A 57,671-nucleotide genomic window follows, 5' to 3' on the forward strand; every position below is an offset into this window, starting at 1 on the left:
GCTCAATGAAGTCGCAGCAACCCGGAACCTCGGGTGCTAATGCCAGAAGCGATGTGGAGGAAAGCACTGTCGTAGCTGAATGTGGTTTGGGTTGTTCCACCCCCAAACCAACACAACAACCTCAAAGTCAATTATTCGAAAGGGAAACACCATGTCACTTCGTCTTGGAGATATCGCTCCTAACTTCACCGCCGAAACCACGGACGGCACCGTTACATTCCACGACTGGAAGAACGAGAGCTGGGCCATCCTGTTTAGCCACCCAGCCGACTACACCCCGGTATGCACCACCGAACTTGGCGCAACTTCAGCTCTTAAGGGCGAGTTCGACAAGCGCGGCGTCAAGGCCATCGCAATCTCGGTGGATCCAATCGAAGATCACCGCGGCTGGGCTGGCGACATCGGTGAAGTCACTGGGCACCCACTGAACTTCCCAATCATCGCTGATCCAAACAAGGAAGTTTCAATCGCTTACGACATGATCCACCCAGGCGAAGGCGACACTTCAACAGTTCGCTCAGTCTTCATCATCGATCCAAGCAACAAGGTTCGCTTGACCCTCACCTACCCAAAGAGTGTCGGCCGTAACTTCAACGAGATCCTTCGCGTGGTTGATGCACTGCAGCTCACCGACAAGGCTCCAGTTGCTACCCCAGTGAACTGGGTACCAGGCGATCGCGTCATCGTTCCACCAACCGTGTCAACTGCTGACGCCATCGCTAAGTACGGCGACCAGGTCGAGGTTGTGAAGGACTACCTGCGTTACATCCCACAGCCAACGGTGTAATCGCAAAGAAGTAAAGCCCCCAGCCGCGATCCGGTTAGGGGCTTTACTTATGTCTGGGTTGCGTTACATCGACTCTTGGATCGGTAACTCAGCAATCACTTCGCGCACCACACTGGAGGCCACTGCCCCGCTGTAACCACGACGCATCAATAAATTCATCACCCGACGTTGCTGAGTGGCAGCGTCATAGCGAGCAAGGCTTGGCAACTTTTTTTCCACGAGTACACGTGCGCGTTCATATTCATCTTCACTGGTGATGTCTTCAAGGGCAGCAACGATTTCATCATCAGGCACACCCTTGCGCCGCAATTCTTGACGCAGTACCGGCTTTGCGGTGCCACGTGAACGTTGACGGGACGCTACAAACATTTCTGCGTATTGCGCGTCGTTAATCAAACCCAATTCAGTGAATCGATCAAGGACAGCGTTGGCGGCTTCTTCGGGAATCTCGCGCGCAATCAGATCGTCATAAAGATCTTTACGGGTACGCGCCATGGCATTCAAGCGACGCAGCACGACTGTGCGCGCGACTGAATACGGATCAGCCTCTTCTTGTACATCAGCGAGCGAACCCGGTGTGGGTTCGCTCGCTGATGAGGGGAACTTGCGTGCCATGAACGCTTACGCGTCGATTGGCTTTGGTTCTACCAGCTCAACTTCAATTGGTGCATCGATGTTCGCACCAATTCCAAGCTCAGCCTTCAAACGACGTTCGATTTCATTGCAGAGGTCTGCGTTATCAAGAAGGAAGGTTCGTGCATTTTCCTTACCTTGGCCGAGCTGATCACCTTCATAGGTGTACCAAGCACCAGACTTCTTCACGATGCCCTTTTCCACACCCATGTCGATGAGTGAGCCTTCACGTGAAATACCAACGCCGTAAAGAATATCGAACTCTGCTTGCTTGAATGGTGGAGCAACCTTGTTCTTCACAACCTTGACGCGAGTGCGGTTACCGACTGCTTCGGTACCACCCTTCAACGTTTCAATGCGGCGAATGTCCAAGCGCACTGATGCGTAGAACTTCAGCGCCTTGCCACCAGTGGTGACTTCTGGTGAACCGAACATCACGCCGATCTTTTCGCGCAACTGGTTGATGAAGATCATCGTGGTGTTGGTGTTGCTCAGTGCGCCCGCCATTTTGCGCAGCGCCTGGCTCATCAAACGTGCCTGAAGACCAACGTGGCTGTCGCCCATTTCGCCTTCAATTTCTGCACGCGGCACAAGGGCAGCTACAGAGTCGATCACGATGAGATCGATAGCACCGGAGCGCACCAAGGTGTCTGCAATTTCCAAGCCCTGCTCGCCAGTGTCTGGCTGAGAGACATAAAGACTGTCGAGGTCAATGCCCAGGCTCTTTGCGTACTCAGGATCAAGGGCGTGCTCAGCGTCGATGATGGCTGCGATGCCGCCAGCTGCTTGAACATTGGCGATGGCGTGCAGAGCCAAGGTGGTCTTACCTGAAGATTCTGGGCCGTAGATCTCGATGATGCGGCCACGTGGGTAGCCACCAATGCCAAGGGCTAAGTCAAGGGCGATTGAGCCGGATGGGATCACATCGATGGGTTCGCGGCCTTCGTCTCCGAGGCGCATAAGTGAGCCCTTGCCAAATTGACGCTCAATTTGTGCGAGTGCTGTTTCGAGTGACTTCTCACGGTCGTTCGCGGCCATGTCTTACTCCCTTGTCTGGTGTTCGTCGGTTCGGTTGAACCTAGGGCGACCCTCTGACAGTTCGACATGATCTCGCTTGGGCAGCTGCGCTGCTGTGGATCGAAACCCGTTGACCTGACGGGAGTGAAACTACATCGAACACCTGTTCGAATGGAAGCGACACGCCGCACTTCCCAAACGGGAGCTACTTGCGAGCTGGGCCTTCCCCTTTGGCCGGTGAATATGCCGTCCAAGCTGCCAACATCAATACGCCGCCAAGGATCCACATCAGCCAGATGGGCCAGAAATTATTCTCATCGGCGCCTACTGCGTACCAAATGCCGATCGCTGCCGCCCAGATCACCAAAATCGCGATTCCTAGCGGCTTAATTAGGCGCTGGGCCTTGGCTTTGACCTCTGGGGAGACGCGCAGTTCTTGGTTATTGGCCACGTGGGAAGTCTATGCATCCGTGAGGGTCTGTCACTGAACGTCACCCATGAGGGCGACCACTAAGTTTGTCCCCATGTCCAAGGTCCTCACCTCGCTTCCTGTCGGAGAACGTGTCGGTATTGCCTTCTCAGGAGGGCTCGACACGTCAATTGCGGTCGCTTGGATGCGCGAAAAAGGTGCAGTCCCCTTCACCTACACCGCAGACCTAGGCCAGCCCGATGAGCCAGAGATCGAGACCGTGCCGGGCCGAGCCATGGCCTACGGCGCTGAAGGCGCACGCTTAGTTGATTGCCGCACCGCTCTCGTAGAAGAAGGGCTCGCTGCCCTTGCCTGCGGTGCTTTCCATATCCGCTCCGGTGGTCGTCAGTACTTCAACACCACTCCCCTTGGCCGCGCGGTCACGGGCACCTTGCTTGTGCGCGCGATGCAAGACGACAACGTTTCTATCTGGGGCGATGGTTCCACCTACAAAGGCAATGACATCGAACGGTTCTACCGTTACGGCCTACTTGCGAACCCATCACTGCGCATCTATAAGCCATGGCTTGACGAAGATTTTGTGAATGAACTCGGTGGCCGCAAGGAAATGTCTGAGTGGATGAACTCACGCAACCTTGAATACCGCGCAAGTGTGGAAAAGGCGTACTCAACAGATGCAAATATCTGGGGCGCAACCCACGAGGCCAAAGATCTTGAACACCTTGATGTGTCAATGGAAATCGTTGAACCAATCATGGGCGTGCGCTTTTGGGATCAAAGTGTTGCAATCGAACAAGAAGACATCACGATCACGTTTGCGCAAGGTCGCCCAGTTGCGATTAATGGTCAGAGCTTTAGCGATGCTGTTGCACTGGTTCTCGAAGCCAATGCCATTGGCGGACGTCACGGTTTAGGCATGGCTGACCAAATTGAAAACCGCATCATCGAAGCCAAGAGCCGCGGCATTTACGAAGCCCCAGGTATGGCGTTGCTGTTCATTGCGTATGAGCGTTTGCTCAGCGCCATTCACAACGAAGACACCGTTGCGAACTATCACGCTGAAGGTCGCCGACTTGGCCGCTTACTTTATGAAGGTCGCTGGTTGGACCCACAAGCAATGATGCTGCGTGAATCACTACAGCGTTGGGTTGCTTCAGCTGTCACTGGTTCAGTCACCATTCGCCTTCGTCGTGGTGACGACTACACGATTGTCAAGACTGAAGGTCCGAACTTCAGTTACCACCCAGACAAGCTTTCAATGGAGCGCACTGAAGACGCTGCCTTTGGTCCACTTGATCGCATTGGCCAATTGACCATGCGTAACTTGGATATTGCTGACACCCGAGCCAAGTTGGAAATGTATGCAGCTCAGGGTCAACTCCTTGAGATTCACACCAACCTCGTTGGTGAACTCACTCCTGGCGGCGCGGCTGCGATTGCTTCAGCAGAGGATGAATCAAATCCTGCTGCTGAAAGTTCACTTGATCGTGCAGCCATGGAAGCCGGAACCGACTAGTTCGTTTCTTCGCTTTCCTGAGCATGCGGGCCGTGGTCTAACTTCACCGCAAGGGCTTCTTTGACGCCTGCATCATTACTTGGCAACTGCAGTGCCGCGAACGCCTTAATAAGTGCATCAGGGTTTTCCTGCCAGTCTTCATAGTTCAACAGATGCGCTTGCTGCGTGCCAAGGATTGTGTTCAAGTCATGTGTTGCTTCAACAAGCCAATCCCGTGACTGTGTTAACGCAGCAATCGGATCTTCGTGGTTAGGCCACCAGCCACTGCGAGCTGCAGCTTCAGGTTCACGCACATTGAGGATGTAGGTAATTCCAGGAAAGAGTTTGTTTAAGAACAGCAGATAGGAAAGCATCACTTCATAACTTTCAAAGTGACCTGGCTCGTACCGCACTTCCTTGAAACCAATAACCGACGTATCTTTCTTCGGCTGCAGCACATGCTCAATTACATGCCGGCGCTGATCGTCGAGAATGGCTTGCGGATTGATGCTCGCTGAACCAAACCAAGGATGTCGCGGGCGCTTGGCGTGATGGCGATCAGCAGTTTCTGCTATCGCTTGCACGTAGGTTTCAAGGCCGCGCAACGCTGAGTAGTTTTCGCCCCGCACGAGTACGCCCGGAAGAGTGTTCAGCGCTGCCTGCAATGCGGTGCTACCGGTTCGCCCATAGGTCACCACTGTGAGATACCTCAAAGGTTGCTGGCGCTTACCGAACATGGGATCAGCCTAGGCGTAAGGCGCCAGATGCCGGCTCAGTGCTAGTCCAGATCCAATTCGTACGCCCGCATTGCTGAGAATTTTGCCCACGCATCTAACTCAGGATCACTATCGCCACCGCGTTGTGACAAGGTTCTGATCTCTTCCACACACTTGAGTCGATGTATTTCACGTCGCAACGCGCCAATGACAAATGATTGACGGTCGCTAGCAACTCCTTGGACCACAAACGAATCCATCTGGCGCACCAGCGACTCCGGTATTTGCACTTCAGTAAAAGTGTCCACGGATGTAAGCATGCCAAAACACTTTCCACATGACTAGATCCGAATCCGCCCACGATTCGCAGCGACGATTCGATAGCCAACTTCAGCCAGACTGCGGATCACTGGCCACTGCATCACAATTCCCGCGCTGCGCCATGGCTGACCACAGGCCTGCAGACACTTGGCGATAGCAGCTCCCCCAGATGCATGTTCATCACCATCAACCCACTGCACACGTTGCTGGCATTGGTTTGCCGTCACGCCCATTGATTCCAGATCAGCGACTTGCCAGGCAATGATCTGCAGATCCTGTCGGGCATGATCACGCAACCACGTTGCTCGTCTTCGACAAAACCCACACTCACCGTCAAAAATTAGCGTGGGCATGGGTTAACGCAATATGGATGGAACTTCGGTGCTGACGCACACAGCACGCCAGATTTCTTTGGTTTCCACACCCTTGTCGATGGCTTGCAGCACAGTGCAACCAACAGTGGGAAGAACAAAATCACGAGCCCAAGACCGTGCATACACAGGGCCAAAGACCTCGTCCATGCGTTCCCAGAAATCAGTGAGGCGCATGAGCCTTAGACAGGCACAGCGATTTTTGCAGCTCGATCAAAATCGAGCTTCATTGGATTTTCAGCCTCAACAATGTGAGCAGTCACCGAAGTGAGTACGTCAGCAATTGAGATCTCCAATGCGCCACAGATTGCTCCAAGGAGCTCACTTGAGGCTTCTTTTTGCCCGCGTTCTACCTCTGAGAGGTAACCCAAAGACACTGCTGCTGCGGCTGATACATCGCGAAGAGTGCGGCCCTGATCTTGACGGCGGCGGCGCAACTCATCCCCAATGACTTCGCGTAGGACGATCATGTTGCTCCTTTCGCACAATGATGAGGGCTTCTGATTAGCACTCAACCTTGCTGACTGCTAAGTCTAACGCACACCCCTGACCAGTTATTCCCGAATGGTTGCTTTTAACTTTGGGCAGCCAACAACTCAAGGGCTAGGGCAATGACTCCGCTGGCCGCCATATCCCGGATATAGCCCCGATCCCCTTGTAGATGGGCGTATTTAGTCAATGTGGTGTTGCTTGGCGCATGGTGAACCGCCAACCAAAAGGAGCCAGGCGGTTGATCGTCGAGTGAGTCAGGCCCAGCCACCCCTGTGGTGGCCAAACCTAAGTCAGCTCCCAAGACTCGCGTTGCCCCGATAGCCATTTGAGTGACCACGGCTTCGCTGACCACGTGATCAAGGATTGATGCATCAAGACCAAGCACCGAGTGCTTCACATCGGTGGCATAGGCCACCACGCCTCCGCGCAACACGGCCGACGCTCCGGGCACTTCAGCGAGCTTGGAGACTGCCAATCCGGCGGTCAGCGACTCTGCGGTCCCAATCGTGATGCCACGCGATTTACACAGCGCAATGAGATCTGACTGCATGGGCTAACCAATCGAGGTTCGACGAAGCTTCACGGCACGCATGATGTAGTCAAAGCCTGTAATGATGGTCAGCAGTACCGCAATTGCCATCACACCTTCAGCGACGTTGCTCCACCAATCAAGATTGGCTGGAACATAGAGATACATGCTGATCGCAATCACCTGAGCAAGGGTTTTAGCCTTACCGCCACGTGATGCAGGAATCACACCATGCTTGATCACCCACATGCGCAAGAAGGTCACGCCAAGTTCGCGAACCAGAATCACAATGGTGATCCACCAGGCAAGGTCGTCAAGCAATGACAAACCGATAAGTGCAGTTCCGATTAATGCCTTGTCAGCTATTGGATCCGCGAGTTTGCCAAATGAAGTGATCTCCCCGCGTTTGCGTGCAATCGCGCCATCCATTAAGTCGGTAAATGCAGCAACGAGAAACACCACAGTTGCCCATGCGCGCGCATCTCGAGTGTCAATGGCCATCAACCAGATTAAGACCGGAACTGCAACAAGACGCAGTGTGGTTAAGGCATTGGGAATATTGACGATTTTGTCATTGGCAACAGGCAAGGTTGCTGGATCAACTGGCGCTGGCTTCATGCAAGCTCTGCAATCAAGTCAACACCGTCAACATCAACAACGACGGCGGTGACAACATCACCAATTGAAACTTCACCTTCTTCAACAGGAATGAAGGTTTCTGCATCGTCAGGGCCTTGATGACCAGCATGACCAACAGCAACAAGCCCGCCATTTTCATCTTCATCAAAGCGTTCGATGATGACCTGCACGGTGCTTTCGATGCGATCTTCAGCGCGCTGGGCCATTACTTCATCAGCCATGGCACTGATGTGCTCGACGCGCGCACGAATTACTTCAGCATCAATCTTGTCGCTCATGGTGAGAGCTTCAGTGCCATCTTCATCGCTGTAACCAAATACGCCAATGGCATCCAAACGAGCCTTCTGCAGGAACCGAGCAAGCTCTTCAACATCAGCTTCGGTTTCACCAGGGAAACCAACGATCACGTTGCTGCGAATACCCGCCTCTGGTTCAAGGTCACGAATACGCTCGATCAACCCCATGAAAGCTTCGGTACCACCGAAACGACGCATCCGACGCAACACACTTGCACTGGCGTGCTGGAAAGAAAGATCGAAGTACGGGGCAACCTGATCCGTTTCCGCCATCACTTCAATCAGACCTGGTCGAATTTCAGCTGGCTGCAAATAGGCCACACGCAAACGTGTGATGCCACTTTGCTCAGCTAGCTTTGGTAACACGGATTCCAGCATGCGCAGATCACCGAGATCCTTGCCGTACGAAGTTGAGTTCTCACTCACGAGCACCACTTCTTTGACACCGGTGCGCACGAGTTCACTGATTTCAGCAAGCACTTCCGAAGGAGTCCGCGAAACAAAGGATCCACGGAAAGTTGGAATAGCACAGAATGCACAGCGACGATCGCAACCAGAAGCTAACTTCACCGAAGCAACAGGGCCTTGCTCTAAACGCACGCGAGGCGCAGCAACATCGCCATGACCTGGAACATGAACATGTGAATCATCGCGATCAACAGGAGCGATCGGCAAAATCAGGCGACGATCAGATGGCGTATGCGCTTCGGGGCGTTCACCTTGCACGATGCGCAAGAGTCGATCAGCAATATCTGGGTAGTCATCAAAACCAAGAACAGCATCTGCTTCTGGTAACTCAGCAGCAAGGTCTTTGCCATAACGCTCAGACAAACAGCCCACTGCGACAACAGCTTGAGTTTTGCCAGATGCCTTGAGATCCGATGCCGCCAGGATCGCATCAATGGAATCCTTTTTCGCCACATCGACAAAGCCACAGGTATTGACCAGTACTGCGTCTGCCTGTTCAGCGTCGGTGACTAAATCCCAGCCTTCTGCAGCAAGCCGACCGGCAAGTTCTTCGGAGTCGACTTCATTGCGAGCGCAACCAAGAGTGACGATTGCTACTGAGGGGCGAGACACCCCAGAAGTCTAGTTGCCTTGTGGGGATTCGTTAGTCCGTGCCATGCAAGCCAGCTTCAACCTCTAGCGAGAAAGCCGCTACCAGAGCATCAGGGTCAAGATTTAACACTGGCGCAAGTGCACGTAATTGACCTCGGGCGTAGACCAAACCGCCACAGTGACTGAAGTCGCCGGCCTCCATGGCCGACAGGATTGAAGCGCGCAATTTACTCTGAGCGGCCAGATCATCCAGGGATAAACCCGCGGCTACCCGTGCGTCGGAAAGGGTGGTACCGACGCTCATGCCAGACCCCTCTCACACGTGTAGTCGGACTGTACTCAGATCTACCGATTTGTAATAGAGGGACACCGCAAAATCATGAAAGTGTCCATGGATTCAAGGACACTTTCACATGAGTGGAAGTTATTCACCGCGCAGCATTGCGATGGTGCCAGGCAGATCATCAGGCTTCAGGAGTACTTCACGCGCCTTCGAACCTTCACTTGGCCCAACAATGCCGCGGGATTCCATCAGGTCCATCAAACGACCAGCCTTTGCAAAACCGATGCGCAACTTGCGCTGCAACATCGATGTCGAACCAAACTGCGTGGACACCACAAGTTCAACAGCCTGCAACAACTCATCAAGATCGTCGCCAATGTCCGCGTCAACTTCCTTCATCGCTGCAACAGGCGCGGTTACTTCGTCAATGAATTCAGCTTCACCCTGAGCCTTGCAGTGATTCACAATTGCGCGGATCTCAGCTTCTGAAACAAAGGCACCTTGAATACGCATGGATTTGCTTGCACCCATCGGCATAAACAATCCGTCACCTTGACCAACGAGCTTCTCAGCTCCTGGCTGATCAAGAATGACGCGTGAGTCAGTGACACTTGAGGTCGCGAAAGCTAGACGACTTGGCACGTTGGCCTTAATCAAACCGGTAACCACGTCAACACTTGGACGTTGCGTTGCAATGACCAAGTGAATACCTGCTGCACGAGCCAGCTGGGTGATACGCACGATTGAATCTTCAACATCGCGCGGCGCAACCATCATGAGGTCCGCAAGTTCGTCAACAACAACGAGCAAGTATGGATACGGAGCAAGATTGCGCTCACTACCTGCAGGCAAGGTGAGCTTGCCTGACTTCACTGCCTTGTTGAAGTCATCAATATGACGGAAACCAAAGTGGGAAAGGTCGTCATAACGACGATCCATTTCCTTCACTACCCAAGCAAGCGCATCTGCTGCCTTCTTCGGGTTGGTGATGATTGGCGTGATGAGGTGAGGAACACCTTCGTAGGCCGTGAGTTCCACACGCTTTGGGTCAACCAAGATCAGGCGAACCTCTTCAGGTGTTGCCCGCATCAGGATTGACGTGATCAGCGAGTTAATGCAGCTGGATTTACCAGCGCCGGTGGCGCCAGCAACCAAAATATGAGGCATCTTGGCCAAGTTGGCCACAACGTAGCCACCCTCAACATCCTTACCCAACGCAGAAATCATTGGGTGGGTGTCCCCTGTTGCTGCCTTGCTACGCAGGACATCGCCAAGGGCAACTAATTCACGATCGGTATTTGGAATTTCAATACCGATGGCCTTCTTACCTGGAATTGGGCTCAGAATGCGCACATCAGCACTGGCAACTGCATAAGCAATGTTCTTGCTGAGTGCCGTCACGCGTTCAACCTTGACTGAAGGTCCAAGCTCAATTTCATAACGAGTGACTGTTGGGCCTCGCATGAAGCCAGCAACCGTTGCGTCAATCCCGAATTGCTCGAGCACTTCAGTAAGTGCTGCAACAACTTGATCATTGGCTTTCGTTGCCGCCTTTGGCGCTGGGCCGTTCTTGAGCATGTTTGCTGGCGGTAGCACATATTTCGCCTTGCGTAGCTTCGCGCGAGGGATGGCGGGTGCTGCTTCAGCAACTGCAGCAGTAGCGTTGATCGCAATGGTTTCGTGACGAGCAGGGTGCGCATCAACAGGAATGGCTTGAGTTGAGTTGAAATCTGCATCGCTTGAAGTGCCTGAAGGCGCGATGCCTGACATCAACAATGCTGCCGGCCGGTGATCTTCTTCAATAACTGGCGCGATGAATGGCTCATCCCCCGCCAGCACTTCTGGGAACACATCGTCATCAAGTTCTACATATTCATCTTCGTAGTCTTGGTCGTAATCCAACTCGCCTTGTTCGCCGTCAACTTCTGAGCGATTCGTGAAACCGAGCACGAATCCCTTGGCACTTTGCAGGGATGTTCCCGTCACAACTAAGGCACCAAAAGCGATGAGCAAAACCAACACAATGCCGGTCACGATTGGACCAACAGCACTCACTAGCGGAGCGGTAAAGATCCAGCCAAAGAAACCTGAAGCCGTATCCATGGCGTTAGCGCCATCACTTGGACTTGGCGTTCCGTTCAGCAAATGCCACATGCCGACAAGCCCAATGGCTAGGGCTGACCCACCAATCAATACGCGACCAGGAATGAAGGCTTCATCAGGGTGACGCAGGGTGCGCCAAGCTATGACGGCCAACACAATCGGCACGAAGATTGCAAGAACACCAAAGAGTGAGTGACTGATCATCGACAGGGCTGACACGAACCACGCGTCAACGCCAAACCACACGCCAGCAACCAAAGCCACTGTGGTGGCAAGCAAGGCAAGGGCCAGACCGTCGCGACGCTCATGCGCCTCAAGGTCGCGGGCACCTGAGCCAAAGCTTCGAGCCAAATGACCAATGCCGGTGGCAACGCCCAGCCATAGACCGCGCAGCATGCGACCAAACCACATGACAACACGGACCAATGGGCCAGGTTGTAATGGTTTGGACGGTCGTTTGGCTGCGGCCGGCTTTTTGGCAGGCTTTTTTGCAGGGGCAGGTTTGCGAGCAGCGCTCTTTTTCGCGCTGCCACGTGGGGAAGATCCGCTTGCCGCACGCGAACGTGCTGGGGCGGACGTACGTGACGCCATGGCGCGACCATAGCGAGGAAACCTCATAGATCCCGGTAGCCACACTCGCAACTTCTGCCCCACACTCTGTGGATAACTAGCCCAGCGCCCCTCGAAAAGTCAGCGCGACTTGATACACCTCAGCCATGAATATTCAGGCCCTTGCCCATCCACATCTTGAATTGTACGATTCGTACATGAAGAAAATACCCATCAGCGAAGCACGAGAGGGCCTCGCCGAGGTCATTGAAGGCGCTCACCGAAGCGGTGAACCGGTGTACCTGACCAAACGCGGGCGAACAATTGCAGTGGTCTTGGACCCCGAGGTCTATGAACGCCTTCTCGAAACTGCCGAAGATGTCCTGGATCGAGCTGAGCTCGCCCTTGCCAGAGAAGCATCCGACTTCGTGCCGTGGGAGCAGGTAAAAGCAGACCTTGGGTTGATGTGATTGAGCCTCACACAGTTCAGCTCACTCGTAAGGCTGAACGGTCCTTACGATCTCTAGAGCGAACCGATCAACAACGCATACGTGCCGCTATCGAATTACTCTCGGACAATCCTCGCCCGCCTCATTGCATTGCACTCACGGGTGAGAATGGCGTTTACCGAGTCCGCGTTGGAGATTTTCGAATCTTGTACGAAGTTCTTGATGAACAACTCATCATTCTCGTCATCCGCATCGGACATCGTCGAGATGTCTATCGCTCTTTGACGTAGTTAGAGCTCCCGAGGATCCAGATACACATGCACCGCACCGAGCGCTGCCTTGGCACTTCTAGCCGCAGTAATCGCATGTAAAGCAGCCGCTAATTGCGCTCCATCTTGGCGATTCACCAGCACAATCGCTTTGCCGTCCGTTGGTCCTAAAACCCGAACATCAATGCTTTTTTCTAATGAAGTGATCACTTCGATCAGATCATTGTGCTCACCCTTGAGTACTGCTGCTCGTGATTCAGGAGGCAACCCCGTTGCCTTGCGATCAGCAAGCTCACGCATGGCAAACCAGCCAGCGTCCCAACGCACGAGCGCTTGCACTGACGTCAACGCATGATCAGCCGTAAGCACGACATGTGCTTTTGGTCGTGCAAGTAACGCAGCCGCAAACCAACGGCGCACTGCCTCTTCGCTCGCCCGCAATCCAGTGCGCATCAACTGGCCGCGAGCATCAAGGAGCACGATTGCTGCATAGCCATCTGCTGCAATTGGTTCAACCCCCGGAGTTGCCACGACCAGTGCAGGTGTTGCATCGACCTCGCGATGAATGTTGTCTCCTGAAGACCAAATGATGGGCGTGCCAGGAAAGGCTCGACCAAATTCTTCCGCAGTTCGCTCAACCCCTGTTGCTACTGCTCTGAACTTGGTGCTCTTGCAATTCGTGCACGACCAGTTACCAACGAGTGCTCCACACCACATGCATTGCGGCACTGCATTATTGGACTTAATGGAGAGCGGGCCACCGCACGCACATAACGCTGGTTCGCGACATTGCTGACAGGACAGCAACGGCAAGTAACCCTTGCGCGGCACTTGGATCAACACGGGCCCCGTGCGCAACCCCTCCTTGGCAACAGCCCAGGCAGTATGCGGAATACGTGCGGACGCTGCAGCTGGATCGCGTGCAAGATCTTCGGTTTCCAAGGCGCGAATCACCGGCGCATGAGCGCGCAACCAATCACGTTCAGGCTCAAGGGCTGTTGCCCAACCACTTTCAATCCAACTTTGGGTTTCCACGCTGCGTGAAGGCCCACCAACAAGAAGCGCACAACCTTCAAGTTGCGAACGCAACGCCGCAACATCACGCACATTCCAATACGGCGCTTGCGGTTCCCAACAGGCATCATCAGCGTCGTCCCACACGATCACGAGTTGCAGATCTTTCACTGGCGCAAACACTGCGTTACGTGTGCCAATCACCACGCGTGCTTCACCACGCAACACAGAAAGGAATTCTCGATACCGGCGCTCTGGGCCAAGTTCTGCACTTAAGAGTGCTCGAGTGTCTTTCAGGTCATTCGTGGCGCTCACAAGTTGCTGCACATCCCAGGCATCAGGAACTATTACGAGCACGCCACCTGTTTCTTGTGAAAGTACTGCGCGGATTAATGCAACAACGTCTGAGGTCCACGATTGAGCTGGCGCACTCCCCCAAACTCCGCGCACATGCACTAGGCGACCTTCACTTGCGCGTTGTAACAACGCACGACCATGCACATATCGATCCCACGATGCCCAGTTTTCTTCAGTGAGTTCGGTGGTGATTGGCGTTCGTGTTAAAGGCGCACTTTCAGCTCGAGCATGTCTTGGCGGCACGGCTGAACGAAATACATCACTAAAGGTTCCCGCGAAACGCTCTGCTGTTGCTGTGACGAGTGCTGTAGTTGCTGGCGTGAGGATTGGCTCTGGCCCAAGCACCCGCTCTAATGGGCGCAGACTCTTGGCTTCACTTTCAGCAATGCGTCCAACGACCACACCATTGATCAAGCGACCAGCAAAGCGCACACGCACCCGCACGCCTGATTGCACCTGCTCATCAAGGGCAGCAGGAATCGAATAATCGAAAATGCGATCAAGATGCGGCAATGGTGCATCAATGCGCACCTGTGCAACAGGGTTTACTTCAGCAAGAGACGCAGCCTTGCGCACCGGTTTGGTGCGCTTGGGCAGAAACTCAAGCTGATCACTCACGCGAACAGGCTAGAGGCCTGCAACCTCACGCAGTTGCTCGGCACGGTCAGTGCTTTCCCACGTGAATGTTGGTCCGACCTGCGTGCGCTTTGCAGCATCAGCATTGTCGAGCAAGGAGTTCACACCTTGTGGGCGACCAAAGTGACCGTACGCAGCTGTGGTGCGGTAGATCGGACGCAGAAGGTCAAGATCGCGAATGATCGCTGCTGGGCGAAGATCAAAGACGCGAAGCACGGCTTCTTGGATTGCTTCGTCACTCTTCACGCCGGTGCCAAAAGTCTCAACAAATACGCCAACAGGATGCGCTTTGCCAATGGCGTAGGCAACCTGAACTTCACAGCGAGTAGCAAGGCCAGCGGCAACGACGTTCTTGGCCACCCAACGCATTGCGTAGGCAGCCGAACGGTCAACCTTTGAAGGGTCTTTGCCGGAGAATGCACCGCCACCGTGACGAGCCATACCGCCGTAGGTGTCAACGATGATCTTGCGGCCGGTCAGGCCCGCATCGCCCATTGGTCCACCGACAACGAAGTTGCCTGTTGGGTTCACGAGCAAACGGAAATCCTTGGAATCAAGGTCAATGGCTTCAAGCACTGGCTCAACAACGTACTTGCGGATATCTGGAGCAAGCATGGTGTCGAGGTTGATGTCAGCTGCATGCTGACTGGAAACCACGATGGTATCGATGCGAACTGGGCGCTGATTCTCGTCGTATTCGATGGTGACTTGGGTCTTACCATCTGGGCGAAGGTAAGGAACGGTGCCGTCCTTGCGCACTGCAGTGAGCTGCTCTGACAAACGGTGAGCCAATGAAATTGGCAGTGGCATCAATTCAACGGTGTCGGTGCAGGCGTAACCAAACATCAAGCCTTGGTCGCCAGCGCCTTGACGGTCCAATGGATCCGATGAGCCTTCTGCGCGCTCTTCGTAGGCATCGTCAACACCCATGGCAATGTCAGGTGACTGCTTGCCGATGGACACCTGAATGCCACAAGACTCGCCATCGAAACCCTTGGTTGAAGAGTCGTAGCCGATTTCAAGAACGGTTTCGCGCACGAGGTTCATCACGTCAGCAAAACCTGAGGTGGTGACTTCGCCAGCAACATGAACCTGGCCAGTGGTCAGCATGGTTTCCACTGCAACACGGCTCGTTGGGTCCTGACGCAAGAGATCGTCGAGGATCGCATCACTGATGGCGTCAGCCATTTTGTCTGGATGGCCCTCGGTAACGGACTCAGAAGTAAACAGTCGCTTCGACACTTGCCCTACCCCTTAATTGCTGACGGATGCCCGTCAATTGCGAACTTGAAGTCTATCTGTTGAACCTAGGAAACCCGTGGAGCGACAAGGTCCCAAAGCGCATCTGCAACCTGAGCTTTTGAACTCCGGTCAATCTGAACTGCGGTGCCATCAGCACCCAAGATCACCACACTGTTCTCATGAGACCCAAAGACCTCTTGGGTCCCAACTTCATTGACCACCAGCAGGTCACAGCCCTTACGCGCCAACTTGGACTGGCCAAGTTCGAGTAAATGATCATGATGATCAGCCGTTTCTGCAGCAAAGCCGACAATCAGCGGTGACGACCCTGAGCGCTGCTTGACCAAACTGGCGAGCACATCAACGGTTGTGGTGAGTTCCATTAAGACTTGGTCACTATCAAGGTGTTCTTTCTTTATCTTCTTGCCAGCTTCAGTGTGTGGCTTGAAGTCAGCAACCGCGGCAGCCATCACCACGACATCACCCGTATGCGCACACATCGCTTCGTAAAGATCTTGAGCAGAACTCACCCGCACCAACTCAACACCGGCAGGAGGTTCAACGTGCATATGGGCTGCAACCAAGGTGACGTGGGCTCCACGTGACACTGCTGTGCGCGCTAACTCCACACCTTGCTTGCCGCTACTGCGATTACCGAGATAACGCACCGGATCTAAAGCTTCGTGAGTGCCACCAGCACTAATCACGATCTTCACACCCGCAAGATCATTCGTTGGCTTGCGACGAAGAACATCTTTCACCGCGTCAACGATTGCGGACGGATCAGGTAAACGACCAGGCCCAGTGTCCGCACCAGTCAATCGACCACTGGCTGGTTCCAGCACGATAATTCCGCGAGCTCGCAGCTGCGCAACATTGGCTTGGGTTGCTGGATGCACCCACATTTCAGTGTGCATTGCCGGCGCCATCACGATTGGGCAGCGTGCAGTGAGCAAGGTGTTGGTCAAAAGATCATTGGCAACGCCATGTGTTGCTCGTGCAAGGAGATCAGCTGTTGCTGGTGCAATCACAACAACATCTGCAGTTTGCCCAAGTCGCACATGTGGAACGTCAGAAATATTGCTCCATACATCGCTGGCAACGGGCTTTCCAGAAAGCGCTGACCAGGTGGGTTCGCCAACAAATTTCAGTGCAGCATCGGTGGGAACAACAGTGACGTCGTGTCCGGATTCAGCAAGACCGCGTAACACCTCAACGGCTTTGTACGCCGCAATGCCACCGGCTACCCCCAGCACGACTCGAGGCCGGCCACCCGTGATGGGTGAACCGGCCTCGAATGAAGTGGTGGTCAGGCCTGCTCCTCGAGAGGCTCTGAGGTGAGCAACCCTGCGTCGATTTCGCGAAGTGCGATCGAGATCGACTTTTCTTGCAAGTGGGTCTCAACAAGTGGACCGACGTACTCAAGCAGGCCTTCGCCCAGCTGTGAGTAGTACGCATTGATCTGACGGGCCCGCTTTGACGCATAGCTCACAAGTGAGAACTTGGAGTCGGTCTTTTCGAGAAGTGAGTCAATTGAGGGGTAAACGATGCCCTCACCGCGGGGTGTTGTCATGCAGGAAGCCTACCAAGGTTTGTGCGGCCGTCTCGACGTCGGTATTGACCACGATCTCGTCGAACTCCCCTTGGGCTGCCATTTCCACCCTCGCGGCCTCCAGCCGAGCGGCAACCGCCTCCTCGGATTCGGTGCCCCGGCCTCGTAGGCGCGCCTCCAAGACCTCCCACGATGGGGGCGCCAGAAATACCAATCGAGCGCCAGGATCGGCCTGACGAACCTGCCGGGCTCCGAATAACTCAATTTCTAGGACGACTGGGATGCCTTGGGCCCGACGCTCATCCACGGGCTTACGTGGCGTGCCATAGCTATTGCCGGCGAAGGTGGCCCACTCCAGCAGCTCCCCCTTGGCGACCAAATCATCGAACTGCACCTGACTCAAGAAGAAGTAATGCTCGCCATCGACTTCACCTGGGCGGGCGGCGCGAGTCGTTGCTGAAACAGACAGCCACACGTCCGGCGATTGCCTCAGCACGGCTTGCACCACGGTGCTCTTACCTACGCCAGATGGGCCTGACACAACAACGAGTGGGGCCCTCATCGGGAAATCGTTTCTACTAATATCGCACGCTGACGATCATTGAGCCCACCTACGCGGCGGGTAGCTGCGATACCTAATTGATCCATCACGTGTTCAGCCTTAATCGGGCCAACACCTGGCAAAGACTCCAATAACCACCGCACGCGCAAATTTGCATAGATCGCATCTTGCTCGGCACCACTGACAATGACCGTGGGATCCAACTGACCTGATTTGAGATCTACGCGCAATTGCGCACGAAGGCGCCGAGCCTGCAGCGCTGCATCCAGAGCTGCTGCTCGTTGTTCAGGTGTACGGACTGGTGCTGCCACTTAAGCGCCTAGGGACTTCGCGATTGTCCATGCCGCTTCAGTGAGATCCGGTGCCGCAGTAATTGGTCGACCAATCACTAAAAGATCTGCTCCCGATGCAATCGCATCCTGCGGAGTTGCCACGCGCTTTTGATCATTCACAGCAGCCCCCGCTGGGCGAACACCAGGTGTGATCAAGGTGATGTCTGCTGGAACAACGGCACGGATGGCCGCAACCTCAAGAGGTGAACACACAATTGCTCGTGCGCCTGCTCCAACCGCAACCTTCGCCAATCTCACTGCAGCTTCAATTGCTGGGCCTGCCATGCCAATACTTTCCAGCGTTGCTTCATCAATCGAAGTAAGCACGGTGACTGCAGTGATTTTGGTGTTAGGCAAAGCATTTGCAGCAGCTTCAATCATTGCCGCGCCACCTGATGCATGCACAGTGAGAAAAGCTGGCTCAAGTTCAGCAACTGCAAGCGCAGCCCCAGCAACTGTTGCAGGAATGTCATGCAATTTCAGATCAAGGAAGATCTGCACATCCGGTGAACCAACTTCCGCTGCACCTTGACGAGCCGCGTGCACTGCAGCAGCGCCATCGCGGCAATACACCTCAAGACCAACCTTGAGCGTTGAGACCACAGGCGACACTGCCCGCGACCACGCACGCACCACACCAAGATCAGGCGCATCAATAGCTACTGCGATAGGTGCCTTATTCACTCTTGTTCCTCTTCAACTACAGCGACATCTGGGCCGCGGTGCGCAAAGCCAATAGCTTCACGCAAGGTTGCAAAGCCGCGTTGAGCCAATGCGATTTCAAGTTCTTGCTGAACGCGCAATGGTGCGGACGGATCATGGAACGTCACCGTGCCAACAGACACTGCACTTGCACCCGCCAATATGAATTGCAACGCATCTTTACCATTGCGAATACCACCCATGCCAAGAATTGGAAGGTGTGGCAATGCTTCGTGGATCTGCCATACACAGCGCACTGCCATCGGGCGAATTGCCGGGCCGGAAAGTCCACCGGTGATACCACCGAGTGCTGGGCGCATGGAATCTAGATCGATAACCATGCCAAGGGTGGTGTTAATGACAGCAACGGCATCTGCACCCGCACGTTCAACAGCCTGCGCAATAGAAACGATGCTGGTGACGTCAGGTGAAAGCTTGGCAATGATTGGAATTTTCGTATCAGAATTTCGCCGCACGGCCTGAATAACCTGTGAAGAAGAGTTTGGATCGCAAGCAAAAACTTGGCCGCGATCTTCAACGTTGGGGCAAGAAATATTGACCTCAATGGCACTGATGCCATCAACAGTGCGCAGCTTGGCTGCCAACTTGCCGTATTCCTCAACACTGCCACCGGCAATGGACACCACTGTGCGAGCACCGCGTTGACGCAACCATGCCAGATCATTTTCAATGAATGAATCAATGCCAGGGCCTTGCAAACCAATGGAGTTCAACATCCCACTGGGCGTTTCGGCCATACGCGGAGTTGCACGACCCGAACGCGCATTCATCATCACACTCTTGGTGACAATGCCACCCAGTTGCGTGATGTCGAAGAACTGATCGAGTTCCTTGCCCGCAGCTGCACAACCAGAAGCGGTGAACACCGGAGCTGGTGATTCGAAGTAGCCAAGCGAAGTCGACATATCAACTGATGGAAGATTCACTGTTGGGTCAACTGGACCGCTAGTAATAAGTGCGCGAGACATTAGTGACCTCCCGTTGGAGCACCGAGAGTGTCAGATGGGACGGTACCCACATCACTCCAGCGCACGCGATCACCGCGGAAAACAGGGCCTTCAACGCATGAACGCACCATCCGAGTGATGCCATCGTCGCCAATGACAGGCAACACGCAGGTCATACACACCCCAACGCCGCAGGCCATGGATTCTTCGACTGAGCACTGGCTGTAGACACCGCGTGCAGTTGCAATGTCAGCGACTGCAGAAAGCATGCCCATCGGCCCGCAGGCGTACACGACATCTGCTTGAGTCTTGGTGATGATGTCGTCAAGCACATCAGTGACGCGACCTTGCACACCCAACGAACCATCATCAGTAGTAACAGTCAACGTTGCAGCAGCGCGCTTAATTTCTAACGTGCCAAAAAGCTTCTCTTCGGTTGCTGCGCCAGCAATAACATCAACTCGGCAACCGCGTTCACGCAATTGATCAGCAAGCATGAACAACGGTGCAGTTCCGTAACCGCCACCAACCAGGATGCAGTTCGCTGGCTCCTTCGGCAACGTGAACGGACGCCCAAGTGGTCCGACAATGCTCAAGTAATCATGACGACGACGATCAACGAGCCACTGCGTGCCCTTGCCATGCACGCCGATCACGATATCCACTGATCCGCCATACACACCGCGAGATTGCACTTGATAGATCGCAAACGAACGACGAAGCAACAGCCCTGACTCTTCGCCACCGATACCGATGTTCAGGAAGTGACCAGGGCGGGTGCGCTCAGCTAAGCCTGGCGCGGTTAACGACATCACGGTGTACATGCCAGCTCGACGCACGTCGAGCACCTGACCGGTGATTTGCAGTGGAGCCATGGTTAGGCCTCCTTCGTTGAGGCAAGGAGGCTATCGCGTTGAGCCGCGCGGAGCCGATCGAGATCAGCTCCATGCTCCTGGAGCGAACGAACAGTTGACTCTTCATGCTGAAGGGAATCAATGCCTTGAACAACGGCACCCAAACCTTGCACGGTGGTGATGGAAGGAACACCCTTCATCACGGCGGCAGTGCGAATTTCATAACCATCAAGGCGAGCACCCACACCATACGGCGTATTGATGATCAATTGAATGTCGCCATTCATAATCGCATCAACAGTGGTTGGCTCCCCTGCATCTCCGGTGCCTTCATATGCCTTGCGAATGACTTCACACTTCACACCGTTGCGACGCAGCACATCTGCTGTTCCTGATGTGGCAAGGATCTTGAACCCAAGATCACTCAAGCGCATCAGTGGGAAGATCGCAGCACGCTTATCGCGATCAGCAAGTGAGACGAACACAGTGCCACTTGTTGGCAAGGCGCCAGATGCTGCGTCTTGGGCCTTGGCGAACGCGACACCGAAGGTGTCATCAAGACCCATCACTTCACCAGTTGAACGCATCTCTGGACCAAGCACTGTGTCAACACCTTGGAAGCGACCAAAGGGCAGCACTGCTTCCTTCACCGATACCGCACAACCATCAGGCAGAGTTCCGCCATCGCCAAGTTCCGGAAGAATCCCCTGCTTACGCAGATCAGCAATGCTTTGACCCATCATCACGCGTGCTGCAGCTTTTGCTACATGCACGGCGGTTGCCTTTGACACGAATGGCACGGTGCGCGATGCACGTGGGTTGGCTTCAAGGACATAGAGCACATCAGATGCCAATGCGTATTGCACGTTCAGCAATCCAAGGACTCCAACACCCTTGGCAATGGCTTCCGTTGACTTGCGAATGCGCTCGATCTGACTTGCACCCAAGGTGATCGGTGGCAAGGCACATGCGGAGTCACCGGAGTGAATACCCGCTTCTTCGATGTGTTCCATCACGCCAGCAAGGAAGAGTTCCTTACCGTCATATAGAGCATCAACGTCAATTTCAATGGCATCGTCAAGGAAGCGGTCCACCAACACTGGATGGTCAACATTGATTTCCGTTGAGCGCTCGAGGTAATCAGCCAGCATTGCATCGTCGTACACGATTTCCATGCCACGTCCACCAAGGACATAACTTGGGCGCACCAGCACTGGGTAACCCACCTCAGCCGCAATGGCTTGAGCTTCTGGGAAGGAAGCTGCCATGCCGTGCTTAGGCGCGATCAGACCAGCTTCAGCAAGCACGCGACCAAAAGCACCACGCTCTTCAGCAAGGTGAATGGATTCAGGTGACGTTCCAACGATTGGCACGCCTGCATCCTTGAGCACCTGAGCTAAACCAAGCGGAGTCTGACCGCCAAGTTGCACGATCACGCCAGCGAGCTTTCCGGCTGCTGATTCCGCATGAACAATTTCGAGCACATCTTCAAGAGTGAGCGGCTCGAAGTACAAGCGATCTGATGTGTCATAGTCGGTAGACACAGTTTCAGGGTTGCAGTTCACCATGATGGTCTCGTAACCAGCTTCGCGCAGAGTCAAGGCTGCGTGCACGCATGAGTAATCAAACTCAATACCTTGACCGATGCGGTTAGGGCCTGAACCCAAGATGATGACCTTCTCGCGATCACTTGGAATCGCTTCCGTCTCTTCGTCATATGCCGAGTAGTGATACGGAGTCTTGGCTGCAAATTCTGCAGCGCAAGTATCAACGGTTTTGTACACCGGGCGAAGACCCAGCTCATGACGCTGACCGCGCACTTCAGCTTCCGTGAGCCCACGCAAGCGTGCGATCTGGAGATCTGAGAAGCCGTGACGCTTTGCGTAGCGCAGGACCTGATAATCCAACTTCGATGCAGCGCGTACTTCATCAGCGATTTCGTTGATCAAACAGATCTGATCAAGGAACCACGGATCGATCTTGGTGATGTCGAAAACTTCTTCTGGTGACACTCCAGCCCACAGTGCCAACTGCACCAACGAGAGGCGCCCATCATGCGGACGACCCATCGTGGCCTTGAGTTCAGCAATATTGACCTCAGCCTTAGTTGCTGGCCACGAGAACACCGCTTCCTTCTTTTCCAAGGAACGCAGTGCCTTCTGCAGGGCTTCAGTGAAGTTACGGCCAATCGCCATGGCTTCACCCACGCTCTTCATGGTGGTGGTGAGCGTCGAATCAGCATTCGGGAACTTCTCGAACGCGAAGCGAGGAACCTTCACCACGATGTAGTCCAGGGTCGGTTCGAACGAGGCTGGAGTTTCCTTGGTGATGTCGTTTGGAATCTCATCCAGGGTGTAGCCAACAGCCAAGCGAGCAGCAATCTTGGCAATTGGGAAGCCTGTGGCCTTGGATGCAAGTGCCGATGAACGTGACACGCGTGGGTTCATTTCGATGACGATCAGGCGACCGTCTTCGGGATTCACCGCAAATTGAATATTGCAACCGCCGGTATCAACGCCAACAGCGCGAATGATTTCAATGCCGACATCGCGCATGCGCTGGAATTCACGGTCTGTGAGCGTGAGCGCGGGGGCCACTGTGATGGAGTCTCCGGTGTGCACGCCCATTGGATCCAAGTTCTCGATTGAACAAATCACCACGACGTTGTCGCGGTGATCGCGCATGAGTTCGAGCTCGTATTCCTTCCAACCAAGGATTGACTCTTCAAGAAGAATCTCGGTGGTTGGGCTTGCCTGTAGGCCTGCGCCAGCGATGCGTCGAAGATCTTCTTCGTTGTACGCCATTCCTGAACCTGCGCCACCCATGGTGAATGATGGGCGAACCACCATTGGGTAACCCAAGTCATCAACAGCATCAAGGCACTCTTGAAGTGAGTGACAGATAACTGAGCGGGCGCTTTCAGCACCAATGTCAGCAACGATCTTCTTGAACATCTCGCGGTTTTCACCGCGTTCAATTGCATCAACGTCAGCACCAATGAGTTCTACGCCGTACTTTTCCAACACACCGTTCTTATGCAATGCAATTGCAGTGTTGAGTGCTGTCTGACCACCAAGGGTTGGCAGCAGCGCATCTGGACGTTCCTTAGCGATGATCCGCTCAACGAACTCAGGAGTGATGGGTTCGATGTAGGTGGCATCTGAAAACTCTGGGTCAGTCATGATCGTTGCAGGGTTGGAGTTCACCAACACCACACGAATGCCTTCATCGCGAAGAACACGGCAGGCTTGAGTGCCTGAGTAATCGAATTCGCACGCTTGGCCAATGACGATGGGGCCTGACCCGATCACCATGACGCTCTTGATGTCGTCACGACGTGGCATTAGGCACGCACCTTTCCTGATGTGCTCATTAACTCAATAAATTCATCGAACAAGTAAGCCGAATCATGTGGACCGGCTGCTGCTTCTGGGTGGTACTGAACACTGAACGCAGGCACTTCTAGGCATCGCAAACCTTCAACAACATCGTCGTTCAGGCACACGTGCGAAACCTGAGCTTTGCCAAATGGCGTATCGAAATCACCATCGCGCGGAGCATCAACAGCGAAGCCATGGTTATGCGCAGTGATTTCCACCTTGCCGGTGCGTAGATCTTGAACCGGCTGATTTATGCCGCGGTGACCATAACGAAGCTTGTAGGTGCCAAGCCCGAGCGCGCGACCAAGAATCTGGTTGCCAAAGCAGATACCAAACACGGGCATCTTCTTTTGCAGCATCGCGGTCATGGTTGCTACTGCTGCATCAGCAGTAGCTGGGTCACCTGGGCCATTAGAGAAAAACACACCATCTGGATTCAAGGCCAGGATTTCATCAACTGATGTAGCCGCAGGCAAGACGTGCACTTCAATGCCACGTGCCGCCATCATCTCTGGGGTCATTGACTTGATGCCGAGGTCAATCGCAGCGACCGTGAATTTTTTGGCGCCCACTGCGGGCACGATGTACGCCTTATCGGTGCTGACTTCATCAGTGAGGTTCGCACCAGCCATTGCCGGGCTTGCTTGCACCTGAGTCAAGAGTTCGGCAACAGAAAGCGTGGCCGCCTCTCCTGAAAAGATGCCAACCTTCATCGCACCGCGTTCGCGCAAGTGACGAGTGAGCGCACGGGTATCCACACCACTGATGCCAACAATGCCCTGCTTGTCTAACGCTGAAGCCAGGTCGCCACTTGAACGCCAGTTCGAGGACACACGTGATGGGTCGCGCACGACATAACCCGCTACCCAAATCTTGGTTGATTCAAGATCCTCTTCATTCACACCGGTGTTACCAATGTGTGGTGCAGTCATCACGACAACCTGACGGTCATATGACGGATCAGTGAGGGTTTCCTGGTAACCGGACATGCCCGTTGAGAACACCGCCTCACCAAAGGTCACACCGGCTGCGCCATAACGTTCACCGTGCATCACCCGCCCATCTTCAAGGACGAGAACTGCTGGTTCACGCGAACTCATGACTGCTCCTTCGTAATTACTAATTCATCTACATTGAAACCAGCATCGATACATGCCCGCACGATCACGTCGCGACCCGCATCTTCATCTGGGCGAAAACCAAAATCAACCAATGTGGTTCCTAAGGCGAAGGTCACCACGATCACACTGTCTTTACTGCGCACAGTGCCAGCGATACCGCGATCAATGCGAACGCGATTGATCTCGTCTGCCGGCACAAAAAATGAATTCGCATGAACGCGTTCAACCCATAACCCACGTTCACCGATATTGAGAGCAGCGCGACTTCGCACTCCAAGGCCATGCACCACGATGCGATCAAGCCAGTCACCAGCACGCGCAGCACCGATGTACACGCCAGGAATATCGATGACGAAAGTCGCGTCATGCGGCGGAACAGGCAACGGACGCGACACATCAATCTGACGACGTTCGCGACCTTTCCAACCCCAGCGCATGAGCGCGAGTAAGCCAGCAATCACGAGCAAGGTTGCGGCAACCAGTAACAACCGCAGCGGCCAATTGGTTACTTGAGCTGATTGTGCGTCAGCGAGAATCGAGATCACGCGAGCACTCCACCAATCACGGTTGGTCGACCGGCATAGATGGTGTGCACAATCGTGCCTGGGAAAGTGCGTTCGGCATAGGGAGTGTTTGAACTCTTCGAGGCAAGTGCTTCGGGAACCACCGTCCACTTCGCCTGTGGGTCAATCACCACAATGTTGGCAACCGAGCCAACTTCAATTGGCTGACCTTGGGATGCAACTCCACCGATGCGAGCAGGTTGTACCGACATGCGGTCAGCGACGCCGCGCCAATCCAATAAGCCAGGCTCCACCATGGTTTCCATGACCACGCTAAAGGCTGTTTGTAATCCCAACATGCCCATGGCTGCTGCTCCCCATTCACAATCCTTGTGCTCATGTGGATGCGGCGCATGGTCAGTTGCAAGGGCGTCGATGGTGCCGTCGGCCAATGCTTCGCGCAATGCGAGCACGTCTTTCTTCGTGCGCAGTGGAGGATTCACTTTGTAGACCGGGTTGTAGGTCTCAACGAGATCTTCCGTGAGGATCAAGTGATGTGGGGTTACTTCAGCAGTGACATTGACACCACGGCTCTTTGCCCAGCGAATCACTTCAACTGAGCCAGCCGTTGATACGTGGCACGCATGTAGACGTGAATCAACATGTTCGGCAAGGAGGACATCTCGAGCGATGATCGCTTCTTCAGCAACTGCCGGCCAACCCACCATGCCGAGCTTGCCCGAAAGTGCACCTTCATTCATCTGGGCATTTTCAGTGAGACGTGGTTCTTGTGCATGTTGTGCGACAACGCCGCCGAAAGCTTTCACGTATTCAAGGCAGCGACGCATCAATAGCGCATCGTGCACGCACTTGCCGTCATCACTAAAGACGGTGACTTCAGCAGCCGAGTTGGCCATCGCGCCAATTTCAGCAAGGTGCGTGCCATCAAGATTCACAGTGACTGCGCCTACTGGGCGCACATCAACTAATCCAACCTCGCGACCAATACGCCAGACTTGCTCAACAACTCCTGCAGTGTCAGCAACTGGATCCGTGTTGGCCATGGCATGCACGCAGGTGTATCCACCAAGGGCTGCAGCCTGCGAACCGGACTCAATGGTTTCGGCGTCTTCGCGGCCTGGCTCGCGCAAATGAGTGTGGAGATCAACAAAGCCAGGCAACGCAATAAGGCCATCAGCCTCAATGACTTCACCCTTGCCTGCGCCAACGGGAGCAAGCTCGGTGATCACGCCATCAGTGATGACGAGGTCCACTGCATCTTCGCCATATGGGCGCACACCTCTGATGACATACGTACTCATTCGCTTAACTCCTTTGCCCCGCCGAGTAACAAGTACAGAACTGCCATACGCACACTGACGCCATTAGCAACCTGTTCAACCATGACTGCGCGATCACTATCCGCGACTTCTGCAGAAATCTCCATGCCGCGATTCATCGGTCCTGGGTGCAACACAATTGCGTGCTCAGGAAGAAAGCGCATGCGATCACCATTGAGTCCATACAGGCGGCTGTATTCACGCGCTGTTGGGAAGTACGCGGCTTGCATGCGTTCTTGTTGCACGCGCAACATCATGACTGCGTCAACCTTTGGCAACACCGAATCGATGTCGTAGGAAACCTCGCAAGGCCAGACATCCATACCGATGGGCAACAAGGTTGGTGGCGCAACGAGTGTGACTTCAGCACCAAGGGTTTGGAGCAACAACACATTTGATCGCGCTACACGACTGTGCAAGATATCGCCAACGATTGCTACGCGCACACCTTCAAGCGCTCCTTTGCCATCACGAAGGTGACGACGCATGGTGTACGCATCAAGCAATGCTTGCGTTGGATGCTCGTGAGTGCCGTCACCTGCATTAACAACTGAGCCACCAATCCAGTTGGCATGTGCAAGGCGGTACGGAGCACCCGAATCCCAGTGGCGAATCACCACAGCGTCAGCACCCATTGCTTCAAGGGTCAATGCTGTGTCTTTCAGGCTTTCACCCTTGGAAACTGATGAACCCTTTGCCGCAAAGTTGATGACATCTGCCGAGAGCCGCTTTGCTGCGAGCTCGAAGGAGATGCGGGTGCGCGTTGAATCTTCGAAGAAGAGATTGACAACGGTGCGCCCACGCAAGGTCGGCAGCTTTTTCACACTGCGATCTGACAGCGCGGCCATTTCTGCAGCAGTATCAAGAATGAGGAGTGCTTGATCGCGATCAAGATCGCCGCTTGAAAGCAGATGTCTCATGACTCATCTCCCCCGGCAGAAATTTCCACTAAGTCAATGTCATCAATTTCTGAAAGGCGCACGCGCACTTTCTCTGTTGGTGATGTTGGAATGTTCTTGCCTACATAGTCAGGTCGAATAGGAAGTTCGCGATGTCCACGATCAACAAGCACCGCTAGGCGAACAGCAGCTGGGCGGCCAACATCGTTGAGTGCATCTAGGGCGGCGCGGATCGTGCGACCCGAGAAGAGCACATCGTCAACTAACACCACGATCTTGCCGTCGATGCCACCATCGGGGATTGAGGTTTCTTCCAGTGCGCGGGCTGGGCGCAAGCGAAGGTCATCGCGATACAAGGTGATGTCCAGAGCACCGACCGGAACGTCAATGCCTTCAATTTCACCGATGGCTTGACCAATGCGGTGAGCCAGCGTGACACCACGTGTGGGAATTCCTAGGAGTACGAGATCGGATGCGCCTTTGGCTTTTTCGACGATTTCGTGAGCGATACGGCGGCTAGCTCGGGCGATGTCATCGCCAGAAAGCACGGTCCGAAGATCGTGCGCGCGTGCAGAGCCCATCAGGACCCCCTTCTCCGCCTCACAGGACGGACTTAAAGGTTGGTCGAACGGGGCAAACTCTATCGGATGGCAGGTCTAGCTGACCACCTGACTAATCCGAACGAAATTAACCAGGCTCGCTGAATGTACGCAGGCGTTCGGATACTAGATCGAGATCCCGAAACTCCCCTGCAGCGATCTGCGCAATGAAGGAATAGGACTAGTCATTGGTCACCACCGGATAGATGATGCGAACCGTACTGAGGGGTTTACCCGTCCGCGATACCCATGGTTCTGCCGAAAATTCCTTCGACCGAACCTCAAAGTTTGACCACACAGCAACGCTGTATCTTCCGCGCACACCGTGCCCAACCAGGTAGTCCGTAAGTTTCCGAGCGCGCTGTGCAGCTAGGCGGAGGTTACCTTCACGGCTTCCCCTGCCGACTGAAACGCCAATTACCTGAACATTCACGTCACGGACACCGCGAGGCACTTTCCTGACAATAGCTTTTAGGTCACTGAGACCGCGCGACGTAAATGATGTTGAGCGAGCATTGAAGAATGCCTTACCTGCCAGACTTCCTTGTCGCCCGTTTGTGCTCACAGATTCTGCAGCAACGACGTTCAGGAGAATATTGACTGAGCGCACCTGATTCGCTTGCGTAACCGAATTCACTTGCAAGACATAGGAAGCAACAGGTACGGACGCGTTCACCGTCAAGATGCTTGAGTATGTTCCGAAGCGATCGACTACAGCAGAACCAAGATACAAAGCATTCAAGCCCTCCCGTGCTGATGTTCGCGTTTCTGCGCGAGGAATGACGAATACTGCGACGTCACTTCCTGGATTGGCACCAGAACCCGCTATTACAAGTGACCCACCTTGAGGAACCCGCATGACTCCAGATGCGCTTTTTGGGAATTCCTGATTCGCTGCATTACGTGCAGCAACCGATATGTCATATCCCTGGCCAGAAACTATCCAACCTGACGCCGAAGTGTTTGTCAGGAACTTAGGCCGTGGTTGCATCACCCCATCAACAGTGACAGTCAGCAGTTCAGAACCTGACATGCTTACTGATGGCGGAGTCACAGCATTACTCGGGTTTACCGTGATGGTGCTCGATGTTCCGCTGTTTCCGCCCGCCGCTACATCTCGCCTAATCGTCAGCGTGTACCGCTGCGTGAATCGAGGATCCGATGCCGTCACCAATATTTGAATGGTGTTGATGCCCACCGCCAGGGCAATGGCCGACGAGGCCGAGCCCGAGGTCACTGCGGCGGAATCAACAGTGATGCTTGAGCCACCCATGGTGGATGTCGGGGTCACGGTCACAGTGGAAACGCTATTCGGGACTGTCGCGGTGTACGCGGTCGTCGCCGAGATGAACGCGGGGCTCAACACGAGGGTTCCCGAGGATCCGCTCACCACGAGATTCGAGAGCGACGCATCACTGGAAGGCACGTTGTAGGTCGTCGTAGCCGGAGTACTGGTACCCATGCGATTGATCGCCGCGACTGTGACGGTGTAGGCGGCGCCGTTGGTGAGGTTCGAGGCCGTGCAGAAGCGGTCGGTTGCAGAGGCAAATACGCAGGTTCTCGGAGTGCTCGCCCCGGCATTCGTCGATGTCACGATCACCGAGTAGTAAGGGGAAACCAGTGGCGCGCCGCCGTCGGTGAGCGGCGCCTGCCAGGAGACCTGAACCTCGGTCGCGGTAGCGGCCAGCACCGTGACGCTGCGCGGCGCGCTTGTCGTCGTCGAGGCGTATTGCACGACATCCGTCGTGTTGCCTGGGATCTGTACGCCGTTAGCCGTGGTGATCGCAACGAGCCGGAAGTCATAGGAGGTGCCATTGTCCAGACCCGGGATCGTGATGTTGTCAGCCGATTGCGATGTGAGCGCGTTAGAAACCAGATTCCAGGTCGAGGTGCCTGAAGTGCGCATATAGACGTCATAACGAGTGAACGTGCCGCCACCCAGTTGTGGGTTCGTCAGGGCCGTCCAGAGCAGGGTCACAGTGGTGTTCCCGGGGATCGCCGAGAGGGCGCCCACCGCGTAAGCCGACGTGGCCGCGGTGATCGAGCTCGAGGCCGACGAAGCAGGGCCGACTCCTGCCGCGTTGATGGCCGCCACGGTCACGGTGTACGCCGTGCCATTAGCCAGACCCGTGATGGAGCACGGCGAGATAGTGCACGAGTTAGTAGTGACCGTGGTGCCGGTCGTGGTGGGGGTGGCCACGATCTGATAGCCCGAGATCGATACTCCCCCGGTGAATCCCGGCGCAGTGAAGCCGACAGTGATCGACTGATTCGCCGCCGAGACAGAGGCAATGGACGGCGCCGTAGGCAGGGCAGGCTGAACGGCGAATGCGCGGGAGACCGGCGAGGCGGCCGCATACGTGCTGTCACCGGCCTGAGCTGCGACCACCTCGCACGTGCCCACGGCCAGGATGGTGACAGCACCGAGAGTCGAGACCGAGCATGCCGTGTTGGTCGTGCCCGAACCTCGGGTATACGTGACGTCGAGATTCGAGGAAGCCGTTGCCCCCATCGAGACCGAAGCCGAGCCATACGTGACATTCGCGGGCTGAGCGAACGTGATGCTCTGATTCGCGCTGCCCACGACGATCGTCTGCGAGACCTGGCTCGCTACGGAGAAGTTGGTCGTGGCAGCGGAGTTCGCATCAAGGATGCAGGAGCCCGAGGTTAGGAAGCTCACTGTCCCGCCACTGATCGTGCAGACCGAACTTGACGCGGCTCGCACCGTGATGGTCGGCGTGAGACCGGATGATGCGCCGGTCACTGTCGAGGTCGACGAGGCAGCGGGCGTGTAACTCCCAGTCGCCACCGGGCTCGCCGGCACGCTCGACGTGAATGCCAGCACCTGGCCGGCCTGGGTGACGGTGATGGTCTGGGCACTCGACGACACAGAGGTGTGGTTCGTGTCCCCCGCCTTCGTGGCCGTGACCACGCACGTGGAGCCGGTGTTACCCGGCGTGAGAATGGTGCCATTGACAGTGCAGGTGCTGGGGCCCGAGACCGCGTAGGTCACTGCCCCCGAGCCCGAACCGCCGGTGGTGCCGAGAGAGATCGTGCCGCCGAAGGCCACGGATGACGCCGAGGAGATGGACAGTGGCGACTGACTCGCCTGGGCCACGGCGAAACTGCGTGACACATCCGTTGCAGCGAGGTAGCTGGAGTCACCGGCCTGAGCAGCGGTCAGCGTGCAGGTTCCGGCACCGACAACCGTGACGATGTTGCTGGCCACCGAGCACGCCAGCGGAGTGCCCGACGTCAGCGTGACGGACAGCCCCGAGCTCGAGGTCGGCGCAAGCGCATAGGGTGCCGCCCCGTAGGTGACACCGGAGGGCTGAGCGAAGCTGATCGTCTGGGAGGCACGGCTGATCGTGACGGTGCCGACCGCATACGTGATGTCGTAATTTGCAGCGTTGCCGTTGGACAGCACGACTGCCGAAGGCGTCACGGAGTAGGTGCCTACTGCCGTCGGCGCCGTCGTCGACGGGCCGTAACTGGTCGAACCGGTACCGGCATAGGTGTAGGTCATGCCTGAGATCGCGTTGCTGAAGGCGAGGCTGCCGGAGGTGACCGAGTAGCTCTGACCCAGCGAGCTTCCGAAATCGACGCTGGGGCTCGTCGCCGTCAGGGTGATGGGCCTTGTCGTCACCGTCACCCATTGCGCTGTCAGCACCTGCTGGTAATTGTCATCATCGGCCTTCTCGCCGATGACCTCGCAGGTGCCGCCGGCATTCGTACCGGTGACCGAGTTCGTCGAACCGTTGGAAACCAGGCAACTTGCCGTGCCGGTGGAACCACCCGGGATGAAGGACACCGCACCGGTGCCGGAGCCACCGCTGGTGGTCAGGGTCACGGATTCGCCGAAGACAACTGTCGAGGCCGAGGTGATGGTGAAGGCAGCCTGAGGTGCCTTCGAAAAGGTGACCGTCGTCTGGGCAGATGATGCCTGCGCGTAGTTCGCGTCCTCGGCCTTGGTGGCGGTGACGAGGCAGGTGCCCGCCTGGGTGACGGTGAGCGAAGTTCCAGATACAGAGCACCCCGTCGCCGTGCCGTCCACCGCGGCGTACGTCACAGCGCCGGAGCCGGAACCGCCTGACGTAGTGAGCGTCAGCGCGGACCCGTAAGTGCCCGAGACCGAGCTCACGCTGAGGGTCGCCTGCGTCGGCTTGCCGACACTCACGGCGGTGCTCGTGGACGAGGTCAATGGCGATGAGCCCGAGGTGTCTGCCGCAGTGATGGTCTGCGAACCCATCGTGTTCAGCGTGACAGTGAACGCCTTCGTCCCGGACACGAGAGGAGCATTCGCCGGCAGTGTCGCAGCGCCGTCGCTTGAGGTCAGGCGAACCGTTGGCGTGGCTGAAGCGACGAGATTCCAGTTCGCATCGACGGCATTCACTGTGGTCGTGAAGCTCGCTCCGGCGACTTGAGCTGTGGGCGACCCCGTCTTGCCTGTGGCGGTTCCCGGCGCAGCAGTCTCACCGGGCAGCAGGGTCTGGAGCTGCGTGGCGGTGCCGGAATTGATCGCGAAAGCAGCTGAACTTCCGGCCGCGGAAGCTCCGGTCTGCGTCGCCGTGATGGTCTGCGACGTGCCGGAGCGAAGGAGCGTGATCGACTTCGACGCGAGGATGCCCGCACTGAAGGCAGTCGTCGTTCCCCCACTGCTTGCACCGAACAGCGAAGTGGAGGTGAGATCCACTGTTCCCGTGAAACTGGTGACCGTGTTACCGCCGGAATCCTTGGCAGTGATGCGTATGTTGAATGCCGTTCCCGCGACCTGGGCCCCGATCGGCGCGCTCGCGGTAGTCGTGACGGTGAACGTGCTCAGTGCACCGAATGGAGTGGCACTGCTGAACTGCACCCAGCTTCCGTTGCCGTTGCCGTTGATGGCCTGCATCTGGAAGGTATAGGCGGTACCGGCGGTCAGGCCGGTGATCGTGCAGGAGGTTGCCGTCGAGGTCGTAGCGGTCGAGCACGTGCCTGAACTCGGGTTTGACCAGGAGCCACTCACCGGCGCGTACTGCACGCGGTATCCGGTGACGGCCGAGCCACCCGTGTAACTCGGTGCAACCCAGGAGAGCGTGACCTGGGACTGACCGGCGGTCGACGTCAGCGACGTCGGAGCGGCCGGCACGGTCGAGTAAGTGACGACAACAACACCGTTACCGCCATAGCCGGGCAGCGTTCCGTCGCTACCGCCGCCACCACCGCCACCGCCTTGGTTCGGAGTCGCGAATCCGCCACCCACGCCCAACCATCCACCCATGCCACCGCCACTTGGCGGTGCCACAATGCAATTCGCGCAAGTCCAAGCTCCACCGGTGCCACCGCTGCCGTACATGACGGCCGAACCTGAGCGTGAACTGGTCACACCGTTGCCGGCGTAGCCTGCGCCGTAATTATCGAAGTTTGCACCGGCACTGCCTGCCCCTGAAGCACCGCCACCGCCACCGCCCATGCGGCCACCGCTGCCGTTACCGCCGTAGTAGACGCCGGCGCCACCTGCACCCACGAAATTGTTATCGCCACTTCCGCCACCACCACCGGCACCAGCAGCCGAGAGGGCTCCTCCGTAGTTACCGCCATTGGCGTTCTTGCCGCCACCGCCACCGCCGCCCGAGGCATTGGCTCCCTGGAACTGGCTGGTGGTGCCACCGTTTCCGGAGCAGCCAACTGCGCCGATGCTATTGCCGTTCCAGCAGTTGTTCGCAGGGTTGTAGCCCTTGCGAGACACTCCGCCTTGACCCACGATCACCGTGTTTGCACCTCCGGCGTTCACACCCACGGAGCCGTCGTAGACACCACCGCCACCGCCACCGCCACCGCCGTCGAAGCCACCTGCGCCTCCGCCACCGACAACCAGTGTGGTCGAGGTCGTCACGCCGGCGGGCGCGATCCAGCCACCGAACGAGGTGAGGTATGAGCGCCGGAAGATGACCGTGGTGGTGGATCCTGAGGTGGAGGGCGTAGCGAGCTCGCTGTAAGAAGGCCCGTTTTCCGATGCGAGATTGCCCATCCCGTACTGAGTGCCCTGATAGCCCCGATTGGTGACAGTGGCATTAAGGGCATCGTTGAAATCGTAGAGCGCAATAAGCGAACTCGACGAGGCTCCGGCGGCCGCGCCCCACGACTGCATATCCGACAGGATTTCTGCGGTGGACAAGGCGTAGTTGTAGACCTTGACCTGATCAATGCGGCCTTCCCAATACTCAGATCGGTCATCGATGTAGGAGCCGACTCGGAATTGCTGATTAGTGAAGTTGTTCAGCGGCACGTAGTTATTCGTGACAGCTGCGACACCACCGTTGAGGTAGAGCGTCGCTGACGTTCCAGACCTTGATACCGCAACGTGTACCCATTGATCGGTGGGTAGAAGTACGCCCGTGAACCAGTCGCTGACCACGATGTTCTGGGTGCCGTTCACCGTGCCAATGGCGAAGTCGGATCCTGAACCAGCACTCTGCGCCATGATGTATTGCCAAAAGTCATTCGCACTGGTGTCATACACCCATGCCGAGGCAGTGAAGGCTTGGTCCGGGCCGTTCGCCACTGGGTAATAACCCGAAGACTTTGCCCGTTGGTTCGTGCCATTGAAGTTCATGTAGTAATCGGTGTCACCTGCAGCGGCTATCTGCGCGAGATTCAACGTGAGAATTCCCGCACCACATTCGTAGTCAGGATTGGCATCGCAGTTTGGATTCGCGAAAGGTTTCACATGTGCACGCCCCGTGAGAGTGCGGTACACATCGTCGGGACTCGAAGCTAATGTTTTTCCGACGAGTATCGCTGCTGCAGCTGAAACATGCGCCGCAGAAACCGACGTGCCGAAATCATTCGACATAGCGGGTGTTTCTGGAGATGTAGTTCCACTATTTGATGCAATTTTGACCGGCGTGGCGTTGTCACCGCCAGGTGCAGAAAGATCAACAACATCACCGTAATTTGAATAGGCAGCGCGCACACCATCGCTGGTGCTCGATCCAACCGTTATCACGCCATTGCAGTTACCAGGCGCATAGTTACTCGCATTGTCATTCGCGTTACCCGCCGCAGCGATAAGCACACTTCCGCGAGCACGGGCGTCATCAATAGCTTGCTGCAATGCAACTGGGCAGATCACCTGGGTGGCGAATGACATGTTGATGATTTTTGAGGGGTGACTATTTGCAGGAACTCCACCAACTTCGCCACCTGACGCCCATGTAATTGCAGAAGCGATGTCGCTTAGCAAACCACCCCGCCACGACAGAGCTCGAATAGGTTGGATTTGCGCACCCGGTGCTACAGAAGCAATGAGCCCGGCCATTTTCGTACCGTGCCAACTTGATGCGCGAACTGAACCCGCACCACGCCAGTCACCAGGATCTGCCGGATTTGCATCGCGTCCGACAACGCCGAAAGTCGAGGTTTCGACATAGTCAGCGTCAAAGGCAACTGGCCGACTGTCGCCTTGCCGTACGGCGGCTAGCGCATCGGGGCTGGAGACGAAGTCGTAGCCTGAAACTAATCTTGAGTTGATCGCAGGGTGACTTGTTGCTCCCGTATCAATAACCGCGACCGTGACCCCGCTCCCCTGAGAAGTTGGCGACGTGGGTGCATCAATGCCGTAACGGCCATTGAGGTTCCACATGTCAGCACTATTCGTCAATGCGACAGATTCATCGTTGGCCGTAAAAAGGAATTGATCAGGCTCTGCCCATTGCACGCGGGCATCAGATTCCAATTCTTGAGCAATTTCTTCGGCCTTAGTGACAGAAACTGATTCATCAAGCGCAACAAGTACGGCACCTTGGCCAAGATGCCGGTTTACTTCCATGTCCACTGAACTCACGCGCTCTTCACCAGGCACAGTGGCTTGGCCATCCGCCACAGCTGTGCCGGCTTCAAACTTCACGATCAAGCCTGCTACTTCACCTTCCATCCCTGTTGAAGGTGTCGCTTTGACGGGGAAACTTGGCTTACTCGCACCATCAAGGGTCGTGGCAAAAATGATGAATTCATATTCAGTGCCGTTACGCAAACCCGAAACAACCGCGTTAGCTGTGGGAGCTTTGACCTTGATGGCGCGATCTTGCGGCGTGACCTTGATCCAGTATTCGGTTACTTCAATTTGGTCAGCATTGGAAGGCTCAACCCAATGCAACGTAACCTGATTATTTCCAGGTTCAGCGCGAACACTGGTAACCGGATCCGGGCATTGAGCCAAGCCTGTTGCGCCAAGCGTGGCGCTCGGGGTTGGGGTTGGGGTTGGGGTTGGACTTACACCAATCCACGAAGTAATTGATGGTGTCGGTGTTGGGCTGGCAGTAGTCGTGATGCTTGGAATTGAAGTTGATGTAGCACTCGGTGAAACCGTGACGGTCGGCGTTGAGCTCGGTGTGGAAGATGCCGATGGGTCCGGCGTCGAGGATGCAGATGCTTGCGCAGTCATCGATGTTGGTGTTGGCGAAGACGAAGACGAAGCCGACGCGAGCACAGCTGTACGGGCGGTTACTGTCGCACTCGCACTTGCACTCACTGCCGAAGGCGTCGCTGATATCGGCGCTTGAGCGATGGCAGTTGATGACGGTGATGTAGATGCTGAAGTCATGGGTGTGGCAGACATCATCGGCGATGCAGACGCTGACGGGGCCAACGAAAAACTTGGAGCCGGCGTTACAGCCTGATTGGATGTGATGGATGGCGTCACGCTTGGAGATGCTGTCGGTCGAATCAGAGGCGAACTCGTGGGGTCACACTGTTCTGGGATTTCCGTCGCATCACTGGTGGGCGCAACTGCGGCTACTCCAGGTACCGCCGTACTGATGCCAGTTGAAATGACCATCACTGAAAGCAAAACGATCAAGGTTCTGTGCAGGCGCGAGCGGCGCAAGAACCCCATCATCATCTTCACCCTCGAAAAGCGCATGGCCTCGAAACCATCATTTACTTTGGAAACGAAATTGAGCCTCACATCCCGCTGAGAGGCCAAGGTGAATTTTAGTTACTTGTGAGGAAATAGCAAGTCAAGACCGGACATTTCACGAACCGAATCAGATTGTGATGAACCTAGATCGGTGGAGGATTTCGCGAGCCTTTACCGGGCAAGACGACGCTGCTCACCCACGTACTTTTGCAACCCTTACTTGAAAGTTGAGGGTTTGCCCATACGACTATTGACTTAGTCCCAACATCCCCTGGATGCGAAGAATCATTTGTTAAGAACTTACTTCACCAGACACTGCAGGCCCCCTGGGCCTTAGGGCGCGCTGCTCACCAGATTCGCATTCACAGGGAATTATTGGTGAACTAAATTCCTGACCCACGACCAGAAGAGCCAATGCGGTGTACGCGCATGCCGTTGGTGGTGCCTGGAACGCCCGGTGGCACACCTGCACAGATCACCACTCGCTCACCTGCGGTGGCGCGGCCAATATCCAGCAGTGCCTTGTCTACCTGCATGACCATGTCATCGGTGTGCTCAACCTGTGGCACGAGGAAAGTCTCCACTCCCCACACCAACGCCAATTGGCTGCGTACGCGCTGATTGGGAGTGAAAGCAAGAAGCTTGGTGGCACTGCGCCAGCGAGCGATCAACCGAGCCGAGGTACCGGTTTCGGTGAAGGCAATGAGATAGGTCGCCTTGACATCGTCAGCAACTGACACAGCCGCATGTGTCAATGCACGGTTTGTTGATCCGGCATGTGATTCGTCAAGCACTGGCATGCGATCAAGTGCTTCAGATTCAACGTGGGTGATGATGCGAGCCATCGTTTCCACCACAGTGATCGGATGAGCACCCACACTGGTTTCGCCAGAAAGCATGAGGGCATCGGCACCATCGAGCACTGCGTTGGCAACGTCACTTGCTTCTGCGCGCGTTGGTCGGTTCGCACTGATCATTGAGTCAAGCATTTGGGTTGCCACGATGACTGGCTTGCCTGCTTCACGACACATATGGATTGCGCGCTTTTGCACCAACGGAACTTGCTCCAATGGCAACTCAACGCCGAGGTCACCACGAGCTACCATCACACCGTCAAAGGCATCAACGATTTCTTGCAAGTTATCAACGGCTTGTGGCTTTTCAACCTTCGCCAGCACTGGGATGCGCACGCTTTCTTCCTGCATGATTGCGTGGACATCATCAAGATCTGCGGCACTTCGCACGAATGACAACGCGATCATGTCGCAACCAATACGCAAGGCCCAACGAAGATCATCACGATCCTTGTCAGAGAGCGCAGGAACGCTCATCGCTGCACCTGGCAGGTTGAATCCCTTGTTGTCAGAAACTCGACCGCCTTCTTTCACGATCGTGACCACGCGTGGCCCTTCAACACGGGCAACTTCAAGAGCTATACGGCCGTCATCAACGAGCACGAAATCGCCCGGCTTCACATCTTGCGGAAGATCCTTGTAGGTGGTGCCAACCATCTTCGCGTCACCTGGAACGTCTTCGGTAGTCACGATGAATTCATCGCCAACGTTTAACAGCACGGGACCAGAAGCGAACTTACCTAGGCGAATCTTTGGCCCCTGAAGGTCAGCCAAAATGCCTACTGCTCGCCCACTCTCATCTGCTGCCTGGCGGATACGGGCATATTGCTCAGCATGCTGCTCGTGGGTGCCATGGGAGAGGTTTAATCGGGCCACGTCCATGCCGGCAGCGATCAGACCGCGCAAGGCGTCCAATTCAGCGGTTGCTGGACCCATTGTGGCAACAATCTTGGCGCGGCGCATAAGGCTTACCTTACCGGAAATGGTGTGTAAACGATGTCATCGGCGTGACCTAGAGGTGAAAAAACGGTGGGGCCACAAGGTTTCCCCTGCAGCCCCACCAAAGGATCTGACTAGACCAGCAACTGACGTGCAGTTGATGGAATTGGTGCCGGAAGCGCGGTGCTGCCGGTGAGGAATTCATCAACCGCAGCTGCCGCAGCGCGACCTTCTGCAATTGCCCACACGATGAGCGACTGACCGCGGCCAGCATCGCCTGCCACAAAGACGCCCTCAACATCGGTTGCGTATTTGGCATCGCGCTCTAAGTTGCCGCGACCATCAACCTTGAGTTCGAACTGCTCAGCAATAGCGTCGACCTCTGGGCCAGTGAAGCCCATCGCCAACATCACAACATCAGCTGGAATTTCACGTTCTGAACCAGCAACTGGGCGGAAGCCGCCTTCAAACGGTTCAACTTCAACTAGAGCTAACGCCTTCACATTGCCATTGCCATCATCAACGAAGTGTGTGGTGGACACGGCGAACAAACGCTCGCCACCTTCTTCGTGAGCACTCGACGTGCGGTAGGTCATTGGGTAGGTCGGCCATGGCTGACTATCTGGTCGCGTCTGTGGTGGCGTTGGAAGAATTTCCAACTGGGTCACTGAAGCTGCGCCTTGACGATGCGAAGTGCCCAGGCAGTCAGCACCTGTGTCGCCGCCACCGATGATCACCACATGCTTACCCGCAACATCAAGTGGTGACGAATCAAGGTCACCCTCTTGCACGCGGTTAGCTAGTGGAAGAACTTCCATGGCCTGATAAATGCCCTTGAGTTCTCGGCCAGGTACAGGAAGATCGCGCCACTTCGTTGCGCCAATCGCGATGACTACTGCGTCATAACGCTTGCGAAGATCTTGACCTGTGACGTCAATGCCAATCTCAACGCCCGGACGAAAGCGCACACCTTCTTCTTCCATCTGGGCAAGACGGCGATCAAGAATGCTCTTTTCCATTTTGAACTCTGGAATGCCATAACGCATTAAGCCACCAATGCGATCTGCACGCTCGTACACCGCAACGGTGTGTCCTGCGCGAGCAAGCTGTTGTGCAGCAGCAAGGCCCGCAGGGCCTGAACCAACAACAGCAACCGTGCGACCGCTGACTCTCTCGGGTACCTGAGGCGCAACCCAACCTTCTTCGAAAGCCTTTTCAATAATCGAGACTTCAACCTGCTTAATGGTGACTGGATCTTGGTTGATGCCCAGCACGCATGCGGTTTCACAAGGCGCTGGGCACAAACGACCGGTGAACTCAGGGAAGTTATTGGTTGCATGCAAACGCTCAATGGCAACTTGCCAATCCTGGCGATAAACCAAGTCATTCCATTCAGGAATGAGGTTGCCAAGCGGGCAGCCGTTGTTGCAGAACGGAATACCGCAATCCATGCAACGACTTGCCTGCTTTTCCACATTCTGCGTACCGAAGTCTTCGTACACCTCGCGCCAGTCTTGCAAGCGCACATCTACTGGACGACGGGTCGGTGTGGAACGACCTACGTTGAGGAATCCCTTTGGATCAGCCATTTCAAGCTCCCATTACCGCTGCGATTGGGTCAAGTCCTTGCTCAGTTGCCTGCTTCATGACATTCAGCACGCGCTTGTAATCCTTTGGCATCACCTTGGTGAATCGACCAAGTGCCGTGATCCAGTCTGCAAGCAGTGCTTGCGCAACTGCAGACTCTGTTTCATCGAAATGCTGTTGCACGATTGCGCGCAGCTCTTCTGCATCCTGTGAAGTCATCGGATCAAGATCAATCATTTCTGGGTTGACCTTGATTGGATCCAGATCAAGCACGTAAGCGATACCGCCTGACATGCCTGCACCCAAGTTGCGACCAGTGGTTCCAAGAATCACCACTCGCCCACCGGTCATGTACTCAAGTGCGTGGTCGCCCACACCTTCGACTACTGCTGTGGCACCGGAGTTACGCACACAGAAACGTTCACCTGCGCGACCGCGCAAGAAAATGCCACCACTTGTTGCGCCGTAACCAATGACGTTGCCCGCGATGATCTGTTCTTCAGCAACAAAACTCGCTGCTCGATCCGGGCGCACAACCAGTGTGCCACCCGAAAGCCCCTTGCCGACGTAGTCGTTGGCATCGCCTTCAAGGCGCAAGGTGACACCCTTTGGCACAAACGCACCAAAGGACTGCCCAGCAGAACCCGTGAACGTGAGTTCAATCGTGCCTTGTGGCAATCCATCTCCACCATGCTTGCGAGTGACTTCAGCGCCAAGCATCGTGCCAACTGTTCGGTTGACGTTTCGCACCTTGATTTGTGCACGAACCGGTTCGCCCTTGGTGATTGCTGGCTGACAAATCTCAATGAGTTCGTTATCGAGCGCTGCATCAAGGCCATGATCCTGAGCGATCATCGCGCGACGTGGTGAATCCAATGCAACGCGTGGCAACGAAAGGATTGGCGAAAGGTCAAGACCTGAAGCCTTCCAATGTGACACTGCGCGCTCTGTTTCCAACATCTCAACTTGGCCAATGGCTTCATCAAGAGTGCGGAAGCCAAGTGCTGCGAGATGTTCGCGAACTTCTTCTGCGATGTATTCAAAGAAGGTCTCGACAAACTCAGGCTCTCCACTGAAACGCTCACGAAGCACTGGGTTCTGTGTTGCGACACCAACTGGGCAGGTGTCGAGATGACACACACGCATCATGACGCAGCCCATCACCACGAGTGGTGCGGTAGCGAAACCGAATTCTTCAGCACCAAGGAGTGCAGCAACAATCACATCGCGGCCGGTCTTCAACTGACCATCTGCTTGCACGACAATGCGATCGCGAAGTCCGTTGATAAGCAAGGTCTGCTGAGTTTCAGCAAGACCAAGCTCCCACGGAGTACCTGCGTGCTTGAGGCTGGTCAGTGGCGAAGCACCAGTGCCACCATCGAAACCGGAGATGAGCACAACATCAGCATGTGCCTTCGACACACCTGCAGCAACTGTGCCAACGCCAACTTCCGAAACCAACTTCACATGTACGCGTGCGTACTTATTGGCATTCTTCAAATCGTGGATCAGTTGAGCAAGATCCTCAATTGAATAAATGTCGTGGTGAGGTGGTGGTGAAATCAAGCCCACACCAGGAGTTGAGTGACGGGTCTTGGCTACCCATGGGTACACCTTGTGACCTGGCAACTGGCCACCTTCACCAGGCTTTGCACCCTGAGCCATCTTGATCTGAATATCGTCGGCGTTCACGAGGTACTCGCTGGTCACACCAAAGCGACCAGAAGCAACCTGCTTGATTGATGAACGCTTTGAATCACCGTTAGGAAGCGGCACGAAACGCTCTGGATCTTCGCCGCCTTCACCGGTGTTGGACTTGGCGCCCATACGGTTCATCGCGATTGCCAAAGTTTCGTGAGCTTCAGCAGAGATCGAACCGTATGACATTGCACCGGTTGAGAATCGCTTGACTATCTCTGATGCCGACTCAACTTCATCAATGGAAATGGGCGCACGTACGCCTTCCTTGAAGTTAAACAGACCACGAATGGTCATCAAACGCTCTGACTGCTCATCAACAGCATTGGTGTACTGCTTAAAGATGTCGTAACGCTTGTTACGCGTTGCATGCTGCAAACGGAACACAGTTTCGGGGTTGAACAGGTGAAGTTCACCCTCGCGACGCCACTGGTACTCGCCGCCGACATTGAGCGTGCGGTGTGCAGGCGAAATACCTGAGATTGGGTACGCAACATCGTGACGATCAGAAACTTCCTGCGCGATCACATCAATGCCGACTCCACCAAGCCGTGAACTGGTGCCACCAAAGTAAGTGTCAACAATTTCCTGACTCAAACCAACAGCTTCGAAGATCTGCGCACCGCGGTATGACGCCACGGTTGAAACACCCATCTTCGACATGACCTTCAAGATGCCCTTACCAAGAGCCTTAATGAGGTTGCGTGTTGCCTTTTCAGGAGTGACGTCTCCAAAGACACCGCGACGGGCCATGTCTTCCACTGTTTCCAGAGCCAGATATGGATTAACCGCTGCAGCGCCGTAACCCACAAGCAGTGCGCAGTGATGCACTTCGCGAACATCGCCGGCTTCAATGATCAAGGTAACCATCGTGCGTGCCTTGGTCTTCACCAAGTGATGGTGAACAGCTGAGGTCAGCAACAAGGTCGGAATCGGTGCCCGGTCAGCATCGCTATCGCGGTCGGACAACACAATGAAGCGTTTGCCTTCGCGGATAAGTTCATCAACCTCGTGGAAGATTTCCTTTAAGCGATTTTCGAGCCCTTCTCCCCCACCTGCAACGTCGTACAGACCTTCAATTTTTGCGGCAGCAAAGCCCGGCATGTCTTCGTCATCATTGATGTGAAGGATCTTTGCGAGTTCATCGTTGTCGATCACAGGGAACGGCAGCGTGACTTGATTGCAATGTGATGGGCTGGCGTCGAGCAGATTGCCTTCAGAACCAATGGTTGCATAAAGCGAGGTCACGATCTCTTCGCGGATTGCATCCAACGGTGGGTTGGTCACCTGAGCGAACAACTGGTGGAAGTAATCGAACAACAAACGAGGCCGAGCTGACAACACAGCAATAGGAGTGTCGGTGCCCATTGAGCCAATAGCTTCTATACCTTGGCGAGCCATCGGATCAAGAATGATCTTCAACTCTTCATGGGTGTAGCCAAAGGTTTGCTGGCGACGCGCTACTGAGCCTGAGGTGTGCACGATGTGCTCACGCTCTGGAAGTTCTTCAAGGTGCACTAGGCCTTCATCAAGCCATTCTTGGTAAGGAGCAGCTGCTGCAAGCTCTGCCTTGATTTCATCGTCTTCAATGATGCGGCCAGCATCAGTGTCGACCAAGAACATCAAACCTGGCTGCAAGCGGCCCTTACGAACGATGGTTGCTGGATCAAGATCAAGTACGCCAGCCTCTGAACCGAGTACGACGAGGCCATCTTCTGTTACCCAGTAGCGGCCGGGGCGCAAACCATTGCGGTCAAGCACTGCGCCGATCATGCTGCCGTCGGTGAAGCAGACGTTTGCTGGGCCATCCCATGGCTCCATGAAAGTGGAGTGGAAGGCGTAGAACGCACGACGCGCTGGATCCATTGATGGATGGTTTTCCCAGGCTTCAGGAATCATCATCAAGATTGAGTGTGGAAGTGAGCGTCCACCAAGGTGGATGAGTTCAAGGACCTCATCGAATGACGCTGAATCCGAAGCCCCGCCCGTGCAAATTGGGAACAAGCGCGTGAGATCACCTGGAATCAAATCACTCTTCAACATTGCTTCACGTGCACGCATCCAATTGCGGTTGCCTTGCACGGTGTTGATTTCACCGTTGTGTGAGATGTAGCGGTACGGGTGAGCAAGCGGCCACGAAGGGAAGGTGTTGGTCGAGAAGCGTGAGTGCACCAGAGCAACAGGTGACTTCACGCGCTCATCAGAGAGGTCAGGGTAGAACGGCTGCAACTGACCTGTGGTGAGCATTCCCTTGTACACAATGGTGCGAGCTGAAAGCGATGGGAAGTACACGTTGTTGTCGCGCTCTGCGCGCTTTCGCAATGCGAAAGCCAAGCGATCAAGTGCGATATCTCCGATTGCAGGGTTTGTTGATGCAACAAACAACTGCTCAAAGGTTGGCATAACGCCACGTGCGGTTGAACCGATCATTGAACTATCAGTTGGAACAGCGCGCCAGCCAAGAACCTTCAAGCCCTCGGTCTCGGCAATTGCTGCAATCGCAGTTTTCACTGCCGCGACGTCGGCTGCATCTTGTGGCAAATACGCAGTACCCGCGGCATAGAACCCTGCTTCAGGTAATTCGAAGTCAACAACTGCACGGAAGAATTCATCAGGCACGCGGAACAAAATGCCGGCTCCGTCACCGCTATCAGGTTCAGCGCCTGTTGCACCACGGTGCTCGAGGTTCACGAGCGCAGTGAGGGCCTTTTGCACGATGTCGTGAGAAGGAATGCCAGTCAGGGTCGCAACAAAGGCCACGCCACAGGCGTCGTGCTCATTTGCTGGGTCATAGAGACCAGATGCTGCTGGAAGATCAGTGCTGAACATGGTGCCAATCCATTCGTCGTATCCGTGCAGACCCCAAAAAGTAAGCCTGACTTATCGGGACGACGTTGGCCCAACGGGGAAAATCTTACCCGGTCTTGGACAGTGCTTCACGCCCTGGCTGGCGCCGGGCAGATACCACGAGCCAGATCAGGCCACCTACTCCTACGATCAGCGCCGTCCACACATTGAGACGGAGCCCGAAGATGTGATTGGCCGAATCAATGCGCAGGGCCTCGATCCAGATTCGACCTGCGCAATACAGCACGATGTACAGGGCAAAAACGCGTCCATGTCCAAGAGTGAAGCGCTTATCCGCCCAAACCAACACGAGGGCAACGCCCACCATCCACAGTGATTCATAGAGAAAGGTCGGGTGAAAGGTCTCAAATTGAAGATAGCCAGCTGGCCTGTGGGCTATGTCTATCTCTAGGCCCCATGGCAGATTCGTCGGTGCACCGAAGAGTTCCTGATTGAAGTAATTGCCGAGTCGACCAATTGCCTGAGCAAGGGCAACTCCTGGGGCTACAGCATCAGCAACCGGCAGCAGTGCGATCCCTTTACGCCGCGCACCAATCCAGGCACCCAAGGTGCCCATGGCCACGGCTCCCCAAATCCCTAAGCCTCCATCCCAAATACGGATAGCGCCTGCAAGCCCCGAGCCACCTTCACCGAAGTACAACTGATTATCGGAAATCACGTGGTACAGACGGCCACCCAAGATGCCAAACGGCACCGCCCATACAGCCAGATCGGTGACAGTTCCGGGTGTTCCACCCCGCGCTTCATAGCGGCGATTGCCCCACCACACGGCAACGACGATGCCGATGATGATGAATAACGCATAGGCACGTATTGGAAATGGACCAATGTTCCAGACCCCTTGAGTGGGACTAGGAATCATCGCGGCGATCAAGATTGTTAGCCCTTGGTTGCGGCAGCAACTGCTGCATCAAGCTTGGCCTTGTCAGCCAAAGTTGCGTTATCAAGTGGCTGGCCATTGAGCACGCCATAAGGAGTGCCCTGCGCACCTGACTTGTAGAACGCGTCAGTGCTATTGGCTGACCATGACAAGTACTTCAACGAATCCATGCAGGTCTTGAATTCATCCATGGCTTTACCTTCAATACCTGCATCACCAGCGAAACTGACCAACTGGTCATTGGTGTAACCCACACCTTCACTCAAAGGTTGATTCGCGAAGATTGCCGCGTGGTACTCATCAGTTTTACCTTGATCAATGGCACAACCCCATGCGGCAGTTGCGCGGGCAGATGAATCATTGCCCAGGTTTTTGTCCAAGAATGTGGTGGGGCGCAAGATCAATTGCACCTTGCCCGAGGTTGCAAGCTCATGAATTCCAGCGCCATTAGCATCTTCAACAGCTTTACACGACGGGCATTGGAAGTCTTCCCAGATTTCCAACACAGGAACGGCTGCAGTGCCTGTTCCTGATGGAACGCCATATGCGTACTTGGAATCTCCGGCAAACACTGAGGTTGGAATCGCTGCATTTGGATCAGAGGTTGGCGTAACCACCGGAACCTTTGAAGAGTTCTTCGCCACGACAGCAACCACAATGATCGCTACTACGACCACGAGAACAACGGCTGCACCGACGATACGCATGATGCGTTCGCGCTTCTTGTCGCCACCTACAGCAGCTGCTCGAGCAGCTGCGGCACTTGCACGGCGATCATTGCTGGCATTACTCATCGCGTCGAACTCCTTGGTCGGTCAAACGAACACTGGCTATACCGTACGTGACGGGTTGGACTTAGCGACGCACCCCGGCGGCCAATTCCTTGGCCAGATCGGACACCGCTTCAATCGCGGCCTCATCGCTGGGAGCGTCCAGCACTCGGCGCACGAAAGCTGACCCGACTATGACGCCATCGGCGTAGGCGGCGATTTCTGCGGCCTGATCACCAGTTGAGACGCCCAGACCCACAGCGATCGGCAGGCTCGTGGCAGCCCGGGTGCGGGCAACGAGCTCGTGGGCGCCTGAACTCACCGTCGTGCGAGCACCCGTGACACCCATTGTTGACGCGGCATAGACAAAACCTGAGGTCACACCAACGATGGACGCGATACGCGCATCCGTTGAAGATGGAGCAACCATCAAGATTCGATCGATTGCGTGCGCATCGGAGGCAACAGACCAGTCCCCTGCTTCTTCTGGGGTTAGGTCAGGTGCAATCACTCCGCTGCCACCTGCAGCTTCAAGGCCTGTAGCAAACTTTTCAATGCCATAGCGTTCAATCGGATTCCAATAACTCATCACAACGGCGATCGCACCCGCATCAACGACCTGCTTCACGATGTTCAACACCACATCAGTCGTGGTACCAGCTTCGAGCGCTTGGTCAACCGCTTGTTGAATGACTGGACCGTCCATCAATGGATCTGAGTACGGCAAGCCCACTTCGATAATGTCCACACCGGAAGCCACCATCGCATTGATGAGTTTCACTGACTGCACAGGATTTGGAAAACCTGCTGGCAGGTAACCAATCAGGGCTGCGCGGTTTTCGGCTTTCGCAGTTGCGAAGGCCTCTGACACGTGTCGAGTCATCGACCTTCTCGCATTTCTGGTGACAGTTCATTAGTGACCGTGGTGCCCAAATCAATGCCAAACCAACGTGCTGCTGTTGCTACGTCTTTATCGCCACGTCCTGAAAGGTTCACGATGATGACTGCATCAGGCCCAAGTTCTTGACCAATACGCATTGCACCTGCCAAACCATGCGCCGACTCAATCGCAGGAATGATGCCTTCTGTCTTTGAAAGAATGGCGAATGCTTCCATAGCTTCTGCATCTGTCACGGGCTCGTAACTTGCCCGACCCGTGTCATGCAACCATGCATGCTCAGGGCCAACACCTGGGTAATCCATGCCAGCACTAATGGAATGTGACGGAGCTGTTTGACCCCATTGGTCTTGCATGACGTACGTGCGTGCACCGTGCAACACACCTGGTGATCCACCGGAGAAGCGCGCAGAGTGACGTCCAGTCTCAATTCCGTCACCACCTGCTTCATAGCCGCGCAAAATTACTTGGGTGTCTTCCATGAATCCGCTGAACAAGCCCATCGCATTGGAGCCACCACCAACACACGCAACAACTGCGTCAGGGAGGCGACCTTCCACAGCAAGAATTTGTTCGCGGGCTTCAATACCAATGACCGAATGGAAGTAGCGGACCATTTCCGGAAACGGTGCAGGGCCAGTTACCGTGCCAAGCACGTAATGGGTTTCGTCTACAGATGCCACCCAATCGCGCATTGCTTCGTTAATCGCATCTTTGAGTGTTTGACTACCTGCAGTTACCGGAATGACTTCAGCACCGAGCAATTTCATGCGCGCGACGTTAAGCGCTTGGCGACGTGTGTCTTCAAGACCCATGTAGACCGTGCATTCAAGACCAAAAAGCGCAGCAGCAGTTGCTGTAGCAACACCATGCTGGCCCGCACCCGTTTCAGCGATCATGCGTTTCTTGCCCATGCGTTGCGTTAACAACGCTTGACCCAGAACGTTGTTAATTTTGTGTGAGCCAGTGTGGTTGAGGTCTTCACGCTTCAAATACACGCGAGCTCCACCACAGTACTGACTAAAACGCTTGGCATACGTCAATGGGTTTGGGCGCCCTGTGTAGTCGCGCTCAAGCGCCCTCAGTTCATTAATGAACGCAGGATCTTGCTTGGCAGCACGGAACGCTGCATCAAGTTCATCAAGCGCAGCAGTGAGCGCTTCTGGAACAAACCGGCCACCGTAAGGACCGTAGTGACCGTAGTGACCGTAGTGACCGTTGGTCATGATGCCTTTCCAATCGTTGCGCCAGCCTCAATCATTGCGCGAGCTGCTGCTTGAGGATCGCTGCCCGTCACAAGAGCTTCCCCAACTAACACGACATCCGCGCCTTGCACTCCGTAGGCAAGGACATCTTCGGGTGAGCGGACACCGGATTCAGCGATTCGCACGCAAGTTTCGGGTATTAGATGAGCAACGCGCGCAAACACGTCGCGATCGACTTCAAGGGTTTTGAGATTGCGAGCGTTCACGCCGACGACCTGCGCCCCGGCATCAAGTGCGCGTGCGATCTCCGCTTCATCGTGTGTTTCCACGAGTGCGGTCATGCCGAGTTCACTGGTCAGACCCATGAACTCCACGAGTTGTGTCTGCTCAAGCCCTGCAACGATCAGCAAGATGATGTCTGCTCCATGCGCACGTGCTTCCCAGAATTGATATTCCTCAACCATGAAGTCTTTGCGCAAGATTGGTATGCGTACGGCAGCACGCACGGCATCAAGATCAGCCAAGCTTCCACCGAAACGACGTTGCTCGGTCAACACGGAAATTGCTGACGCACCGCCATCCTCGTAAGCGCTAGCGAGCGCGGCAGGATCAGCAATATCAGCAAGCGCACCTTTGCTTGGGCTTGATCGTTTCACTTCAGCAATGAGTTGCACGCCACCGCGCTTAAGCGAAGGCACCACAGGCAACGCTGGTGCAACTCCAGAAACCTGCGCTTTGAGGTCAGCCAATGAGACGCTCTGCTTGCGAAATGCCGTGTCTTCGCGCACTCCAACAATGATGTCGTCCAGCACGCTCATAAGGGCAAGCCTATTGACTCGTGCTCCCTGGAAATCCTGCGGCTCATACCCCAGATGCCAGATACGGCACGAAATTACGAATCACACCGAACGCCAGCATCACCACCAGCCCACCGATCAATAATCGATTGCGAAATCGATATTGCCCATGGGTCACAGGTGGGTAGACGCCGCGAATAGAACGAACCAGCCACAGTGTCCACATCACAAGAGCAATGGGCACGATCGCAAGCAATAAGAGATTTTGATTCAGGGCACCAGCAACGTCTCCCTGCATGAGGCAATACATCCCCCGCATTCCTCCGCAACCCGGGCAGTCAACACCAAGGAAAGCTCTGGACGGGCAAACTGGATAGTGACCAGGTTCGTTTGGATTGACGATGGCCAAATATGAGCAGACTCCGACCGCTAACACGGCGGTACCCAAAGGACCTGCCAGTCGGCGCATCAACGGGCGCTGATCAATGCGTTGTGGCACAACGAGGTGATCGGGCGTCATTGGATCAGACTAGATCGATCGTGGGTGCGAGCTGAACTGTTGGCAAAAAAACGGTGAAACAGGCCCCACCCTCGGGTGCAGTCGTCACACGCGCATATCCACCAAGCCCCGCTGCGAGCCGGCCAACGAGCGCCAAACCTAAGCCAGTGCCAACTGGCCGCACACCTCGATAGCGCTCGTACAACGCGCCAGGCTCAAAGGCAATGGCCATGTCATCGGAAGTGAGCCCCGGGCCAGAGTCACGCACTTCGACTTCAACTCCGTCAGACACCCGACGCATCGCTAGCACTACGACAGAGCCAGACGGTGAAACGCGAAGGGCGTTTTCTGACAAGTTGTCAATAATTTGACGCAGTCTCATTGGATCAGTGACTGCCATCAACTCATCCGCTGGCAATTCTTGTTCAAAGCGCACATCCTCACGCTCGCATCGGGTGCTCCACACTTCTGCTGCCTCAACACCGATGTCCTTGAGGTCAACACTTGCGGGATTCACATGGAAATCAACAGCGCCGAGTCGAGCAAGATCCAAAAGGTCACTGACGAGTCGATCAAGGCGTTGCGCTTCGGCAGCAACGGTGGCACCTGTCTTAGCAACATCCTGCGGCTCAATGACATCGTCAGCTAGAGCTTCCGCGTAGCCCTTCACGGCGGTAAGCGGCGTACGTAATTCATGCGAAACCGAGAGTAGAAACTCGCGCTGGCGACGTTCGGAAATGTTGAGCGCATCGCTGAGCGAATTCAGCGCCAGAGCAATTTCTGCAACTTCACTTGGACCCTCTGGCTCTAAACGCACATCACGGGACCCTGCTTGCATTTCATAAGCCGCATCGCGTGCTGCACGAAGTGGCCGCACGATTCGACTTGCTGCGAAGTAGCCAATAGGAATAGCAACCAACAACCCAATGAAGAGTGCCATGAAGAACCGCAACAAACCTGCTTGCGCTGAGCCGCCTGCGATTGATACCGGCTGCTCCAAAATCACGGCTCCACCGCTGGCCAAGGATCGACCCTCAATGATCAGATGATCACCATTAACTTCACCTTCGGATGACAAAGTTCCGCGTTCTAGGAGTTCATGTACTTCCCTCGGCGGTACACCTGGTACATCGACACTGGCATCAAAGACGAGGAAACCCTGAACTTGTTCAGCTCTTAATGTTGCGGCAAGCGAAGGGGGTAGGAGCGCTTCACGTTGCCGACCACCGGCAGACTCTGCGCTTAATCCATTTCCACGATCAATTGCCGCCGCTGTCAGATCCACCAGACGCGACAATTGCGTTCGCGATTGAGTCAATTCCGACGAGCGCACAAGTGGATAAGAAATCAATCCCGCTATAACGATGACAATGGCAGCAACCACACTGGTGAGCAGCACCATCCGCGTTACCAAATTGGTACCGCGGTAGACAGGTTTCATCACTGGGGCTCTTCCGCGGAATACCCCACGCCGCGCACAGTGCGAATCACGTCGAAGTCACCGAGCTTGGCTCGCACTTGAGCAACGTGCACGTCAACGGTTCGAGTGCCAACAACTGCCGCGTATCCCCATACCTCGCTGAGTAATTGATCGCGGCTGTAAACGCGACCTGGGTTGTCCATCAAGTGCGCAAGCAGGTCGAACTCAGTCGCTGTCAATGCAATGGGAGCGCCATTGGCTTCCACACGACGAGTTACTGGATCAAGTTCAACCTTGCCAATGACTACCGGACCTGGCGCTGAAGCGGCGTGTTGTGCACGGCGAACCACCGATTTCACCCGAGCGACAACTTCACGCGGGCTAAACGGCTTGGTGATGTAGTCATCTGCGCCAAGTTCAAGACCAAGGATGCGATCGACTTCTTCATCTCGGGCCGTGCAGAAAAGAATGGGAGTCCAGTCGCCATCATTGCGAAGTTGACGGCACACCTCTGTGCCGTCCATACCTGGCAGACCTACATCCAAAATGATTGCAGCTGGGTGCAAGGTGCGCGCATATGAAAGACCATCGGGCCCCGTGGTGGCTACGTGGACACCAAAACCCTCACGAGTGAGATACATCCGTAGGAGGTCAGAGATTGCCCGTTCGTCTTCAACGACAAGAACGAGCCCTTTGACACCTTGGTTTTCACTCATGGCTATAGCGTGTCAGAGAAAGTGTCAGAAAAGCGCCGAGAAGGTCGGCGGGCGATCAATCTTTGATCAGGATTTGGTAAATCAGTGCGAGTGCTCAGCGTCTTGACCAAGGCCCATCATCTGCATGACCTTGCCCACGATGGCCCCAACGACAACAAGCGCGATACCTACCCAGAACACAACCCAGTTACCAACCACCACACCCAGGGTGCCCACGATTGAAGCGATCATGATGATCGTGACCGCAGTCCAAGCTGCTGGGGTGTTGCCATGGCCGTGGACCACTACTGAAGGCGTGCTTTGTGTCATGGGGATATCTAAGCAGGTTCAGCGTCGGAATTCGGATCAGCCAGGTCCGAAGTTGGATCTTGGCCAGCGTTAAGCGCATCCCAGGGAGACTGCACTAATTCCTTACGGACCGCTTCCCCCTCGTATTTGGTGCTCATCGCACCCCACGAGCGACTTGATCCGACAGTGATCAGACCCGAGGCCAGCATGGCCAGAGCGAGCAACATCACAAGGATCCACCACGGAGCCAAGGTCACGGACTTCACAATGTCATTGCCGGCATCAACTACTGGGTTCGAGGCGAAACGAAAAACACTGACTTCGATCACGAGTGAAATCACAAAGATGAGCACGCCCACTGCCTGACGAGCCCAACTCTTGAGCGCCAAGATCGCAAGCGCACCGGCGAGTCCCACAATCGACAATGAAACAGCGGCAGGCACCACTTCGCTCCCAGTGGCGGTTGCCTCACGCACACCCGTACCGCCAAGGACGGAAACCACAGCTGTTGCCCAAGTAAACGAACAAACAATCAAGATTCCAGCAGCACTGACAATGAGCAGTGTGAGTGCGGTACGACGTGAGGTCACGCTTCAACCGACTGCAAGGTTGCGGCGATTGCCACCGCGCGAAGAACGGCAGCGGCTTTGTTTCGGCATTCAGCATCTTCAAGCTCTGGAACGGAATCTGCAACAAGACCCGCACCTGCTTGCACATAGGCGATGTTGTTTTTCACGACTGCAGTGCGAATCGCAATAGCGGTATCGATGTTCCCGGCGAAATCGAAGTAACCCACGCATCCGCCGTACACACCGCGGCGTAGCGGTTCAAGCTCATCAATGATTTCCATCGCACGTGGTTTTGGCGCCCCGCTGAGTGTGCCCGCTGGGAAAGTCGCAGCGAGAGCGTCGTACGCAGTTTTTCCTTCAGCAAGATCACTCGTGACTGTTGAAACCAGATGCATGACATGTGAGTAGCGCTCAACGTGCATGAACTCAACTACTTGCACCGACCCTGGTGCACTGACACGTCCGAGATCATTGCGAGCAAGGTCAACGAGCATCAAATGTTCAGCGCGTTCTTTCACATCAGCCAACATTTCATCCGCTAATGCCGAATCCTCTTCAACCGTCGCCCCGCGTTTGCGGGTTCCAGCGATCGGATGGACGACACAGTGCCCTTGTTGAACAGTTACCAAAGCTTCGGGCGATGAACCAACAATTTCAAATGCTGTGCGTTCACTCAAGCCATCACCATCAAGTTCCGGCACACGCACTAGATACATGTATGGGCTTGGATTCGTGGTGCGCAAGATTCGATAGACATCAAGTGCCGAAGCAGGACAAGGAGACGAGAATCGCTGCGACAACACGATCTGGAATGCATCGCCTGCGCGAATGTATTCCTTAGCGCGATCAACATCTGCGATGAACTTGCTCTGCTCAGTCCACGACTTCACATCAGGAACTGCATTGGGATCAAAGGTTGACGGCACCGGCCCACGACCTGTTGAAAGATCTGCTTGCATGACATCCAGGCGCGCAACTGCGTCAGCCCAGGCTTCATCTACCCGGTCACCTGATGCGTCGTAATTAATGGCATTCGCAATCAGGAGCACTGAGCCTTCGGCGTGATCCAAGACAGCAAGATCCGTAGCCAGAAGAAATGCCATATCTGGCACGCCAATTGCATCAGGATTGTTGTCAGGAATGCGTTCCCAGTGACGAACCATGTCGTAGCTGACGTAACCAACCATGCCACCGGTGAGTGGAGGCAAACCTGGCAATGGATCTGACTGCAGCAATGCAACGGTGTCGCGCAAAATATCAACAGGCGATCCATGAGTCGGTACACCTTGCGGAACACGACCTACCCAACGAGCGTTACCGTCAACATCCGTGAGCATCGCGGCCGCGCGCACACCGACAAAGGAATAACGAGACCAGTGCTTACCTTGCTCTGCTGATTCCAGCAGGAAAGTGCCAGCACGCTGGCCACACAATGAATCAAAGAGCCCAACAGCGGTAACACCGTCGGCTAGGAATCGACGAACCACGGGGATAACTCTTCGAGTTTTCGCAAGTTCCCGAAACGTCTCAATGTCTGGGGCCACTACCCCATTGCGTGAACCCAACACGGCACTCACTTGGCCACCTCGATCACAACAGCGTCAAAGCAGGTGCGCGTGCCGGTATGACAAGCCGCGCCTGTTTGATCAACAGTGATCAGCAATGTGTCGCCGTCGCAATCAAGCGCGACGCTGATCACGAGCTGAGTGTTGCCAGAGGTTGCACCCTTGACCCACAGTTCATTTCGACTGCGGGAGAAATAGGTGGCTGCACCGCTCGACAGGGTGAGCTCCAGCGCTTCCATATTCATCCAAGCCATCATCAACACTTCACCCGTGCCCACTTGCTGGGCAATCGCTGGAATGAGACCGTCGGCATTGAAGTGCGCGGCAGCCAGCAGCTCTGGCGTTGAAGACATGGCCCCTATTGTGCCGGTCTGCGCAGCGCAAACGTTGACTGCGTCCTCAAGAGGGTGCATCATTGTGGTGGCGTCAGTAATAACTGACGAAAGTGAACCCGGCAGCTCTCCGGACGGTGAGCATGTCGGGTTTCGCGTTTTCTAGACACCTAGTCGCGTAACCGAGCCAATCAAATTTCCCAGCTGGTTACGCCAATAGCCACCTTTGCCAAATGCCCAGGCAGCCAGGTCTGAAGGCCACAACAGCGGCTCGAGCGCAGGTGACGTGTGGGAGTACTTAAGTGAACTCTCCTGACCCATCGACTCGCGAGCAAGGACTCGCCGATCCACCGGGTCCTGACCACACGATTCAAGGATGAGTTCACCTACCTGTAATTCAGCCAGAATGCGTACGGCTTCACCCAGACATTCATCTCGTGTAATCCGCCTAAATCTATGCGGTTTTCTGTTCTCAACCATATGAACCGATACAGGCATTCGGCTCAATTCAGCCAGCAGCGCCCGGCGACGACTATCACGTTCATTTTTCATGTGGAGCCGATATTGCCCAGGCAGACACAATCGCCTGAGTTCTTTACGCACCTGAGCTTCTTGCGAAAAATCAATAACAGCAATCGCGAGGAGATACGAATGTCGATATGACTCATCCGCATATGAACGCGCACTCAAGTCAACCTCCCAAAGGTTGTCAGGCTACGAAACATCGCAAGAATTGAACATGTCATGTCCTTCCCCTGTGGATAACGGAGTCATACTGATGACATGACACCAACGTCGTTAGTAAGCCAGCAGCGCATTGCCCTTGCCGAACTTCTCCTCGAAGTCGGCCCGGACGCCCCCACACTGTGCGAAGGCTGGACCGCACGTGATCTCGTTGCCCACCTGGTGATTCGCGAGGGTCGCCCTGACGCAGCCATTGGCATCCTCGGCGGACCACTGGCGAAGTGGACGACCAAGGTGCAAGACGAAGCTTCGCTGCGCCCTTACGAAGAACTCGTCGCGACCTTCCGCTCAGGCCCACCGAAGTGGTCACCCTTTGCAATCAGCAAAGTTGATGCCGCGGCCAACATTGTGGAATTCGCAGTGCACGCCGAAGATGTTCGTCGCGCTCAACCAAACTGGGTAGCGGCTCCTACTGATTCTGAACTCAATGAAGTGCTGTGGTCACGAGTGTCGAAAATGGGCAAACTGTTGATGCGTGGAGTGCCACTTGGAGTTGAACTTCAACGTACCGAAATCGAAGCCAAACCATTCGCTGCAAAAACAGGTTCACCTATCGTGACCTTGACCGGAACACCACTTGATCTTGTGCTTCGCGTGTACGGACGCACCGCTGTTGATGTGAAAATTTCCGGCGACGAAGCTGCTATCGCAACCTTTGAAGCCGCAAAGTTCGGGATCTAACGAACAGGGAAGTCTGCGTCCGCCAGTGCTTGCTTGACTTGGTCTATGCGTAATTGACCGAAGTGGAACACGCTTGCTGCAAGCACTGCATCAGCTCCAGCAACGACTGCTGGAACAAAGTCATCAAGCTTTCCTGCACCACCGCTTGCAATGATTGGCACGGTCACTTCGCGACGCACCATTTCAATCAGGTCAAGGTCGTAACCTTCTTTGGTTCCGTCAGCATCCATTGAGTTCAACAGAATTTCACCAGCGCCAAGTGCGGTGCCTTCAATCGCCCATTTCACCGCATCGATACCGGTGCTGCGGCGGCCACCATGAGTAGTGACCTCAAAGCCACTCTCGGTGAACACACCCTCTGGGCAACGTCGAGCGTCAATACTTAAGACAACACACTGCGCACCAAAGCGTTCTGCAGCATCGCGTAGAAGATCTGGATCATTGAGCGCTGCAGTGTTCAAACTGACTTTGTCAGCACCCGCGCGTAACAACCGATCGAAATCATCAACTGCGCGCACTCCTCCACCAACGGTGAGCGGAATGAACACTGACTCAGCTGTGCGACTCACAACGTCATACATGGTTGAACGATCAGAACTTGATGCAGTGATGTCGAGAAAGATAAGTTCGTCAGCACCTTCAGCGTTGTAACGCGCAGCAAGCTCAACAGGATCGCCCGCATCGCGAAGATTAAGGAAGTTCACACCTTTAACCACGCGACCTTCGTCGACATCCAGACATGGAATGACTCGAATAGAAAGACTCACGGCTGTGGCGGACCCCAGGTATATGGATCAAATCGCTCACCTGATGCGGCAAGTGCTTCAACAAGAGTGAAGGCTCCGTCATACAAAGCCTTGCCTACGATTGCGCCTTCAATGCCGTCAGGCACCATCTCGTGCAATTTATGGAAATCTTCTAGGCGATGGATGCCACCAGATGCGATCACTGGGCGTGACGTGC

Annotated in this window: 54 protein-coding genes and 1 riboswitch (2 of these 55 cut by a window edge); of the genes, 7 read left to right on the forward strand and 47 right to left on the reverse strand. The window is 55.2% G+C overall.

Annotation, left to right across the window (positions count from 1 at the left end; genetic code table 11):
* Positions 1-58, forward strand: a riboswitch (SAM riboswitch); it begins 28 nt to the left of the window's first position.
* 93 nt (positions 59-151) lie between these two features.
* Positions 152-787 (forward strand): peroxiredoxin, encoded by a 636-nt coding sequence (locus PHN51_01560; protein ID MDD2817466.1) that lies wholly within the window; start codon positions 152-154, stop codon positions 785-787.
* A gap of 63 nt (positions 788-850) precedes the next feature.
* Here PHN51_01560 and PHN51_01565 read toward each other — a convergent pair whose 3' ends face one another.
* The 3 genes from PHN51_01565 to PHN51_01575 all read right to left on the reverse strand — a co-directional run bounded on the left by PHN51_01565 (position 851) and on the right by PHN51_01575 (position 2,888).
* Entirely contained in the window at positions 851-1,402 is a 552-nt protein-coding gene (locus PHN51_01565) for a regulatory protein RecX (GenBank protein ID MDD2817467.1), read from the reverse strand.
* A gap of 6 nt (positions 1,403-1,408) precedes the next feature.
* Complete coding sequence (gene recA / locus PHN51_01570; GenBank protein ID MDD2817468.1) at positions 1,409-2,458, reverse strand: recombinase RecA; 1,050 nt, start codon at positions 2,456-2,458, stop codon at positions 1,409-1,411.
* Between the two features lie 184 nt (positions 2,459-2,642).
* Positions 2,643-2,888, reverse strand: a complete 246-nt coding sequence (locus tag PHN51_01575) for a hypothetical protein (protein ID MDD2817469.1) — start codon at positions 2,886-2,888, stop codon at positions 2,643-2,645.
* A 73-nt stretch (positions 2,889-2,961) separates the two neighbouring features.
* On the opposite strand from PHN51_01575, the gene argG reads away from it, so the two are divergent.
* On the forward strand, positions 2,962-4,383 hold the full coding sequence (gene argG / locus PHN51_01580; GenBank protein MDD2817470.1) for an argininosuccinate synthase: 1,422 nt from the start codon (positions 2,962-2,964) through the stop codon (positions 4,381-4,383).
* On the opposite strand, the gene PHN51_01585 is transcribed toward argG, so the two are convergent.
* From PHN51_01585 to PHN51_01630, 10 genes are all read right to left on the reverse strand, one after another.
* Complete coding sequence (locus PHN51_01585) at positions 4,380-5,099, reverse strand: sulfotransferase (GenBank protein ID MDD2817471.1); 720 nt, start codon at positions 5,097-5,099, stop codon at positions 4,380-4,382. The genes argG and PHN51_01585 overlap by 4 nt on opposite strands.
* A gap of 41 nt (positions 5,100-5,140) precedes the next feature.
* Positions 5,141-5,398, reverse strand: coding sequence for a hypothetical protein (locus PHN51_01590; GenBank protein ID MDD2817472.1), 258 nt, complete (start codon positions 5,396-5,398; stop codon positions 5,141-5,143).
* A gap of 21 nt (positions 5,399-5,419) precedes the next feature.
* Entirely contained in the window at positions 5,420-5,752 is a 333-nt protein-coding gene (locus tag PHN51_01595) for a DUF393 domain-containing protein (GenBank protein MDD2817473.1), read from the reverse strand.
* Positions 5,753-5,755: 3 nt separating this feature from the next.
* Entirely contained in the window at positions 5,756-5,947 is a 192-nt protein-coding gene (locus PHN51_01600) for a DUF3046 domain-containing protein (GenBank protein MDD2817474.1), read from the reverse strand.
* Positions 5,948-5,952: 5 nt separating this feature from the next.
* The gene (locus PHN51_01605; GenBank protein MDD2817475.1) at positions 5,953-6,240 is read right to left on the reverse strand and encodes a helix-turn-helix transcriptional regulator; all 288 of its coding nucleotides are present in this window, start codon (positions 6,238-6,240) and stop codon (positions 5,953-5,955) included.
* Between the two features lie 104 nt (positions 6,241-6,344).
* Positions 6,345-6,812, reverse strand: coding sequence for a nicotinamide-nucleotide amidohydrolase family protein (locus tag PHN51_01610; GenBank protein ID MDD2817476.1), 468 nt, complete (start codon positions 6,810-6,812; stop codon positions 6,345-6,347).
* A gap of 3 nt (positions 6,813-6,815) precedes the next feature.
* On the reverse strand, positions 6,816-7,409 hold the full coding sequence (gene pgsA, locus PHN51_01615; GenBank protein ID MDD2817477.1) for a CDP-diacylglycerol--glycerol-3-phosphate 3-phosphatidyltransferase: 594 nt from the start codon (positions 7,407-7,409) through the stop codon (positions 6,816-6,818).
* Positions 7,406-8,806 carry a 30S ribosomal protein S12 methylthiotransferase RimO gene (gene rimO / locus PHN51_01620; GenBank protein ID MDD2817478.1) on the reverse strand — a complete coding sequence of 467 codons (1,401 nt, stop codon included), beginning with the start codon at positions 8,804-8,806 and terminating at the stop codon, positions 7,406-7,408. Before rimO ends, pgsA begins: the two co-directional genes overlap by 4 nt.
* Positions 8,807-8,837: 31 nt before the next feature.
* Entirely contained in the window at positions 8,838-9,089 is a 252-nt protein-coding gene (locus PHN51_01625; protein ID MDD2817479.1) for a helix-turn-helix domain-containing protein, read from the reverse strand.
* Positions 9,090-9,209: 120 nt separating this feature from the next.
* Positions 9,210-11,762 carry a DNA translocase FtsK 4TM domain-containing protein gene (locus PHN51_01630; GenBank protein MDD2817480.1) on the reverse strand — a complete coding sequence of 851 codons (2,553 nt, stop codon included), beginning with the start codon at positions 11,760-11,762 and terminating at the stop codon, positions 9,210-9,212.
* A gap of 176 nt (positions 11,763-11,938) precedes the next feature.
* Between PHN51_01630 and PHN51_01635 the strand changes: the two genes are divergently transcribed.
* A complete protein-coding gene (locus tag PHN51_01635; GenBank protein ID MDD2817481.1) occupies positions 11,939-12,190 on the forward strand; it encodes a type II toxin-antitoxin system Phd/YefM family antitoxin in 252 nt (83 codons plus the stop codon).
* The gene (locus tag PHN51_01640) at positions 12,187-12,459 is read left to right on the forward strand and encodes a type II toxin-antitoxin system RelE/ParE family toxin (protein MDD2817482.1); all 273 of its coding nucleotides are present in this window, start codon (positions 12,187-12,189) and stop codon (positions 12,457-12,459) included. The genes PHN51_01635 and PHN51_01640 overlap by 4 nt, the downstream gene beginning before the upstream one ends.
* On the opposite strand, the gene PHN51_01645 is transcribed toward PHN51_01640, so the two are convergent.
* The 16 genes from PHN51_01645 to PHN51_01720 form a co-directional block, all read right to left on the reverse strand.
* Positions 12,460-14,427 carry a hypothetical protein gene (locus PHN51_01645; protein MDD2817483.1) on the reverse strand — a complete coding sequence of 656 codons (1,968 nt, stop codon included), beginning with the start codon at positions 14,425-14,427 and terminating at the stop codon, positions 12,460-12,462.
* A gap of 9 nt (positions 14,428-14,436) precedes the next feature.
* Positions 14,437-15,687 carry a methionine adenosyltransferase gene (metK, locus tag PHN51_01650; GenBank protein MDD2817484.1) on the reverse strand — a complete coding sequence of 417 codons (1,251 nt, stop codon included), beginning with the start codon at positions 15,685-15,687 and terminating at the stop codon, positions 14,437-14,439.
* Between the two features lie 65 nt (positions 15,688-15,752).
* Entirely contained in the window at positions 15,753-16,943 is a 1,191-nt protein-coding gene (coaBC, locus tag PHN51_01655) for a bifunctional phosphopantothenoylcysteine decarboxylase/phosphopantothenate--cysteine ligase CoaBC (protein MDD2817485.1), read from the reverse strand.
* Between the two features lie 53 nt (positions 16,944-16,996).
* Positions 16,997-17,260, reverse strand: a complete 264-nt coding sequence (rpoZ, locus tag PHN51_01660; protein ID MDD2817486.1) for a DNA-directed RNA polymerase subunit omega — start codon at positions 17,258-17,260, stop codon at positions 16,997-16,999.
* A complete protein-coding gene (gmk, locus tag PHN51_01665) occupies positions 17,241-17,801 on the reverse strand; it encodes a guanylate kinase (protein MDD2817487.1) in 561 nt (186 codons plus the stop codon). The genes rpoZ and gmk overlap by 20 nt, the downstream gene beginning before the upstream one ends.
* Positions 17,798-18,112 (reverse strand): integration host factor, actinobacterial type, encoded by a 315-nt coding sequence (gene mihF / locus PHN51_01670; protein MDD2817488.1) that lies wholly within the window; start codon positions 18,110-18,112, stop codon positions 17,798-17,800. Before mihF ends, gmk begins: the two co-directional genes overlap by 4 nt.
* A complete protein-coding gene (pyrF, locus tag PHN51_01675) occupies positions 18,113-18,817 on the reverse strand; it encodes an orotidine-5'-phosphate decarboxylase (protein MDD2817489.1) in 705 nt (234 codons plus the stop codon).
* Complete coding sequence (locus PHN51_01680; GenBank protein ID MDD2817490.1) at positions 18,814-19,824, reverse strand: dihydroorotate dehydrogenase; 1,011 nt, start codon at positions 19,822-19,824, stop codon at positions 18,814-18,816. Before PHN51_01680 ends, pyrF begins: the two co-directional genes overlap by 4 nt.
* Positions 19,824-20,678 carry a dihydroorotate dehydrogenase electron transfer subunit gene (locus PHN51_01685; protein MDD2817491.1) on the reverse strand — a complete coding sequence of 285 codons (855 nt, stop codon included), beginning with the start codon at positions 20,676-20,678 and terminating at the stop codon, positions 19,824-19,826. The genes PHN51_01680 and PHN51_01685 overlap by 1 nt, the downstream gene beginning before the upstream one ends.
* Before the next feature lie 2 nt (positions 20,679-20,680).
* Entirely contained in the window at positions 20,681-24,001 is a 3,321-nt protein-coding gene (gene carB / locus PHN51_01690) for a carbamoyl-phosphate synthase large subunit (protein ID MDD2817492.1), read from the reverse strand.
* Positions 24,001-25,137 carry a glutamine-hydrolyzing carbamoyl-phosphate synthase small subunit gene (gene carA, locus PHN51_01695; protein MDD2817493.1) on the reverse strand — a complete coding sequence of 379 codons (1,137 nt, stop codon included), beginning with the start codon at positions 25,135-25,137 and terminating at the stop codon, positions 24,001-24,003. The genes carB and carA overlap by 1 nt, the downstream gene beginning before the upstream one ends.
* Positions 25,134-25,703: a hypothetical protein gene (locus PHN51_01700; protein ID MDD2817494.1), complete on the reverse strand. Its 570-nt coding sequence runs from the start codon at positions 25,701-25,703 to the stop codon at positions 25,134-25,136. The genes carA and PHN51_01700 overlap by 4 nt, the downstream gene beginning before the upstream one ends.
* Positions 25,700-26,983, reverse strand: coding sequence for a dihydroorotase (locus PHN51_01705; GenBank protein ID MDD2817495.1), 1,284 nt, complete (start codon positions 26,981-26,983; stop codon positions 25,700-25,702). The genes PHN51_01700 and PHN51_01705 overlap by 4 nt, the downstream gene beginning before the upstream one ends.
* Positions 26,980-27,921 (reverse strand): aspartate carbamoyltransferase catalytic subunit, encoded by a 942-nt coding sequence (locus tag PHN51_01710; GenBank protein MDD2817496.1) that lies wholly within the window; start codon positions 27,919-27,921, stop codon positions 26,980-26,982. Before PHN51_01710 ends, PHN51_01705 begins: the two co-directional genes overlap by 4 nt.
* Positions 27,918-28,481: a bifunctional pyr operon transcriptional regulator/uracil phosphoribosyltransferase PyrR gene (gene pyrR, locus PHN51_01715; protein MDD2817497.1), complete on the reverse strand. Its 564-nt coding sequence runs from the start codon at positions 28,479-28,481 to the stop codon at positions 27,918-27,920. The genes PHN51_01710 and pyrR overlap by 4 nt, the downstream gene beginning before the upstream one ends.
* Before the next feature lie 199 nt (positions 28,482-28,680).
* Positions 28,681-36,699, reverse strand: a complete 8,019-nt coding sequence (locus tag PHN51_01720; protein MDD2817498.1) for a fibronectin type III domain-containing protein — start codon at positions 36,697-36,699, stop codon at positions 28,681-28,683.
* A 16-nt stretch (positions 36,700-36,715) separates the two neighbouring features.
* Here PHN51_01720 and PHN51_01725 point away from each other — a divergent pair, with 16 nt between their 5' ends.
* Positions 36,716-37,042: a hypothetical protein gene (locus PHN51_01725; protein ID MDD2817499.1), complete on the forward strand. Its 327-nt coding sequence runs from the start codon at positions 36,716-36,718 to the stop codon at positions 37,040-37,042.
* A gap of 177 nt (positions 37,043-37,219) precedes the next feature.
* The gene (locus PHN51_01730) at positions 37,220-37,456 is read left to right on the forward strand and encodes a hypothetical protein (GenBank protein MDD2817500.1); all 237 of its coding nucleotides are present in this window, start codon (positions 37,220-37,222) and stop codon (positions 37,454-37,456) included.
* Positions 37,457-37,781: 325 nt separating this feature from the next.
* Here PHN51_01730 and pyk read toward each other — a convergent pair whose 3' ends face one another.
* The 16 genes from pyk to PHN51_01810 all read right to left on the reverse strand — a co-directional run bounded on the left by pyk (position 37,782) and on the right by PHN51_01810 (position 55,973).
* A complete protein-coding gene (pyk, locus tag PHN51_01735; protein ID MDD2817501.1) occupies positions 37,782-39,215 on the reverse strand; it encodes a pyruvate kinase in 1,434 nt (477 codons plus the stop codon).
* Between the two features lie 110 nt (positions 39,216-39,325).
* Entirely contained in the window at positions 39,326-40,780 is a 1,455-nt protein-coding gene (locus tag PHN51_01740) for a glutamate synthase subunit beta (GenBank protein MDD2817502.1), read from the reverse strand.
* A gap of 1 nt (position 40,781) precedes the next feature.
* A complete protein-coding gene (gene gltB / locus PHN51_01745; protein ID MDD2817503.1) occupies positions 40,782-45,305 on the reverse strand; it encodes a glutamate synthase large subunit in 4,524 nt (1,507 codons plus the stop codon).
* 85 nt (positions 45,306-45,390) lie between these two features.
* Complete coding sequence (lgt, locus tag PHN51_01750; GenBank protein ID MDD2817504.1) at positions 45,391-46,206, reverse strand: prolipoprotein diacylglyceryl transferase; 816 nt, start codon at positions 46,204-46,206, stop codon at positions 45,391-45,393.
* Between the two features lie 17 nt (positions 46,207-46,223).
* A complete protein-coding gene (locus tag PHN51_01755) occupies positions 46,224-47,018 on the reverse strand; it encodes a thioredoxin domain-containing protein (protein MDD2817505.1) in 795 nt (264 codons plus the stop codon).
* Between the two features lie 61 nt (positions 47,019-47,079).
* Positions 47,080-47,877: a tryptophan synthase subunit alpha gene (trpA, locus tag PHN51_01760; protein ID MDD2817506.1), complete on the reverse strand. Its 798-nt coding sequence runs from the start codon at positions 47,875-47,877 to the stop codon at positions 47,080-47,082.
* The gene (gene trpB, locus PHN51_01765; protein ID MDD2817507.1) at positions 47,874-49,118 is read right to left on the reverse strand and encodes a tryptophan synthase subunit beta; all 1,245 of its coding nucleotides are present in this window, start codon (positions 49,116-49,118) and stop codon (positions 47,874-47,876) included. The genes trpA and trpB overlap by 4 nt, the downstream gene beginning before the upstream one ends.
* Positions 49,115-49,915, reverse strand: coding sequence for an indole-3-glycerol phosphate synthase TrpC (gene trpC / locus PHN51_01770; protein MDD2817508.1), 801 nt, complete (start codon positions 49,913-49,915; stop codon positions 49,115-49,117). Before trpC ends, trpB begins: the two co-directional genes overlap by 4 nt.
* Before the next feature lie 43 nt (positions 49,916-49,958).
* Positions 49,959-50,414: a DUF2752 domain-containing protein gene (locus PHN51_01775; GenBank protein MDD2817509.1), complete on the reverse strand. Its 456-nt coding sequence runs from the start codon at positions 50,412-50,414 to the stop codon at positions 49,959-49,961.
* A gap of 4 nt (positions 50,415-50,418) precedes the next feature.
* Entirely contained in the window at positions 50,419-51,834 is a 1,416-nt protein-coding gene (locus PHN51_01780; GenBank protein ID MDD2817510.1) for a HAMP domain-containing sensor histidine kinase, read from the reverse strand.
* On the reverse strand, positions 51,834-52,529 hold the full coding sequence (locus PHN51_01785) for a response regulator transcription factor (protein ID MDD2817511.1): 696 nt from the start codon (positions 52,527-52,529) through the stop codon (positions 51,834-51,836). The genes PHN51_01780 and PHN51_01785 overlap by 1 nt, the downstream gene beginning before the upstream one ends.
* Positions 52,530-52,610: 81 nt before the next feature.
* Positions 52,611-52,838: a hypothetical protein gene (locus PHN51_01790; GenBank protein ID MDD2817512.1), complete on the reverse strand. Its 228-nt coding sequence runs from the start codon at positions 52,836-52,838 to the stop codon at positions 52,611-52,613.
* An 8-nt stretch (positions 52,839-52,846) separates the two neighbouring features.
* On the reverse strand, positions 52,847-53,407 hold the full coding sequence (locus tag PHN51_01795; protein MDD2817513.1) for a Trp biosynthesis-associated membrane protein: 561 nt from the start codon (positions 53,405-53,407) through the stop codon (positions 52,847-52,849).
* Complete coding sequence (locus PHN51_01800; GenBank protein MDD2817514.1) at positions 53,404-54,963, reverse strand: anthranilate synthase component I; 1,560 nt, start codon at positions 54,961-54,963, stop codon at positions 53,404-53,406. Before PHN51_01800 ends, PHN51_01795 begins: the two co-directional genes overlap by 4 nt.
* Positions 54,960-55,304 carry a phosphoribosyl-AMP cyclohydrolase gene (gene hisI, locus PHN51_01805; GenBank protein MDD2817515.1) on the reverse strand — a complete coding sequence of 115 codons (345 nt, stop codon included), beginning with the start codon at positions 55,302-55,304 and terminating at the stop codon, positions 54,960-54,962. The genes PHN51_01800 and hisI overlap by 4 nt, the downstream gene beginning before the upstream one ends.
* 141 nt (positions 55,305-55,445) lie before the next feature.
* Positions 55,446-55,973, reverse strand: coding sequence for a hypothetical protein (locus PHN51_01810; GenBank protein MDD2817516.1), 528 nt, complete (start codon positions 55,971-55,973; stop codon positions 55,446-55,448).
* Positions 55,974-56,066: 93 nt separating this feature from the next.
* Here PHN51_01810 and PHN51_01815 point away from each other — a divergent pair, with 93 nt between their 5' ends.
* A complete protein-coding gene (locus tag PHN51_01815) occupies positions 56,067-56,708 on the forward strand; it encodes a TIGR03085 family metal-binding protein (GenBank protein ID MDD2817517.1) in 642 nt (213 codons plus the stop codon).
* Here PHN51_01815 and hisF read toward each other — a convergent pair.
* Together hisF and priA are read right to left on the reverse strand one after the other, a co-directional pair.
* On the reverse strand, positions 56,705-57,475 hold the full coding sequence (gene hisF, locus PHN51_01820; GenBank protein MDD2817518.1) for an imidazole glycerol phosphate synthase subunit HisF: 771 nt from the start codon (positions 57,473-57,475) through the stop codon (positions 56,705-56,707). The genes PHN51_01815 and hisF overlap by 4 nt on opposite strands.
* Positions 57,472-57,671 carry the end of a bifunctional 1-(5-phosphoribosyl)-5-((5-phosphoribosylamino)methylideneamino)imidazole-4-carboxamide isomerase/phosphoribosylanthranilate isomerase PriA gene (gene priA, locus PHN51_01825; protein MDD2817519.1) on the reverse strand. Its footprint extends 580 nt past the window's final position, so the window shows 200 of its 780 coding nt (coding positions 581-780); the start codon falls outside the window, past its right edge; it ends in the stop codon at positions 57,472-57,474. The genes hisF and priA overlap by 4 nt, the downstream gene beginning before the upstream one ends.

This window comes from Candidatus Nanopelagicales bacterium, assembly GCA_028687755.1.
Lineage (GTDB): Bacteria > Actinomycetota > Actinomycetes > S36-B12 > S36-B12 > UBA11398.

What these genes read in the sequence shown, in the direction of transcription:
- PHN51_01560 (MDD2817466.1), top strand. Translation starts at nt 152, where the DNA reads ATGTCACTTCGTCTTGGAGATATCGCTCCTAACTTCACCGCCGAAACC.
- PHN51_01565 (MDD2817467.1), bottom strand. Translation starts at nt 1,402, where the DNA reads ATGGCACGCAAGTTCCCCTCATCAGCGAGCGAACCCACACCGGGTTCG.
- recA (MDD2817468.1), bottom strand. Translation starts at nt 2,458, where the DNA reads ATGGCCGCGAACGACCGTGAGAAGTCACTCGAAACAGCACTCGCACAA.
- argG (MDD2817470.1), top strand. Translation starts at nt 2,962, where the DNA reads ATGTCCAAGGTCCTCACCTCGCTTCCTGTCGGAGAACGTGTCGGTATT.
- PHN51_01585 (MDD2817471.1), bottom strand. Translation starts at nt 5,099, where the DNA reads ATGTTCGGTAAGCGCCAGCAACCTTTGAGGTATCTCACAGTGGTGACC.
- PHN51_01590 (MDD2817472.1), bottom strand. Translation starts at nt 5,398, where the DNA reads ATGCTTACATCCGTGGACACTTTTACTGAAGTGCAAATACCGGAGTCG.
- PHN51_01595 (MDD2817473.1), bottom strand. Translation starts at nt 5,752, where the DNA reads ATGCCCACGCTAATTTTTGACGGTGAGTGTGGGTTTTGTCGAAGACGA.
- PHN51_01600 (MDD2817474.1), bottom strand. Translation starts at nt 5,947, where the DNA reads ATGCGCCTCACTGATTTCTGGGAACGCATGGACGAGGTCTTTGGCCCT.
- PHN51_01605 (MDD2817475.1), bottom strand. Translation starts at nt 6,240, where the DNA reads ATGATCGTCCTACGCGAAGTCATTGGGGATGAGTTGCGCCGCCGCCGT.
- PHN51_01610 (MDD2817476.1), bottom strand. Translation starts at nt 6,812, where the DNA reads ATGCAGTCAGATCTCATTGCGCTGTGTAAATCGCGTGGCATCACGATT.
- pgsA (MDD2817477.1), bottom strand. Translation starts at nt 7,409, where the DNA reads ATGAAGCCAGCGCCAGTTGATCCAGCAACCTTGCCTGTTGCCAATGAC.
- PHN51_01625 (MDD2817479.1), bottom strand. Translation starts at nt 9,089, where the DNA reads ATGAGCGTCGGTACCACCCTTTCCGACGCACGGGTAGCCGCGGGTTTA.
- PHN51_01630 (MDD2817480.1), bottom strand. Translation starts at nt 11,762, where the DNA reads ATGGCGTCACGTACGTCCGCCCCAGCACGTTCGCGTGCGGCAAGCGGA.
- PHN51_01635 (MDD2817481.1), top strand. Translation starts at nt 11,939, where the DNA reads ATGAAGAAAATACCCATCAGCGAAGCACGAGAGGGCCTCGCCGAGGTC.
- rpoZ (MDD2817486.1), bottom strand. Translation starts at nt 17,260, where the DNA reads ATGACAACACCCCGCGGTGAGGGCATCGTTTACCCCTCAATTGACTCA.
- gmk (MDD2817487.1), bottom strand. Translation starts at nt 17,801, where the DNA reads ATGAGGGCCCCACTCGTTGTTGTGTCAGGCCCATCTGGCGTAGGTAAG.
- PHN51_01680 (MDD2817490.1), bottom strand. Translation starts at nt 19,824, where the DNA reads ATGTCTCGCGCACTTATTACTAGCGGTCCAGTTGACCCAACAGTGAAT.
- PHN51_01685 (MDD2817491.1), bottom strand. Translation starts at nt 20,678, where the DNA reads ATGGCTCCACTGCAAATCACCGGTCAGGTGCTCGACGTGCGTCGAGCT.
- carB (MDD2817492.1), bottom strand. Translation starts at nt 24,001, where the DNA reads ATGCCACGTCGTGACGACATCAAGAGCGTCATGGTGATCGGGTCAGGC.
- carA (MDD2817493.1), bottom strand. Translation starts at nt 25,137, where the DNA reads ATGAGTTCGCGTGAACCAGCAGTTCTCGTCCTTGAAGATGGGCGGGTG.
- PHN51_01705 (MDD2817495.1), bottom strand. Translation starts at nt 26,983, where the DNA reads ATGAGTACGTATGTCATCAGAGGTGTGCGCCCATATGGCGAAGATGCA.
- PHN51_01710 (MDD2817496.1), bottom strand. Translation starts at nt 27,921, where the DNA reads ATGAGACATCTGCTTTCAAGCGGCGATCTTGATCGCGATCAAGCACTC.
- pyrR (MDD2817497.1), bottom strand. Translation starts at nt 28,481, where the DNA reads ATGGGCTCTGCACGCGCGCACGATCTTCGGACCGTGCTTTCTGGCGAT.
- pyk (MDD2817501.1), bottom strand. Translation starts at nt 39,215, where the DNA reads ATGCGCCGCGCCAAGATTGTTGCCACAATGGGTCCAGCAACCGCTGAA.
- PHN51_01740 (MDD2817502.1), bottom strand. Translation starts at nt 40,780, where the DNA reads ATGGCTGATCCAAAGGGATTCCTCAACGTAGGTCGTTCCACACCGACC.
- gltB (MDD2817503.1), bottom strand. Translation starts at nt 45,305, where the DNA reads ATGTTCAGCACTGATCTTCCAGCAGCATCTGGTCTCTATGACCCAGCA.
- lgt (MDD2817504.1), bottom strand. Translation starts at nt 46,206, where the DNA reads ATGATTCCTAGTCCCACTCAAGGGGTCTGGAACATTGGTCCATTTCCA.
- PHN51_01755 (MDD2817505.1), bottom strand. Translation starts at nt 47,018, where the DNA reads ATGAGTAATGCCAGCAATGATCGCCGTGCAAGTGCCGCAGCTGCTCGA.
- trpA (MDD2817506.1), bottom strand. Translation starts at nt 47,877, where the DNA reads ATGACTCGACACGTGTCAGAGGCCTTCGCAACTGCGAAAGCCGAAAAC.
- trpB (MDD2817507.1), bottom strand. Translation starts at nt 49,118, where the DNA reads ATGACCAACGGTCACTACGGTCACTACGGTCACTACGGTCCTTACGGT.
- trpC (MDD2817508.1), bottom strand. Translation starts at nt 49,915, where the DNA reads ATGAGCGTGCTGGACGACATCATTGTTGGAGTGCGCGAAGACACGGCA.
- PHN51_01775 (MDD2817509.1), bottom strand. Translation starts at nt 50,414, where the DNA reads ATGACGCCCGATCACCTCGTTGTGCCACAACGCATTGATCAGCGCCCG.
- PHN51_01780 (MDD2817510.1), bottom strand. Translation starts at nt 51,834, where the DNA reads ATGAAACCTGTCTACCGCGGTACCAATTTGGTAACGCGGATGGTGCTG.
- PHN51_01785 (MDD2817511.1), bottom strand. Translation starts at nt 52,529, where the DNA reads ATGAGTGAAAACCAAGGTGTCAAAGGGCTCGTTCTTGTCGTTGAAGAC.
- PHN51_01790 (MDD2817512.1), bottom strand. Translation starts at nt 52,838, where the DNA reads ATGACACAAAGCACGCCTTCAGTAGTGGTCCACGGCCATGGCAACACC.
- hisI (MDD2817515.1), bottom strand. Translation starts at nt 55,304, where the DNA reads ATGTCTTCAACGCCAGAGCTGCTGGCTGCCGCGCACTTCAATGCCGAC.
- PHN51_01815 (MDD2817517.1), top strand. Translation starts at nt 56,067, where the DNA reads ATGACACCAACGTCGTTAGTAAGCCAGCAGCGCATTGCCCTTGCCGAA.